This window comes from Methylorubrum sp. SL192, from assembly GCF_026672325.1.
Lineage (GTDB): Bacteria > Pseudomonadota > Alphaproteobacteria > Rhizobiales > Beijerinckiaceae > Methylobacterium > Methylobacterium extorquens.
This window is the reverse complement of record NZ_JAPPQV010000003.1, coordinates 349,644-407,314: the sequence shown is the minus strand read 5'-3', so window position 1 is coordinate 407,314 and position 57,671 is coordinate 349,644. Positions and strand designations below refer to the sequence as shown.

The window sequence follows — 57,671 nt, the reverse complement described above, 5'->3', positions numbered from 1 at the left end:
GTTGTCGATCGAGCGGTCGGCGGCCAACGGCGCTTCGACCTATAAGTACGAATTCGACACCGACAGCGGAAGCAAGACGACGGAGATTTTCGCGCCCAACGGCACGTTGTCGAACCGCTCGATCTCGAGCAGCGACGGGACTCTGACGCAGCAGAAGTACGTCAACGATGTCATCCAGTCCGAGCACAAGACCTATGCCGCGGGCTCGCCGATCGTCGCCGACCTGAAGACGTTCACGAACGGCGTCCTGACACAGGAGACGTTCCGGAACGCCGACGCTTCGAGCGACACCTTCCTCTACAACGTCACGGGCCGGGCCTACACGCAGCAGCACACCGCCTTCGATACCAACGGGAAGGTCAAGTTCATCGACCAGACGCTCAAGGACGGATCACATCTGCAAACCGGCTACCAGTTGGACCAGGCGTTCGTGTCGACGGAGAAGGTCGCCGACACGTTCAAGGGTCTCGGCTCTGACACCTTCACGTTCCACGGCGATTTCGGCAAGGATGTCATCCAGGGCTTCCATTTCGGGAACCCGGCCACCCGGGACGTCATCCATATCGACCGGGATTTGGCCAGCGACTTCAATCAACTCTCGATCACCGCGGTCGGCGCCGACACGGTCATCACCTTTGATGCCTATGACAGCATCACGCTGAAGCAGGTCTCCCCGGCACAGCTTACGCACGATTACTTCATGTTCGTCTGAGCGCAGCCGAAGCGCCCAGGACTCAAGACTTCCTGGAAGAGCAAACCCTGACGCAACACTCGAGGATCAGAGCCGTACACGATGGGGAAAATCCATCGTGTACGGCTTCACGAATGTGTCTCCTCGACATCCCGGAAGGCGGCGACGGTCGCGCGCTTGATCTCGGGCCACATTTCTTCAGGCAAGAAAAACAAGCGCGCCAGCGAAACGAGCCCGATGCTCAGCACAAGACACAAAAGCCCCACCGGCTCATCCGGATCTTCACGGTCATACCAGAGCGGATCGGGATCGAGGATCACGGCGCAATCTCATAAAACGAAAAGTGATGTTGGCTTTGCTTGTTTAGACCACGAGTCGCTGTTGGAGTCCATGCCAGCGTTAAGGTGCAGTTTATTATAATCGAGTTCTGCCGCACCGTGGGATGCCAAATTCGTTAGAATTTCCTCCCCCGGGAGAACCACACAGAATTCATGAGACGGGCAAGCCGTGCCGCATTCGGAAAGCGGGACGCGGTAGGGGCGGTGCTTGCAGGCGGGCATGGGCCGCACCTTCGATGCAGTGTCTCACACCGATCCGTCGCTCCTCCGGTCTGCCACGTTTCGGTTTAGCCTCGACATTGCGCCGGCTCGGCGATCTCGCCATCGGCCTGATGGTTTGAAAACCGCATCGCCGGTCCAGTGGCAGAGAACATCAGCGGCGTGGGCGTCGACGAACCTGCCGCGTGATCAGGTTTGGGGTGATTAAGTTTTGGGTGATTTGAAACAAATTTCAGCGCCACTAGAGACCTGAGACTCGATATTGCGTTATATGTCTCAAGCCGCAGATGGGCGCGGCACTTTAGTGGACGCCATCATGTTGCTCTTGGCCAGTTTTTATTTGGCAGGTCTGGCAATTTTCCTCGAGATCATCGCCTCGGCTCCGACCTCAGACGGCTCGCCGCTTCGCGATTAGGCTTGAGGGGGGCCAAAAATTAAACAGCACTCTCGTTGCGAGGGGCTATTCCGATCCTACCGCCTCCGCGGTCGCCTTCACTGGTCGAGCACGTTGCGAAAAGGCCGGCTTTTTTTTAGAACTGCCCTGCTGGTCTCGGCTGCATGGAAGGCCGCGACAGCATGGGCCGGCATGAGACAGCAGTCGATCCCTGGTTCTCATTCGACGCACAGCGGCAAACCCTTGCTCGCTCGACACATCCTGTTCGGCTCAAAGACGGACCGCCGTAGATCCATGACTTTCAGCTGAATTTTTCTTCAAGGCTGCGCTCGACATTGTCCTCACGGCCCATATCGTCTATCGCTCCATTTGGACTCTAGACCTACAGCAACTCAGCGAGCGCCTTTCGTCGTGTCCAAGGGGCCTGTGGTCGTTGCTTTCGGAAGCGCGAAGGCTTGATGCGCATCGTCGATATACTCGTAGCCGGCTTCATCTTTACGGCGACCCTGTTTGCTGAGACGGTCGGCTCGGTCCCGTTGTATTTTTGTATGGTCGGCCTGAGCTGCGCCTTCCTCATCTATCCACATAAATTGGTTGAAACCCTGCGGATGACGGGGATCGTGCCCTGGCTCTTCCCAGGATTTCTGGCGCTTTCCGCGTTGTGGTCGCTCGTCCCGGACACGACTCTACGTTTCGCGTTGCAGAGCAGTCTGACCCTGCTGTTCGCGGCTCAAATCACGCGATTGGTCAACCGACAGCAATTTGCGGTGATCATGCTCGCGGTTTGCGGGGCGGTGTGTGTCGCAAGTCTGGTTTCCGGCCGGATGGGCATGGACGGGCTGACGGGTCGAATGAACCTCGTCGGCGTTCTCTCCCACAAGAACAGTCTCGGCTATTGCGCCTCCCTGCTTGCGATCATCTCGGCTGCCATCCTCACGAACGCGACCTCGACACCCCTATGGCGCTGCCTGGCGGCCCTAGGCCTCCTGATCGGCTGCGTTACGGCCCTCAAATCCGGATCGGTCGGCGCCCTCGCCGCCCTGACGATGGGCATCCTGACCTTCGTCGCTCTCAGCTTGCCGGGTCTTTATCCAGCTCGCCAACGGGCTTCCGTCGTCGAAATTTCGGCTCTGATTGGAGCCGCGGCGTTGGTGGGCCTCGGCCTCGGCGCCTACTTCTTCCGTGACGCGCTGCTTGCAGCCGTCGGGAAGGATGCGACCCTGACCGGGAGGACGACGCTCTGGTTCTACGCCGAGCGGATCTGGCCCGAGCGCCCCCTCTTAGGAATGGGCGGTGCGAGCTTCTGGGTACAGGGATATGGCCCTGCCGAGGCTCTCTGGCGCCTGATGATGATCAAGAGCCGTACCGGCTTCCACTTCCACAATCTGATCTATCAGACTTTGGTGGAAACGGGGCTGGTCGGCCTCGGTCTCCTGGGCCTCTACATCGCGGATGCGCTGCGACACGCCCTGTCGACCTTGAGGAACAACTTCAGCACGATGGCGGCGCTGTATCTGTCCATCGCCCTCTATACGTTGATCATTCAGATGCAGGGCGTCGACCTGATGCAGCCCTTTGCGCCGGCCTTCCTCGTTTTCGCGGTGTCGGCCTTCTACGCCAAACAGAGCGCGGCCGCCCGGCTGCACGCAGCATCCGGCCCGGCCATCACGGGCCGGATGCCCGTGCCGGTCCAGGTCCATCCGACCGTCGGAGCGTCCTGATTGTGCCGGCACTTCTAAAGTTTGTGCGATGCAGCGCGAGGTTCCGCGAGGCTGGGGCGATCGAGGTGACGACGTCATTCCGTCCGTTGCGGGCAAGCAGACAGACGAATTCCAAATGAAACGGCTCAAGATCCTCGCACCCCAGCGCTACCCCTGGACCTTCACGGGCCCGCGGGCGTCGCGGCATGACATCACGCGCGCCTTCTTCATCCCCGCCAACAAGATCAGCCCCAAGATCGAGGGAATCACCGCCTTCCCAACCGTGCTCTTCAAGCCTTTCGACCTCGTCCACGCCTTCAACCGCATCCCGCTCGGCCGGACGCCCTATGTCATCGGCTGCGAGTCGCACATCCCGCGCGGCTTCGGAATCGAGACGTCGGCCCTCTACAAGCGAATGGCGCGCTCCCTCGCCTCGCAGCGGTGCCGGGCGATCATCCCGATCTCCCGATACGCGAGTGGCTTGATCACACGCGATCACGAGCACCGACCCTGGTGGCCGGCGTTGAAGGCGAAGATGGTCGTCCGCCATCCGAGCATCGCCACGCGGCCCTTTCAGGTTGGGCCGCCCCCGAGCCCGATCCGCATCGCGTTCGTGGGCAATCACTTTGCTCGCAAGGGGGGCTGCGTGGCGGTGCGCATCGCCGAACTCGCAGCCCGGCGCGGCATTCCCGTCGAGGTGCATATCGTGTCCGGGCTCGAAATGGGGGCCGCGGTTTGGACCGATCCGACGCGGGACGCCTTCTTCGATCCCTATCGACGCCTGCTCGACAGGCCGAATGTGACGCTGCACCCGACCCTGCCCAATCGGGAGGTTCTCGATCTGCTCGGGATGATGCATTTCAGCGTGCTGACGACGTTCTCCGACACCTTCGGGTACAGCGCCCTGGAATCGATGGCCTGTGGAACGCCCGTCATCGCGAGCCGTCAGGGCGCCCTGCCTGAGTTCATCCACGACGGCGTGAACGGGATCATGCTCGATCTGCCGACCAACCCCTGGGGGGAATGGATCCATGGCGGCCATACCGGCCGCCACACGGTGGCCTATGAGGCGATCGTCCGTGATGACATCGAGCGCTTGGCCGAGGAGGCCCTGACAGCCGTGGAGCGGCACCTGTCCGATGACGATGGCTACCGCCGGATGCGACGGGCCGCATATGCGGAGATCGAGACCCGGTTCGACATTCCGAGTTCATCAGCCTTCTGGGACGATCTCTACCAGCAGGCTATTTCGAACGGGCGATAATGCCTCCGCCGTCCAGGTTTCCCTGAACGGCGGAGGATACGGCGCGCATCGGGCCCGGCGGCATCGGTGCGACCGGGCGCGAGATGTCTCGGCTAGCGACTACCGCGCTGCGCCAACACGGCCGGCACCGTGCGAAGCAAGATCGAAAGATCGCGACCGAGATGCCAGTTGCGGGCGTATTCGAGATCCAGGGCGACGCGCTCCGCATAGGTGCAGTTGCTACGGCCGGAGACCTGCCAGAGGCCCGTCACGCCCGGTGTGACCGAGAAGCAGGTCTCGAAGGCGGTGCCATAACGGGCGATTTCGCCAGGAACGATCGGGCGCGGCCCGACCAGGCTCATCTCACCCCGAAGCACGTTGAAGAGCTGCGGCAGTTCGTCGAGGCTCGACTTGCGCAAGAAATGACCCAGGCGCGTGATGCGAGGATCCTTCCTGAGCTTGTGCGTCGCGGCCCACTCTGCGGCGGCCTCCGGATTCGTAGCAAGATGCTCGGCAAGCAGCCGCTCGCTATCCATCACCATCGAGCGAAATTTCAGGCAGCCGAACAGCCGCGCGTCCCGCCCGATCCGAACATGGTGAAAAATCGGAGCCCCGCGATCGCTGCGCCAGATGAGAAAGGCGATCACCAGCATCAAAGGGAGCAAGAACAGCAACGCCAGAGCGGCAATGGAGATGTCGAGCCCACGCTTGATGCCGGGTTCGATCGGCCGCAGCTTCGTCAGAATATTGGTTTGGATTGCCCGAGCCTTCGAATCCCTCGGTTCTGCAATTGTGACAGACATGGAAGTGGGATCAGCATCAGATATCATGCCGCTACTCTCCGAGTTGGAAAATCCAATTTTCCTGTAACGGGCTGTTAATAACTTGGTACTACCAATTGCCGCACTGCAGCGCAAGCATCAACTAGGCCAACTGCGCAGTATTACTCTGCAATGGCCTCAATGGAAATTTATATAACTTTTCATTTCAGTATATCAGCCTAACGGCGTTCGTATGATCTGAAGATTCTGGAGCGCTATAGAAACTTTAGACGCCGCATCGGCGGGAGCAGGTAACCAACGATCCGGCCAATCGGCCGTTCGACATCAAGCCGTCCGGCAGGACCAGATGTGTCAGCGCCTTTACGTCCTGCACTCCCCCGTGCCGCCTGTCCGCGGCGTCGCATCGCCCGCCTGTTGCGGCAGCGCAGGCGACGCCGCGCGGTGCTGATTGGGCGTTCGACGGGCGGTCGGCGCGCCGAAAGGGCTCCAAGGCCGACGACGATCTTCATCGCACGCCGATTTCCCAGCTTCATACGGACGGGGACAGCACCGACCTCTTGCACCGCCTACACGCGACCCGGGGTGACGCGGTCGATTCGTTAGAGCGCCTTCCGATAAAGCGGTCGCCGGTTCGTCGAAGGACGTCGCGTCAAAGGAAAGACCGGGAGACGCCCGTCCGCTGCAACCCGGTCGGAAGCAGCTCTAGAAGCAATGTTGGGCAGGGAGCCGACTAGCGATCGCGTCGAATCACTTCGGCGTCGGTGTGAGACGATCTGCCTAGAACGGCCCGAAATTGCACTATACTACGCATTTGCGATAAAAGCCGGTTATTTTTGATATATAAATCAGACAAATCAGCCATCCCTGGCTCTCCAACCGGCACAGTTTAGGCGTTTTTCTGTGCACAATTTTGTGAAGAGTTGAGTTCTCCGAGTCATTCATCGAATAGCCTAGGAAGACTATTAAATTACATAATTTAAATGAAAAATATATTTAGCCCTTTATGGCATGAGCGCGAGTAAGGTATCGAAAGCCCTCCGTCCTATATGTCTATATTCTAGTATTTTATAAAGGGCGGTCAATCGCATATTTATCGAGTAGCCGAAAGTCGCGCCGAACCAAATTTGAGGTATAATTGCTATAAGAAAACACACTTTCATCGCAAATGAGATAAAGTCCTACTAAATATCGGCGCAGCATTGCGCTTGCCACCACCTTACTTACCCTCATGCTTATGAACGACAAAATGTTGCGAGCAATTTCGGGCGCGCTTCTTTGATGGCTGAACCATGAAGCAGGAACGACTGTAGCTTTACTGCACCCCATAACTCCGTTTTGTTTAAGGCTGCGTAGCGCAACAGAGCTTTCTAATACGCGGATATTGTCTAGAATTTCGGAACAGCGGCTCCGCCTCTTCTTGTTCATTCGAAAAAATTCGACCCAAATCTCACCCGAGAGCAGTGGCGTCAAAGTATTTATCTTTGCCAAGCAGAGGCAAGATTTAGCCCCTTGGGGATTGGTAGCCGGGGCAGCTTTTCACTAAAACACGCGATCGGAATTTTTTGACCACTTGACACCCTACTATCGGGCTACCCACTAAGGGCTAGAGATTGGTGGAGATTGTTAGACTTGCGCTCGATTTCGACCGAGGGTTTCGAAGCACCGAAGGCTCCTCTGATAGGGCCAGCCCCCATGCTTCAATGGATCAAGATCTCCGATCTTGTGGTCGATATGTCGTATCAGCGCCCCATTGTTGGTCGGGGCCGCATCAACGTGACTCGCATCGCCCGCGACTTCCGATGGACGTTCTTTGCGCCCGTCGTCGTGTCCCCGGTCGAGGGCGGCATGTTCGCCATCATCGATGGACAGCACCGAACCACGGCCGCGGCACTCTGCGGCTTCGAGAGCGTTCCCTGCCAAGTGGTCATCGCGGCGCAGGGCGAGCAGGCGGCCGCCTTCAAGGCGATTAACGGCGTCACCACCCCCATCACACCGATGGCCCTCTATGCGGCCGCCCTCGCCGCGCGCGAAGCGTGGGCGATCGAGATCACCGAGGTGTGCCAGCGGGCAGACGTGATCCTGTTGCGCTATCCGATCGCCACGGACCGTCAGCCGCCGGGGCAAACCATGGCGGTCGGGGCCCTGCGCGCCTGCCTGCGCCGGTATGGTGCCGACACGCTCGTGATCGCCCTGCGCTGCGTGACCCAGACGCAGAATAATAGGTCCGGCATGCTTTCGGCGCGCGTCATCAAGGCACTCTCCGAAACGGTGTCTTCACTCTCGCATATGCATGACATCGAGAATCGGATCATCGAAGCTGCGCATCACGTCGATATCGAGGCTGCTCTTGCCTCCATCAACGAGCAGCGGCTGAACGGCAGCAAAGGCCCGACCGATCTGCTCACGGAGGCGCTGAAGGAAAAGTTCGTTCAGAATATTTCGAGCGATGTTGCGCTGTTCACAATCGCTAGCTAGATCTCGGCCCCTGTCTTACATCGGTCGATCTTTTTACCCCGCTGTTCCGCGCGTGTTCTTTCGTGCGTCATTGTGCTCGATGTGATTGGAACGAGCTATGCTTCAGTTCAGTAATAGCTCGACAGCGTCCGCGAGGGGCGACCTCGTCGAGCAGCCGGAGCCGTTCGCTTGGCTGCCCGGGGCCCTGGCTTTCCTCCGGCGTTCCCGGGTCATCGTCGCCGCGACGGTCGCGGTCTGCCTCGGGCTCGCCGTCTTCTACCTCATCATCGCGACGCCGAAGTTCGATGCGGCGGCCGAAATCCTGATCGACCTGCGCCAAGCCGAGCTGTTTCGCCAGCAGAACACCGCGACGGACTCGCAGGTGCTCAATTCGATCGTCGAGAGCCAGGTCGAAATCCTTAGATCGAGCACGACGGCGCTCGCAGCGATCGAACGTCTGGGACCTTCCGTCTACCGCGAACTGGGTGAGAAAGGGTTCATCCAGTCGCTGCTTGGCCCCATCGCCGATCAGTTCCGGAGCAGCGGCGCACCCGCGCAGACGCAGGAGGAGGTGAAACTCGCCGCCGCCGAGAAGCTGCTCAGCCAAGTCCAGATCAAGCGCGTCGGCATCACCAACATCATCCAGATCTCGGCCCGGACGCCTTCGGCCGTGCGATCGGCGCGCTACGCGAACGCGATCGCCGACAGCTTCCTGACCGGGCTTCTGGAAGCGAAATACGAGACGACCCGTCGCGGCCGCTCCTGGCTCGAGACGCGGCTGGCGGAGCTGCGGGACCAGGCGACGGCGGCGGACCGCGCGGTTCAGGACTACAAGGTCAAGACCAACATCGTGGACACCGACAAGGGTCTCATGAGCGAGCGGCAGGTCGGCGACCTCAACACCGCCGTCGGTGTGGCTCAGGCGAAGACGGCCGAAGCGAAGGCCCGCTACGAACGGATCAAGGAGATCATCGAGAAGAACATCGTCGATGGCTCCGTCATCGAGTCGACCCAGAATCAGGTCATCGTGCGACTTCGCCAGCAATACTTCGACACGAAGAAGCGCGAGGCGGACATCTCGGCTAAATACGGCTCGAACCACGTCGCCGCCGCGAACGCCCGCGCGGAGATGGCCGAGATCCAGCGTTCGCTACAGAGTGAACTGAGGCAAGTCGCCGAGGGCTATGCGAGCGAGTACGAGGTCGCCCTGACGGGTGAGCAGGCGATCAAGAAGCGCCTCGACGAGCTTGTGGCGGATGCAGGACTCAACAACCGCTCGCGGGTCGAGCTGCGCTCGCTCGAGAGTTCCTCGCAGACGTATCGAGCGCTCTACGAGAACTTCCTCCAGCGATACACCCAGGCGGTCCAAGACCAGTCGTTCCCGATTTCCGAGGCCCGAATCGTGGAGCCCGCCTATCCGCCGCTCCGCAAGGCGTGGCCGAAGGGGCTGGTGATCCTGGGTCTGGCCCTCCTGCTCGGGATCGGCGGCGGCATCGTGATCGCCTTCCTGCGCGACCTGCTTCGCAACAGTGTGCGGACGGCGGCGGATATCGAGAAGGCGACGGGCATTCCCTGCATCGCCACGATCCCGTCCGTCCGAACCTTCCGGTCCGCCCGCAACGTGCTGCCGCGTCTCCTCGACGAGTTCGGACTGAGGCCCCGCGAGACCTCCCGCGACCTGCTCTTGGAAGCGGTGGTCCATCCGCTGTCCGAGACGGCCGAGGCGATGCAGGAGATCAAACTGCTGCTGGAGCGGGCACCGAACCGGAACGGCGGCTGCCGCGTGATCGGCATGGTGTCGGCGATCTCCGGCGAGGGGAAGACCACCGTCGCCTCGAACCTCGCTCACTACCTCGCTATGTCCGGCAAGCGCGTCATCCTGCTCGATTACGACCTTCGCTACCCCTCGCTCTCCCGCACCCTAGCGCCGGATGCCGGAGTCGGGCTGATCGAGTCCGTTCGGAACGGGAGCGCGCCGGCTCTCGTCACCTTGAAGGCGCGTGGGGCGTCGCTGTTCCTGCTGCCTTCGGTGATCGGTGAGCGGGCGGAGCACAGTACGGAGATCCTGCGGTCGCCGAACAACAAGGCCCTGCTCGACTCCATGAAGATGAATGCCGACGTCATCGTCATTGACTACCCGCCGATGCTCGACTTCCTGGATGTGCGGGCGACCGACGAACTCGTCGATCATTACTTCATGGTCGTGGGATCCAACCGCTCCAACAGCCGGCAGCTTGCCGAGTGCATCTCCCGCGACCGCTTCGATGCCACCCGCGTCCTCGGCGCTATCCTGAATCGGGCCGATGCGAACCGTAACTTTGCCAAGCGATCGAACTTCGGCCGCTACTTTCCCTGGAACCAGGGGGCCGGGGCGCGCTACAACGTCCATACGCCTCAGTCCCTGTAGGCGGCGGATGACGGCGTCTCACCCCGGGTTCGCGTGGCTGCGGGTCTCCTGATGGAGCGTCCTGCGGAGGGGACGTCCGGTCCCCGTGTCTCCGTCATCATGTCGAACTATCGGGGCGGCCGCTATCTCGCAGCCGCGATCGAGTCCGTGCTCGCTCAGAGCGTTAGCGACCTCGAACTGATCGTCGTCGACGACTGCTCGGGCGACGACGGCCCGGCCATCGTTGAGTCCTATCGCCAGCGCGACGACCGTGTCCGGTTGATCATGCTCGACGCGAATCTCGGCCCGGCCGGCGCGCGCAACCGCGGCATCGAGGCCGCGCGGGGTGCATGGCTGGCGATCGTCGACAACGACGATCTCATCCATCCGGAGCGGCTCGGCATCCTGCTCGATGCGGCGGATCGGGACGGTGCGGACATCGTCGCGGACGACCTCCTGACCTTCTATGAGGACAGCATCCGGATCGACACCATGTTGCCGGAGACAACAACGGAGCCGTATTGGGTTGCGTTGCCGGATTTCATCCGCTCGAACGCGATCTACGGTCCGAGTCGCGCCCTCGGCTATTGCAAGCCGCTCTTCCGGCGTCAGGCCCTGGGCGCGTTCCGCTACGACGAGTCCCTCCGGATCGGCGAGGACGCGAATCTGCTGGTACGGCTGCTGGCCGCCGGCCGCCGCTTCCGTCTCTATCCGTGGCTGCTGTACTGTTATCGCAAGCACAGCGGCTCGATCTCGTACCGCTTCAACCAAGCCGATTCGCAGCGCCTGATCCACGCGGAACGAGACCTGCTGCGGGCCCATGCGGCGCTCGGCCCGGAGATCGTATCCGCTCACGAGGCCGTGCTGGCCTCGCTCGAGCGGGCGGCGGCCTTCGCGAACCTGATCGATGGTCTCAAGAAGCGCTCGCTGGCTCAGATCGTCCATGCCGTCCGTGCCGCGCCCGGGGCGCTGCCTCTGCTCCGGATGCCGCTACGGGCCTGGATCGAGCGGCGGCTCCGGCGGCTTGCCTGCCGGCGACAGGGCACGCCTTCCCTCCTCGTGCTGCAGCGCTCGGGCAGCGGACCAGGCGAATCGGGAGCGGCGACGCGACGTCGGGATCTCGTGCGCCTGTTTGCGGACTGCGGCTACAGCGTCCGGACGCTGATTCTCGGCTCGACCGAGCCGGATCCCCGCTGGATCGGGCGCGAAGTCTGCCTTGAATTGGCCCGCCACGGCCGCGTTGCGCGCAACGTCCTCTTGGCCGAGCCATCGCTCGTGGCGGCCTCCCTCCCCTACAGGCTCGGCGCCGACAGTCTCACGCTCGAACCGAGCGCAAACGGCGTCCGCGTTCATCGCCGCGGCGCGGTGGCGGTCGAAACCCGATCTCTCGCGATGCCCGCCGCTCTTGGTGGCAGCCCGGTCGCGGCCGCGCCGGATCCGGGAGAGGACGGGCATGTGTCGATCGCCGGTGCGCGCAATGCGGCCGAGATTGCCGGGTTGAACTGGTTCCTCGCCGCGGTCTGGCCGCGCGTGCGAGAGGCCCACCCGAACGCGGTGCTTCGGCTCGGTGGCGGACTCGCAGGGGTGACGGCGCCTCTTCCCCCCGGCGTCGTCCGGGCCGAGCCGAGAGCGGACGTCCTTACCGGGGCGGGCGTCGTGGTGTTTCCGCGCCAGATCCTCTCCGACGATTCTTCGGCGATTCTGGAGGCCTTGCGACGCGGCAAGGTGGTGGTCGCGACCTCCGCCGCACGGAGCGGCCTTGCCGAAGTCCTGCAGCCCGCCGTCTGCGTCGCCGACACGGCGGCAGCCATGGCGGAGCGGATCACCGAACTCCTCGCCGCGCCTGTCCGCCGGGCCGAACTCGCCGGTGCCGGCCATGCCCGTCTGAGGTCCGCGGCGGCCGGAGCGAGAGAGGAGAATCCGCTGGCGGAGCTTCTGGCCTCGATCCGACCGCCAGCCAATGCGGCCGGCGCGCAGACCAGACCGCACACGAACATGCCCGGCGTGCCGGTCGAGAAAAGGTTCTGACGTGCGGCTGACCTACTATCATGGCCGAGTTCCCAACTTCGGCGACGATCTCAACGGTGTGCTCTGGCCCGCTCTCCGGCCGGACCTGTTCGATGAGAGCGAGACCGTCGCCTTCGTGGGAATCGGGACCATCATCGGATTTCCGTGTGCGCCGTACCGACGGTTGAACGTGTTCTCCAGTGGGGCCGGCAACGATCCGCTGGGCCGCTGGGCAGACCGCGACGTGACGTACTGGTGCGTGCGCGGGCCGATCACCGCCGCGCTCCTGGGCCTCGAAGCGGACCGGGCTCTGTGCGACGGCGCGATCCTCGCGCCCTTGGTCTCGTCGCGGTTCCCGGCCGCGCACCAGGATTCCGGCGAGATCCTGCTGATCCCGCATTGGCAAACCCTCGATGATCCGGGCTGGGAGGAGGCGGCCCGGCTGGCCGGCTACGTGCTGCTCGACCCCCGGGGCAGTCCGGAAACCGTCATCGGGCGCATCGCCCGCGCCCGCATGGTTCTCACGGAATCGCTTCACGGGGCGATCCTGGCCGATACCTACGGCGTCCCCTGGGCCGCCTTCGCGACCTCGGGCAATTTCCAGGCATCGAAGTGGCTCGACTGGACGCGCTCCCTGGGACGCGGCTTCGAATTCACGATCGTGCCGCCGCCGAGCGCGACGGGCTTCCTGCGGTATGGACGGCCGATGGCGGCAATCGGGACGTCCGTCAGCGTCACCGACGCGATCGCCATGCGCGACATGCGGGGGCGGACGGAGCAGGCCGCTCGCCCAGCCGTGACAGCCAAGGCCCGCGTGAAGGCCCGCGTGAAGGCCTGGGTGAAGCGCAGCGGGCTGCTGAACCGCTTCTACGATATGTCGCCGGCACGGACGGCGGAGGCGCTGACGGGGCTCGCTCGTGTGGTTGGCCAGCCCAGCACCCCCGGCACGATCACGCAGTTGCAGACGCGGATGATGGAGCGCCTCGATCAGGTGGGGCGCAGCGGCCGATGAGCGACCTTTTCGAGTCGCCGGCCGAAACTCGGACGATCGGCCCCCGAATGGAGCGCGGCCGCGAGACCGGTAACGCCGAACGCCGTTCGCTCCGCTCGGTGGGGTCGGAGCAGCATCGATCTCACATCGATCTCACCTGGGGGATTTCACGGTGATAGACGAAGAGAGTGTCCTGCTCGTCGTACCCGTCCTGAACGAGGAGAAGCATCTGGAGGCCTGCATCGCAGGCCTGCTCGGGCAGGATTACCGCGGCCCGATGACGATCGTGATCGTCGATGGGGGCAGCACGGACGCGACCCAGGCGATCGCGGCCCGGATTGGCACCGCCCATCCCAATGTCCGCCTTCTAATGAATCCGCGACGCATCCAATCCGCCGCCGTGAATCTCGCGGCGGCCTCCGATTTACCCGGCACCATCCTGGTGCGGGCGGATGCCCATGCGGATTATCCGCCTCACTTCGTCTCCCGCTGCGTCGAGGCGCTGCGCGCGAACGCGGCCGACTCCGTCGTCGTCTCGATGCGGACGGTCGGATTACGGCCCTTCCAACGTGCGGTAGCCGCCGCGCAAAATAGTATTCTGGGGAATGGCGGTTCGGCCCATCGTCGAAACACCGCCTCGCGCTTCGTCGATCACGGGCACCATGCGGCCTTCCGGCGTGCCTTCTTCCTCGGGGTGAACGGCTACGACGAAACCTTCACGCATAACGAGGACGCGGAATTCGATGCCCGGGCGGCCGCGGCCAACGGGCGGATCTGGCTGTGCGCGGAAGCGACGATCACCTATTACCCCCGAGCCGAGATCGGAAGCCTCGCGCGGCAATACTATCACTACGGCCGGGGCCGGGCCCGGAACCTCGTCCGGCATCGGACCCGGCCGAAGCTCCGGCAGTTGGCACCGCTGCTCATGACGGCCTCGGCCGTGACGAGCCTCGCCATCGGCGCGGTCGAACCGTTGGCCCTCCTGGTGCTCGCAGCCTACGTCGCCCTGTATGCCGGTTGGTCGGTCGCCGCGGCCGTGCGGATGCGGGACCCCGCCATACTCGCGATGGGGCTCGCGGCGGCCGTCATGCATATCAGCTGGTCGGCCGGCTTTCTCACGATGATGGCCGAGGCCATCCGTACTCGTCAGATGCAGGCCTCCTCGGTCACGGCATCGTAACGGCGGACGTGGCAATCCGGCACGATGTCTGACCGCGTCTTGCCAGAACCGGGCGTTGAACTCGAAGAGGCCAAGATGTCGATGATGGTCCGTTCTGGAAGGTTCGGGAGCGGGAATGCGGCGTCCACGCGTCGGCGCGGCGGCCGGTTCGTGCCTCGCGCGTCGGCCTGGGCGATCCTCGTTCTGACAGGCGTAGTGGCTGCGCCCCTGCGTGCGGCCGAAGAATACAGGCTTCAGTCCGGCGATGTCCTCGAATTCTCCGTCTCGGGCATCCCGGATCTCCGGCAGCGCCTGCCCGTCACCATCGATGGCACGGTCTCGATCCCGCTCGTCGGCGACATCCCGGCGCGCGGCGAGACCCTGGCCGATATCCGCGCCGCGATCCGGGAGACTCTGCCCAAGACCTCACTCAACATGCGCACCGCAAACGGGGGCGAACAGCAGACGGTGATCGGGCCCAACGAGATCACCTTGGTGATCGCGGATTACCGGCCCGTCTACATCCTCGGGGATGTGAGCAAGCCGGGGGAGGTGCGCTACGCGCCGGGCTTGAGCGTGCGCCAAGCGGTCTCCCTCGCGGGCGGCTACGACCTCCAACGCTTCCGCATGGAAAACCCGATCCTCGAAAGCGCGGATCTGCGCAGCGAGTACGAAAGCCTCTGGGTCGAACTGGCCCAGGGCCTCGCCACGCTCGCGCGGCTGCGTGCGGAACTCACCGGAGCCGCCGCCCTCGACCCGCGCAAGATCGAGAACACGCCGATTCCCGCAAGCGTCGAGCACCAGATCTGGCAGAACGAACAGGATCTGTTCAAGATTCGAGCCGAAAACTACAAGAAGGAACTCGCGCACTTGCAAAAGACCGAAAGGCTGGCCGGGGAGCGCCTCACGGCGATCCAGGATCAGTATCGCCGCGAAAGCGAGGCGGCGAAGTTCGATTTCGATGAGATCGAGCGCATCAATGACCTCAACAAGCGCGGCGTTGTGCCCTTGACCCGCGCCGTGGAGACGCGCCGCCTTTCCCTCACCACCGCGACGCGCGCCCTTCAGATCGGTGTCGAGGTCGAGAAGTCGAAGCGGGACCTGCTGGATGCGGAGCGCAGCATCGTCCGGCTCGGCGACCAGCAACGCGCGGACCTGACGCGCGAGCTCCAGGAGGCGTCAGTCAAGCTGGCGCAGACACGCACCAAACTGGCGGCGACCGGGGAGAAGCTGCTCTATACCGGTGTCGTGCGCTCGCAACTCGTTCGTGGCAGCGGCGGCAAGCCGACCATCGTTCTTCATCGGAAAGACGGCGCTCAAGCCAAAGTCAGCCAAGTCGATGAGGACGAGGCGCTGCAGCCGGGCGACACCCTGGAGATCGCCCTGAAGGTCGAACATAGCCTCACCCCGTCAGCGAACTGATCCCGTCGGAACACGACGGTACCGAAGGGCATCAGGCCGAATAACGGTCAGGTCGAGCGGATGAACCGCACGATCGAGGACGTGACCGTCAAACGCTATCATCACGGCTGTTACGAGCCGCTCAGAGCCGATTTTTCCAGCCGTTCGTGGAGGCGGACAACCACGCTCGTCGGCTCGAGGTCTGACTGAGATACCAAAATCCGCCTATGGCCTCGAATCTGTGGCCGAATATGCCTCGGTATTTCAATAAATTAAGTGTTCGCTGTATGTTCTGGGTATCGCGCCAAGTTAACCTGCTGTCTTTTGAGGCAGATTCGGTTTATGGGGTTTGGCCCTCAGTCCATGAAAAGGTCCGTCTTACACGCCGCTGTCACAGCAAAGGCGCGACTCATGGCGACCGTTCGTAAGGGTGGAAGCTCCTAGCAGGTTCAGGGCAGGCGTAAGGAATATCCCCCGCGCTCCCGGTCCTTCCTTACAAAGGCTGAGGCTGCCCTGTGGGGCCGAGAGCAGAAACACAACATCGACCGTGGCCATCTCGCGGGAGGCAGTCAGTCCGCTAAGAGCCTGACCCTGGGTGATCTCCCGAGGCGCTATGAAGCCCAGGTCACACCAAGGAAGCGAAGCAGCCGGTCAGAGCAATCACGTATCAAGACCCTCCTGGCTCATCCTATGGCTCAGGCGGCTGTCACACGTGTCACACTAGACATGGTGGCCTCCTACAGGGACCTCAGGCTTCAGGTGGTCTCAAGGGATACGGTACGTCGGGAGCTAGGCATTCTAAGGCACTGCCTTGAGGTAGCCCGTAGGGAGTGGGGAACACCCATCTTCATCAATCCTGTCTGGCGACTGCGACCGCCCCACGGACCTTGGCGGCCGTCGCGACTGCTACCGTTGCCGTCTGCTCACGGGTGGACGGATCGAAGCTGGGCGAGGACCGGTCGCTGCGGCCGAGGACGGGCTTTCCGCCAATGTACTAGGCGACGATCGTGGACATGGAGGCTTCTGCCCCAGGAGGTCAGGCGACGCGGTCGAGCGCGTCGGCGAGCGTGGCGACGGCAGAGCTGATCTGCTCGCGATCGATGATGAGGGGCGGCGAGAGAGCGATGATGTCGCCGGTGACACGAACGAGCAGGCCGCGCTCGAAGCAATCGACGAAGACCTCGTAGGCCCGAGCGCCCGGGGCGCCGTCCCGCGAACTGAGCTCGATGCCCGCGATCAGACCGATGGTGCGGATGTCGATCACGTGACGCGCATCGTGCAGCGCATGCACGGCGGAAACCCAATCGTCTGAGAGGGACGCAGCCCGGGTCAGCAGCCCCTCTTCCGCATAGATCGAGAGCGTCGCGATGCCCGCGGCCGACGCCACCGGGTGACCGGAATAGGTATAGCCGTGGAACAGCTCGATCAGGCCCTCGGGGCCTTGCATCAGGGCGTCGTGGATCGGCCGGCTCGCGAAGACCGCGCCCATCGGGATGACGCCGTTGGTCAGGCCCTTGGCGGTGGTCACGAGATCGGGCGTGACACCGAAGAAATTGGTCGCGAACGGGGCGCCGAGCCGGCCAAACCCGGTGATCACCTCGTCGAAGATCAGCAGGATGCCATAGCGGGTGCAGATCTCGCGAAGGCGCTCGAGATAGCCCTTCGGGGGGATCAGCACGCCGGTCGAGCCCGCCACCGGCTCGACGATGCAGGCCGCGATCGTCTCGTCGCCGTGGAGCGCCACGAGCCGCTCGAGGTCGTCGGCCAGCTCCGCCCCATGCTCGGGCTGGCCCTTCGTGAAGGCGTTTCGGGCCAAATCGTGCGTGTGGCGAAGGTGGTCCGTACCGGTCAGGGTCGGGAATGCGCGGCGGTTGTTGAGGATGCCGCCGACCGAGATGCCGCCGAAGCCGACGCCGTGATATCCGCGCTCGCGCCCGATCAGCCGCGTGCGGGTGCCCTGGCCGATCGCCCGCTGGTAGGCGAGTGCGATCTTGAGCGCGGTGTCGACGGATTCCGAGCCCGAACCGGTGAAGAAGATTCGGTCGAGACGCTGCCCGTCCGGTCCCGGCGCGATCTCGGCCAGTCGCTCGGCGAAGTCGAACGCGGCCGGATGCCCCATCTGAAAGGTGGGAGCGAAATCGAGCGTCGCCAGCTGCCGCTCGACCGCTTCGACGATCCGGCGGCGGCCGTGCCCGGCATTGACGCACCAGAGACCGGCCGTGCCGTCCAGCACCGGGCGCCCGTCATCAGAGGTGTAGTACATGCCATCGGCCGCGACGAGTATCCGCGGAGAAGCTTTGAATTGGCGGTTTGCCGTAAAAGGCATCCAGAATGCCTCGGTTTTAGGCGAATTTCCTTTGATACTTGCGGGCATGGCGTTTCCTTCTGCTGTGTCGTTCTGAGTGATCGCCGCGAAGTGACCGTTGACGACTAGCGGCGCATCTTCGGGCGCGGCGACGCCTAATACTTCGGCAGCATCACCGCCGGCGTGGACAGGACGGTGAGCAGCGTCCAAGCAAAGAACACCGGCATGGCGAAGATCAACGGCCTGACACGGTTGAAGACAGTCGCTCCAAGCCGGACGAGGATCGGAGGGATCAGGGGAACGCCGTTCTCGCGGTATCTCAAGGGGTGGGCTCGATAGGCTTCGGGGATGCGAGGAACAGGGCCCAGCCTCCGGAACGAGGCTCCGGTCGGTTGCGGCGAGAGGAAGCGCGAGACGCGCTGAGGACGACCACCGGAGGCGCCCTTTTCGGCGCGGCGGCCTACTACAAAGTGTTGTCGTGGGCGATGACGGCGTTGAGCAGAACTTGCGCGCCGGCCGCGCACTCCTCACGGGTCGTGGATTCCGCGACGTTGTGGCTGATGCCTCCCAGGCAGGGTACGAACACCATCGTGGTCGGCGCCACGCGGGCGATGTAGGCGGCGTCGTGCCCCGCGCCGGAAACGATGCGGCGATGGCTGAAGCCGGCCTGCTCGGCTCCGGCCTCGACGCAGGCGATGAGGTCCGGCGCGAACTGAACGGCCGGAGAATCCCAGATCGGCGTCAGTTCGGTCTCGAGGCCGTACGCCTCGGTCACCCGCTCCAGGCCCGCTTCGAAGGCCTGAGCCATGCGGGCGAGGACGCCGTCATCGGGGTGGCGCAGGTCCACGGTGATGAACACCTCACCCGGGACGACGTTGCGCGAGTTCGGCGTGACGTCCAGGCACCCGACCGAGGCGACGGCATCCGGTCCATGCGCGTGGGCCACACGATCCACCGCCAGCACGACTTCGGACGCACCGACCAGCGCGTTGCGACGCAGCCGCATCGGCGTCGCCCCCGTGTGACCGGTGCTGCCCTTCAGGCGGACATCGTACCAGCGCGCCCCCTGCACGCCCGTCACGACGCCAATCATCGTCTCCTCGGCCTCGAGGATCGGCCCCTGCTCGATGTGGAGTTCGAACATCGCGCCGAACTGCCGTGCGCCCGCCTCCTGCGTCCCCATGAACCCGATCCGCTCCAGTTCGTCGATGAAGCGGAGGCCGTCCCGGTCTGTCCGCGACCACGCGAATTCGCGGGGAAAGACCCCGGCGAAGACGCCCGAGCAGAGCATGGCGGGCGCGTAGCGCGTACCCTCTTCGTTGGTCCAGTTCACGATCTCCAAGGGCGCGTTCGTGACGTAGCCCGTATCGTGCAGGGTCCTGAGGATCTCGATGCCGGCGAGGACGCCGAGGACGCCGTCGAACTTGCCGCCGGTCGGCTGCGTATCGAGGTGGCTGCCGATGGCGATCGGGAGCAGATCGTCGCGACGGCCGGGCCGACGCGCGAACATGTTGCCGACGTCATCAACGATCACCGTGCAGCCCAGCGCTTCGACGGTTTCGCGAAACCACTCCCGCACGCGCCTGTCGTCGTCGGTGAGCGTCAGCCGGTTGATACCGCCGCCCTCGCAAGCGCCGAATTGCGCGGTCTCGTGCAGGGTATTCCAGAGGCGGACCGCATCGATCGTAAGGTTCTGCATCGTGTCCTCGTAGGCGTGCCGGGCGGCCGGCGGCGATGTCGGCCACGTCCTGCAGTCGTTCAGGCCGGCTCCGGCACCCGCACCGGCGTCGACCCGGATCGGTAGGCGGCGGCCGCCGCGTCCGTGCGCCAGCAGGCGACCCGGTGTCCCGGGGCGATCTCGCTCACCGGCGGCATCTCCCGGCGGCAGCGCTCCTCGGCGAGGAAGCAGCGCGGGGCGAAGGGGCAGCCGGGCGGCCGGTTGGCGAGATCGGGCGGGCTGCCCGGAATCGTCTCCAGGCGGGCGCCCTTGGCGAGCGCGCCCTCCGCGCGGCTGCGCAGCAGGCCAATCGTGTAGGGGTGGTGGGGGTCGAGCACCACCTGATGGGCCGTGCCGTTTTCGACGATTTTCCCTGCATACATCACGGCGATGCGGTCGGCGGCCTCGACCGCCGCGCCGAGATCGTGGGTGACGATGACGATCGACAGGCCGAGGTCGCGCTGCAACTCGCGCAGCAGCAGCAGCACCTGGATCTGCACGGTGGCGTCGAGCGCCGTCGTCGGCTCATCGGCGAGCAGCACCTGCGGGCGGCAGGCCAGCGCCAGCGCGATCATCGCCCGCTGGCGCATGCCCCCCGACATCTCGTGCGGGTAGTTGTCGAGCCGCCGCTCGGGGCTCGGGATGCGCACGCGCTCGAACAGGGCGAGCGCCCGGCGCCGCGCCTCCGCTTGCGTCACACCCCGCTCGTGCCGCCGGATCGACTCGGTGATCTGTCGGCCCACCGTGTAGACCGGGTCGAAGGCGAGCAGCGGCTCCTGGAAGATCATCGAGACGGCGCCGCCGCGGAAATCGGCGAGCGCCCGCTTGTCGAGCGCCTGCACGTCGCGGCCGGCGGCGAAGATCCGGCCCTCGATCCGGCTGCGGCCCTCGGGGAACAGGCGCAGGATCGCGCGCAGCGTCACGCTCTTGCCGGAGCCCGACTCGCCGAGGAGGGCGAGCGCCTGACCCCGCTCCACCCGCAGGTCAACGCCGTCGACGACCTGCGTCTTGCCGAAGGCGACGCGTAGCCCGGAGAGTTCGACCGCCGGGTCGGTCGTGGTCGCGGACGCACTCATGCCGCGAGTGCCCCCGCGGGGGCGGCCGGATGGCCGGAGCCGGCCTGCCGGGCGAGGCAGGCGACCCGGTGGAGCGGCGCCACCGCGGCCAGCGCCGGCTCGGTCCCGGAGCAGACATCCGCGGCCAGCGCACAGCGGGGATGGAAGCGGCAGCCGGAAGGCGGGTCGATCGGGTTCGGAGGATCGCCGGCGAGCAGCGCCTCCTCCGTGCGGTTGTCGGGGTCGAGGGAGGGCATCGAGGCGAGGAGCGCCTGCGTGTAGGGATGCGCGGGCGCGGCGAGCACCGTGTCGGACGGGCCGATCTCGGCGACGCGTCCGAGATACATCACCATCACGCGGTCGGAGATGAAGCGCACGACGTTCAGGTCGTGGCTGATGAAGATGTAGGTCAGGCCGAACTCCTGTTTGAGGTCGAGGAGCAGGTTGAGCACCTGGGCCTCCACGGACTTGTCGAGCGCCGAGACCGCCTCGTCGAGGAGGACGAGGCGCGGCTCCAGCGCGAGCGCCCGGGCGATGTTGACTCGCTGGCGCTGGCCGCCGGAGATCTCGTGCGGGTAGCGGCCGGCGAAGCGCTTCGGCTCCAGGCCGACCCGGTCGAGAAGCGCCCGGGCCCGGTCCACCGCCTGCCGGCCGGGCACGCCGTTCACCTTCGGGCCGAAGGCGATCGACTGCTCGACGGTCATGCGCGGGTTGAGCGAGGCGTAGGAATCCTGGAACACCATCTGGACGGCGCGGCGGTAGCTGCGCCAGGGCATCGCCCGCTCGCCCACCGGCTGCCCGTCGTAGAGCATCTGCCCGGTGTCGCGCTCGATCAGGCCCATGATCAGCTTGGCGGTCGTCGACTTGCCGCAGCCGGATTCGCCGACGATGCCGAGCGTCTCGCCCTTGAGGACGGTGAGGTCGATGCCGTCGACCGCCCGCACGGTCTTCTTCGGGCCGGCGCCCTTGCGCACGGGGAAGTGCTTGACGAGCCCCGAGACCGTCAGCAGCGGCTGGGCGGGGCCGCCGCGGTCGGCGGCGAACGGGTCGGAGACGTCCGGGATGACGCTCACTGGCGGATCTCCATGGCGTTGCGCAGGCCGTCCGAGAACAGGTTGAAGGAGATGGAGACGATGAAGATGCACACGCCCGGCAGGGCCGCGACGAGCGGATTGACGTAGATCGCGGTGCGGAGCGTGTTCAGCATCAGGCCCCATTCCGGCTCGGGGGGCGCACCCCGAGGCCGAGGAACGAGAGGCCCGAAGCCAGGATCATCGAGACCGAGATCAGGCCGGTGGCGTAGACGAAGATCGGCCCGACGACGTTGCCGAGCACCTGCACCCGCATGATCGTCAGCGCCGAGGCGCCGGAGAGCTTGGCCGCGTCGATATAGTCGCGCCGCCGGATGCCGGTGGTGACACTCTCAGCCACCCGCGCGATCTGGGGCACGAACACGCAGGTCAGCGAGACGATGGCATTGAAGATGCCGGCCCCGAGCGCCCCCGAGAGCGCGATCGCCAGGAGGACGGAGGGAAAAGCGAAAAAGACATCGATGGTGCGCATCAGGATCGTGTTGGTCCAGCCGCCGACGTAGCCGGCGAGAATCCCGATGGCGGACCCGATCACGAAGGCGATCAGCACCGGCGTTACGCCCATGAACAGCGACAGCCGCGCGCCGAGCATCAGGCGGCTGATCATGTCGCGGCCGAGCTCGTCCGAGCCCAGCCAGTACACCGCATCGCCGACCGGCTTCAGGCGGCGCAGCATCGAGCCCTTGTAGGGGTCCATCGGCGTGATCCAGGGCGCGAGGATCGCCACCGCGATCATCGCGAGGATCAAGGCGCCCGCCGCCATCGCGACGGGGTCGCGGACGAGGCGGTGGCCGACATGGCCCCAGAATCCGCGCGAGGGGATGAAGGCGGCCTCGGGCGCGGCGTCCCCGGGGCCGAGCACGGTGCCGTCGAGGGCAATGGCTGTCGGGGCGGCTGTGGCGGGAGCGTTCATCTCTTGGACCTCCGGGTCAGCCGCGCTCGATGCGCGGGTCGAGGGCGGTCTGCATCACGTCGACGATGAGGTTGAGGGCGACGAAGAACAGGGCCAGCACGAGGATCGAGCCCTGCAGCAGCGGCAGGTCGCGCTGGAAGATCGCGGCGTTGAGGAGGAAGCCAGTGCCCGGCCACGCGAACACGGTCTCGATCAGGATCGAGCCGCCGAGCAGGTAGCCGAGCTGCAGGCCCATCACCGCGAGCGCGGTCGGGGCGGCGTTGCGCACGACGTGGCGGAACACGCCGCGCTCGTCGAGGCCCTTGGCGCGCAGGGCCTCGACGAAGTCCTGGGACAGAATGTCGGCCACCAGCGCCCGGACGGTGCGGGCGATGATGCCGGTCGGGATGACCGACATCGTGACCGCCGGCATGATGATGTAGCGCAGGTGGTCGAAGTCCGGCCGCCAGTTGCCGGAGCCGTCGGGCCCGGCGCCGGTCGGCGGCAGCCAGCCGAGATTCGCCGAGAACACGATCACGAACACCATGCCGAGCCAGTAGTGTGGCACGCTCACGCCGAAGACGGACAGCGCCGAGGCCATCCGGTCGAGGACGGAGTTGCGCCGGTAGCCCGCGACGAAGCCGAACAGCACCCCGAAGGTGAAGCCGATCAGGGTGGCCACCGAGGCGAGGATCAGCGAGTTGACGACCGCGCGCCCGACCTCGGCCGCAACCGGGCGGCCGGTGGCGATCGACACGCCGAGATCGCCGTGCAGCACGTGCCACAGCCAGATGAAATACTGCACCGGCAGCGGCTTATCGAAGCCGTAGGCGGCTCGCATCTCGTCGATTGTCGCCTGCGTTGCGTCAGCCGGCAGCACCGCGCTCAGCGGATCGCCGGGGGCGAGGTGGACGAGGAGAAAGCACACGACGCTCACGCCGAACGCTACGGGGGTGACGGCGACGAGGCGTTTGAGGATGTAGAGAAGCATTGATCACCCTGCTCGTCTCACGCGCAGACTCAACCGTTCCCCTTCCCCTTCGAGGGAGGGGACAGGGATAGGGGGACCCAGTTGGCCCAGGCGGCACCGCGGCGCTCGATCCTGCGCCCCCCTCGTCCATCCTCCTCCCCACAAGGGGAGGAGAGCATGCAAGCGTCTCACCGCCCGGCGGTGGCGATGGTGATGGTCGAGAAGTCCTGGAACCAGTTCTGCGCCTGGACGAAGCCCTTCACCTTCGGGCTCATCGCCCGCGGATTGACGTCGTGGGTGATCATCACGAACAGCGCGTCGTCGACGAACTTTTCGTGGACCTTCTGGAGGACCTTGTTCTGCGCCTCCCTGTCGAAGGTGGTGCGCACTTGGTCGAACAGCTGGTCCATCTCAGGATCGCAGTAATAGCCCCAGTTGGTGCCGTTCGGCGGCGCGAGGTTGCACTGCAGGTGGCGGATGAAGCCGGTGAACGGGTCCTGGATGAAGTAAGAATAATTGATCGCCGATACGCCGCGGGAGATGTCGGCCTTGGCGCCCGCGCGCCAGACGTTGATCAGCGTGTTCCACTCGACGACCTCGTAGTCGACCTGGACGCCGACATCGGCGAGGTTCTGCTGCACGAACTCGTTCATCGGCAGCGGCTGCATCTGGCCCGAGCCCGAGGCCGAGATTGCCACCTTGAGCTTCAACGGCTTCGCCTTGCCGTAGCCGGCCTCGGCAAGCAGCTTCTTGGCCGCCTCGGGATCGTACTTCACGTCGAAGGTGGTGCGGCCGAACCACTGGTGGTTCGGCGGGTAAAAGCCCTTGGCCGGGATCGCCATCCCGCCTAGCAGCTCTTTCAGGCCCTCGCGGTCGATGGCGAGGTTGACTGCCTTGCGCACGCGGACGTCGTTCCACGGCGAGCCCTCGCTCCGGGAGAGATGCCACGTCCAGTTGTGCGGGTAGGCGTTGGTGACGATGGTGAAGCCCGCGCCCTTCAACGAGGCGATGGCGTCTGGCGCCGGGGCCTCGATCCAATCGACCTGCCCGGCGCGCAGGGCCGCGACCCGGGCATTGGCCTCCGGGAGCGGCACCAGCACCAGCTTATCGAGCTTCGGGATCCGCTTCTTGTCCCAGTAGGCCGGGTTCGGGACCATCTCGGCCCGCTCGCGGGGGGCGAACAGCGTCAGCTTCCACGGGCCGGTGCCCGAGGGCTGCTTGGCGAAGGCGTCCCAGGACTTGCCGAGTTTCTCCCACTGGGCGGGGGAGGACATCATGATCCAGGCGATCTGGTAGGGCAGCGTCGCGTCGGGGATCTTGGTGGTGATCTCGACGGTCAGCGGATCGACCGCGCGGTAGCTCGCCACCGCCGGGATACGGGTCTTGCCCTGGGCGGACTGGCGCGGGTCGTAATGGGGCGCATCGCTCTTCAAGAGCTTGTCGAGGTTCCACACCACCGCATCGGCGGTGAAGTCCGAGCCGTCGTGGAACGTGACGCCCGGGCGCAGCTTGAAGGTCCACTTGGTCTGGTCGTTCGGGTCCACCGTCCAGCTCGTGGCGAGGCCGGGCGTGAGGTCTGAGGCGAGTTCCGCGCTCGTCAGATCCCAATTGATGAGCCCGTCATAGACCGTGTAGCCCATGAACCGCATGCCCTCGCCGCCGTTGTCGGTCTGGCCGGTGGTCAGGGGAATGTCGGACGCTGTCATGCCGATGCGCAGAACGCCCTGCGCCAGGGCAGCCGGACTGAGCCCAAGCAGCAGCAGGCCGGCGAGCGCCGCACCGGCGCCGTTTTTCTTCAGATTGAACACCATCACAGGTCGCACACGCTCCGTGGCCCGGGCACTTGTGCCAGGGATACGCTCGACCGAATGCAAGCTGCCGGCCACATGCCCGCAGAACGGGAAACGGTAGCCTGTGTCGGGGCGGCCGCGTCCGGCAGCCGGGGGGCGAGGCGAAGAACAAGGCCGCCGGTGGGCGGACGCCACCGTACCGCCTCTACGGCCTGCAACCGACGATCCCGCACCTGACCCGCGCCTCGCTGCATCGTTGCCTGGAACGGCATGGCATCAGCCGTCTGCCGGAGGTCGAAGGCGACAAGCCGAAGAAGAAGCGCTTTGCTCGGTATCCGATCGGCTAATTCCACATCGACGTCGCACAGGTCAGCACCGCAGAAGGCAAGCTGCCCCTGTTCGCGGCCCTCGACTGCGCGAGCCCGTTCGCCTTCGTTCGCCTGGTCGAGAGTGCTGGTAAGCTAGAAAGCGGCACAGTCACTCCGAGACCTGATCGCGGCCGTACCTGACCGCATCTACATCGCGCGGCCCCGCGGCAGGCCTGTCGCTTCAGGCTCGACCCGTCACATCATACTGGAACTGTAAAGCGAGCAGACCCATGACTGTTTTTCCGGCACAAAACCATCAAATGATACAAATTTAGTCCGCAAGCACAGCATTGTCTCTTGAGCGACTCGTCGGCCGCTTCCTAGCCTCGCGCCCGGTAATCAACGCGAGAGAACGGCCGTGCCCCAGTCCCAAGCGAGCGCCCTGCGCGATGTCGTGCGCGCCACCTACCGGCGCGCGGGGCTCGACAAGTCCGAGACCGAACTCCAGGCCCTGCTTCCCACCGTCCGGCCGCTGATCGACTTCGATCCGCGCCAGGCGCGCGAGGCCGACATCGTCGGTCTGCTGGGGAAGCTCAGCTTGCAGGACGCGTCCCTGCCCGCCGCGCCCGGCCCCGTCTCCCTGATCCGCACTCTGTCGAAGGAGCCGCTGGCTGCCTATGGCGGTACGGCGCCCGACATCACCACCAAGTCGGTCACGGAACTCGCCGCCCTGCTGGCAAACGGCACGATCACCTCGCGCGAGATCGTGCTCCAGTACATGTACAAGATCCAGAAGCTCGACCATGCCGGTCCGGCTCTGCGATCGGTGACGGAACTCAACCCCGAGCTTCTGACCATCGCCGATCGCATGGACACGCAGCGCGCCGAGGCGAAGGCCAAGGGCGAGACCTTGCCGGCGCTGTTCGGCATCCCGATCCTGGTGAAGAACAACATCGACACCGCCGATGCGATGCGCACGACGGCGAGTTCGCTGGCGCTGTTCGGCTCGAAGCCCGCCGACGATGCCGCACTGATCGCACAGCTGCGCGAGCAGGGTGCCATCATCATGGGCAAGGCCAACATGAGCGAGTGGGCCAACTTCCGTACGAGCTTCACGGCCATCAGCCCGGACGGCGGCGTCGCGTTAAATCCCCTCGATCCAAACTTGGGCGCCTCCGGCTCGAGCCACGGCTCCGCGATCGCGGCCGCGATGCGATTCGCACCGGTCACCCTGGGCACGGAAACCAACGGCTCCCTGATGGGGCCGGCGACGACCCACCATATCTGGGCGCTCAAGGCCACGCCGGGCCTCGTCAGCCGGACGGGCGTCATCCCGGGCTTCGCGATCGTCGATACGCCGGGCCCGATGGGCAACACCGTGGCGGATCTCGCCATCGTCATGAACGCCATGAAAGGCCGCGACGCCGCCGACCCGCTGAACGCGGCCTATACGGGCGACAGGACCATCGACTTCACGCAAAAGCTGAACGGCGACCTGACCGGTATCCGGATCGGCACGCAGATCTCGAACCCCCAGATCGATGCCCTGTTGAAATCCCTCGCCACCAGCGCGAACGCGACGGTCGTCACCTTCACCGCGGCCGACCAAGCAAGCGCCGCCCACAGGGCGATCGCCAGCCTGTCGGATGCCGACCTCGCGGTCTTCTACACGCGGGTCACCCGGAACACCCTGCCCGCCGACGAGGCGGCGAGTGCCGCCATCCTGGACGCGTACCGCACCAACCTCAACGGACGGGGTGGGACGGACGCGTATGTTGATTTTTACTTTAAACTGACCGGAACATCCAGTTATTTGCTCCGGAAATACATTGATGCGTATCTCGCCGAACGCGTCGGGAATCCCGCGGATTACGACAGCGCGGTCGTGCGGCTCATGGGCCCGACATACAAGCCGCTCTCCGGCGACAAATCGCAGTTCGCGAAAGACCTGATCGACGTCGTCGCATCCAACAAACTCAACATAGAAGCACTCTATGAGATCGCCCCGATTCTTCGCTTCATAAGGGGTGATTCACTTCAAACCGCCATCAGAAAGACACCCGAGGAATACGCCCGCGAAGCCGGTTTTGCATCGGAGGCTGCGTATGACGCCGCGATCGAGAACTGGAAACAGATCACCACTCAGGTGCTCAATGGGATCCGCAAGGAGTTGGGGGTCGATGTCACCGCAACCGGCCTGACCTTTAGCCAGTTCACAGGAAACTCATCCGCCTACGCCAGCACGCCGAATCTCGCCGTACCGGTCGGACAGGGAGACGCGCCGACACAGCTGGTCCTCGGTGCCGACAACTTCCAAGACGAGCTTCTCCTGCGGGTCGGCCGTGCCCTGGAGAAGGCGCTCGAAACCCCGGAATTCTCGGCCCTCAAAGCCAGGCAGCCGTCGCCCCCGGAGACGGGCTTCGCCAATCAGCCGCCCGACATAGGCCCGCTTCTGCCGCTGGTGCTGCACGATCTGGATGACCACGGCCGGGCAACGCTGGCCCATCTCCTCACCACCGAGATGGCCCCCCTCGTGCTCCACACCACCGGAAAGCTCGCCCAGCCCACCTTCGACGGACGCATCTCCGGCAATGGCGGCCTGATCAAAGAGGCCGACGGCGTTCAGGCCCTCACCGGCGACAGCGACTTCACCGGCACCGTCCAGGTCTGGAAAGGCGCCCTGGCGATCGACCGCAACCAGGCCCTCGGCAGCGCCGCCAACGCCGTCAGCCTCGAAGCCGGCAGCGCCCTGATCGCCAGCCGCAGCCTCACCCTGGCGCGCGACCTCCTCCTGAAGAACGGCGGTGCCCTCGGGGCCGGGGCCGAGATCGCCCTGATCGCCGACGGCGTGATCTCCGGCAATGGCGGCCTGACCAAGACCGGGGCCGGCCAGCTGACCCTGGCGGGCGTCAACACCTATACCGGCGGCACCCGCGTCGCCGAAGGCGTTCTGGCCGTCGCCGCCGATGCCGGGCTCGGCCAGGATTACGGCGCGCTGCGCTTTGCCGCCGGCACCGGCCTGCTCGTCACCGGCAGCTTTGCCACCCAGCGGCCGTTCCAGCTCGACGGGGAGACCCACCTCTCCGTCCGGGCCGGCGCCGCCCTGACGGTGAACAACCTCATCGACGGCGCCGGCAGCCTCGTCCTCGACGGCGGCGGCAGCCTCACCCTGGCCGCGGCCGCCAACCGCTTCGCCGGCGGCATCCAGCTCAAGGCCGGCACCCTCGCCCTCGACGGCGCCGGTGCCGCCGGGCTCGGCACGATCCGCTTCGAGGCCGGGCCCCAGACCCTCGTCCTCGACGCCGCCGCCTTCCAGGCCGGCGTGTTCGGGGGCACGATCGCCCGGTTCGGCACCGCCGACACGATCAGCCTGGCCGATCTCGCCTACTCCGCCGGCGCCACCGCCCAGTACGATCCCACCGCCCAGGCGCTGACCGTCGTCAGCGGCGGCCTCACCCGCCAGCTCACCCTCTCCGAGGTCGGCCGCGGCGGCTTCACCCTGGCCTCCGACCCGGCCGGCGGCACCCGCGTCCTGCTCACCGGCGTGCCCGTCGGCCTCGCCGCTTCGGGGCCGGGCCTCGACGCCCAGGGCAACGGCCTGCTGAAGGCCGGGGCCGTGCTCAGCTTCACCGTCGAGATGTCCGATCTCGTCACCGTCGAGACCGGCGCGGGCCGCCCCGTGCTGGTCTTGTCCAACGGAGCGGAGGCGGCCTATACCGGCCAGCCGAACGGGGGGAGCCTCGGCTTCGCCTACACCGTCGCCCCCGGACAGGACAGCCAGGCCCTCACCGTCGCCCGGCTCGACCTGCGCGGTGCCGTCATCCGCGACACCGGCGGCCACGTGGCCGACGTGACCGCCCTTCCCGCCGCCCCGTCGGGCACGATCACCCTCGACACCACCGCACCGACGCTGGCCCTGACCGCGGCACCGCCCGCCACGGTCGAGGCCAGTTCCGCCGCGGGTGCGGCCGTGAGCTTTGCCGCCAGCGCCGGGGACGGCGTCGATCCGGCCCCGCGCGTGGTGTTCCGGTCGGGCGACACCGTCGTGACCTCGGGCCAGACCTTCGCGCTGGGCACCCACAGCGTCACCGCCACCGCTTTCGATGCCGCCGGCAATGCCAGCGCCCCGGTCTCGTTCGGCTTCACCGTGCGCGACACCACCGCGCCGACGCTGGCCCTGACCGCAGCACCTTCCACCACCATCGAGGCGAGCTCCGCCGCGGGCGCCGCCGTGAGCTTTGCCGCCAGCGCCGGGGACGGGGTCGATCCGGCCCCGCGCGTGGTGTTCCGCGCGGGCGACACCGTGGTGACCTCCGGCCAAACCTTCGCGCTGGGCGCACACACCGTTACCGCCACCGCTTTTGACGCCGCCGGCAATGCCAGCACCCCGGTCTCGTTCGGCTTCACCGTGCGCGACACCACCGCGCCGACGCTGGCCGTGGCGGCGGCACCTTCCACCACCATCGAGGCGAGCTCCGCCGCGGGCGCGGCCGTGAGCTTTACCGCCAGCACCGGGGACGGGGTCGATCCGGCCCCGCGCGTGGTGTTCCGCGCGGGCGACACCGTGGTGTCCTCCGGCCAGACCTTCGCGCTGGGCGCACACAGCGTCACCGCCACCGCTTTCGACAGTGCCGGCAATGCCAGTGCTCCGATCTCGTTCGGCTTCACCGTGGGGGACAGCACCGCACCGACGCTGGCCCTGACGGCGGCACCGCCCACCACGGTCGAAGCGAGCTCCGCCGCGGGTGCCGCCGTGAGCTTTGCCGCCAGCGCCGGGGACGGCGTCGATCCGGCCCCGCGCGTGGTGTTCCGGTCGGGTGACACCGTGGTGTCCTCCGGCCAGACCTTCGCCATCGGCACGCACAGCGTCACCGCCACCGCTTTTGACGCCGCCGGCAATGCCAGCACCCCGGTCGCGTTCGACTTCACCGTGACGACCCCGGTCGCGCCGGCCACGGCGAGCTTCGACTTCGCCCTGAGCCAGGCCAGCCTGCGCCAGGCCCCGGGACACATCGCCCTGATCGGGCCGGACGGCCTGAGCCACGACGTCACCGCCGTCGAGACCTTCGTGTTCACCGATGGCGTCGTCCGGCAGAAGGACGCCGCCCCGCTGGTCGACGACCTGTTCTACTACGCCGCCAATCCCGACGTCTGGCAGGCCCAGATCGATGCCGACGCGCACTATGCCGCCCATGGCTGGCGCGAGGGCCGCGACCCGAACGCCGCCTTCTCGACGGCGGGCTATCTCGCGGCCAACCCGGAGGTGGCCGCGGCCGGCCGCGACCCGCTGGTCCACTTCGCGCAAGCGGGCTGGAAGGAGGGCCGCGATCCCGCCGCCGGCTTCGACGTCGAACTCTACCTCGCCCGCCATCCGGAGGCGCAGGCGGCCGGCCTCGATCCGCTCAGCCACTACCTCGCCCAGGGCCGGGCCGAGGGGCACGTCGCCCACGCCGCGATCGGACGCCCGGCCGACCTGGCCGAGCAGGGCGGCTTCGACGCGCAGGCTTACCTGCTGTCCAACCTCGACGTGGCCGAGGCGGCCCGGGCGGCCGGGGGCGACAGCTTCGCCTTCGCCCGGACGCACTACACGACCTATGGCTGGCAGGAGGGGCGCAACCCGAACGCGGTGTTCGACACCAAGGGCTATCTCGCCGCCTACGGCGACGTGGCCGCGGCCGGGATCGATCCGCTCGCCCACTATGTCCGGTACGGCGCGGCGGAGGGCCGCGACCCCGCCGCCGGCTTTGACGGCAAGGCCTACCTCGCCGCCTATGGTGACGTGGCCGCGGCAGGGCTGAACCCGATGCTGCACTATCTCCAGTACGGCGCCGTCGAGGGCCGCAGCGTCTTCGCCGACGGGCACTTCGCCTGACGCCCGCTCCCCCGACCGAGGCCGAAATCCCCGCCGGCAGGGGGCAGGCCGGCTGGCTTCTCACGGCCATCCGATCCGCCCCCATGCCGATCCGTCTGCGTGCCGTGCCGCCGGCTACGAAACAGGCTCGGCGGCGCGGCTACGGCGCGCGGCCGGGCGGACATCTCCCACGCGAGCTACAAAAAGGACGACCTTCCAGACGAGCTATTGATGCTGCGGAAAAGCTACCGCTTCGCCGAAAGCTGCGGCCGGTCGAACGGGTAGAAGTGGCGGTGTGCGGGGCGGATCGGCACGGTCCTGCCACGCTAGCACGGCAGCAAGGCTGAGGAATCCCCTCGGTGCCTCGTCGTCCCTCGGAATTCGGGCGCTCGAGCCCTCGGCGCCGATCCGGCCGGCACAGTGGTCCGCCCGCTCCTCCTACGCCCTCCGTCCGGGCCGGTAGGCCACGGCGAGCCCCTCCCACAGCAGAATCGCCCCGACTTCTCCCGCCGGCACCCGCAACGTCCCGAACGTTCGGCCGAAGCGGTCGGTTTCGCCGGCGCGCACCAGCTCGACCGCTCGTCCGCGGATCAAGTGGGCCAAGCGCTCCTTCGCCCGCAAGCCGGCGATCCGCTCGGCCTCGCAGCGTAGCCGGGACACATCCGGCGTATCGATACCCCTCAACCGGACCTTCTCGGCACAGCCTCGCGCGGGCAGGGCGGCGGGATCGCCGTCAAACACGATCAGGCGGACGCTATCGAACCGCTCGGCCGCCTGCCCGGCGTGGAACAGGCCGCCGCAGGCCAGGACTGCGACGAGGCCGCTATGGCGGGGGCAGCCTGATGCGCTTCCGCAATGCACGCCGTTCCGAACCCTACAGGGAGACGTCTGGCGAACACCTCACGCGAAAGAATTCTCGGTATCCACGTAAACGGGGCAATCCCAGCCAGCCGTTATGAGTTCATGGCCGGGGCTCCATCCTCTTAAGGGTTGGAGCTTCCGGGAAACCCGGACGGTTCAAGGCTCACACTCTGGCCATTTTGCCTACGTCGCCAGCCTCGTGGCCGCCAACGCCCTCAACTATCCAGCTTGAGATTTTGCTCAAACAGGCTCTACGCGTCGATTACGCCAAGCGCCAAGCTTTGAGCCCGCTCCACATGCGCCAGACTGGCTTTGAAGGCACTTTCTCCGTCACGGGCCCGGATCGCGGCCACGATGCGCCGCATCTCCTCGGGACCATCCGCGGCGCGGCCGGGTGTGGCAATCGTGATCGAACGCAGATGCGTGATGCGCATGTGCAGCGTCGATACGATGTCCCACGCGATCTCCCGGCCGCTGGCCAGAAACATGCGCTCGTAGAACTGGGCTGTCACTTCGAGGATCAGGGTGGCATCCCCGGTGGCGTAACCGTGCGCGATGTGATCCAGGCTGGCATCCAGCGCGTCCGCCACCGCGGGCGCGTCCGGGTGCTCGGCGCAGCCTCGCGCGGCCAGTGCCTCCAGATACCCGCGCACCTCGTAGATCTGACGCGCCTGCGCCTGCGAGAGTCTCGCAACGATCGGGCCGCGGTTGGGCACGATCTCGACGATACCCTCGGCCTCAAGGTGCCGGAGCACCTCACGGACGACGGAGCGGCTGACGGCGAGCTGGTCGCACAGTTCACGCTCGACCAAACGGTCGCCCGGCTTGAAGTGCTGGCTAAGAATCGCCCGGCGCATCTTGTCGAGCGTCATCTCGCGCAGCGATTTCGTTTCCCGCTCGACCCGTAGAATTCCTGCCACCATCGATGCCCGCTTCCTGCCCCGCTCGCCTCTCGCATCGCCTTTACAGCCGGATCCCGAGCGGGTGTCCCCACTCTCAGATAGCACATCGCACTGACACGGCTCGGCCCATCGCTCGGCGCGAATGCCCGCATCCGCAACATTGTGCTGGCTAGGCCTGGCTCGCCCGAGACGGAGTCCATCGCCTCCCGCTCGGGTGCTCAATGTTCATCCAAGTCTTGAAGCACGCGTTGCCGGCGATCCTCTTCCGCGGAATGCAGAGCAAAAAGCGCTGCACTGCAGAAAATCGATGCATTCGCCCGCAAATCGAAGTCGCTGTTCTCTAACGTCAAATCGGCCTCGCTGCCTTCAAAGTTCTCATTTGCGACGCAGCATAGGTTATAGATTGAGCAAAATGGTGCTAAACAAATCTTGCGGTCTTACGGTATACCATAATACGGTTATCTCCATCGCAGGGGGGTGGCCGTGTCGTCGATCCGCAAGCTCGTCGCTTATCAAGAGACCACCTTCATCGAGGGCGGCCGGACTGCCCCGCAGCCGCTCAAGTTGTTCGGCGTCGCCGCCGTCCTGAAAAACCCGTGGGCAGGGCGGGGCTTTGTCGAGGATCTGAGGCCCGAGATTCGCAGCACCGCGCCGGAGCTCGGGGCTCTGCTGACAGCCGAAATCCTCCGCGCCGTCGGCTCCGGCGAGGCGGTCGAGGGCTACGGCAAGGCCGCTGTCGTCGGCACCGACGGCGAGATCGAGCACGCCTCGGCGCTGATCCACACGCTGCGTTTCGGCAATCATTACCGCCAGGCGGTCGGGGCCAAGAGCTACCTGAGCTTCACCAACACGCGCGGGGGGCCGGATTGCCCGATCGTGATTCCGCTGATGCACAAGCACGACGAGGGCATGCGCTCGCATTACCTGACCGTGCAGTTCTCGATTCTCGACGCGCCGGCTCCCAACGAGATCGTGGTTGCGCTCGGCGCCTCGGTCGGCGGTCGTCCGCACCACCGCATCGGCGACCGTTACCAGGATCTGCGCGAGATCGAGGCCGGCGATGCTTGAGCGCGCCGCCTCCGTCATCCTGACGGACAGCGCCGGCCGGCGCACCGCCGTCGCCTCAGCCGGCACCGCGACCGGCGCGACCCCGATCCTGTTCATCCACGGGGTCGGCCTCGACCACACCGTCTGGCGGCCGCAGATCGCCGCCTTCGCCGGACAGCGGCCGGTGCACGCCTACGATATGATGGGCCATGGCGCCTCTGACCGGCCGAAGGGCAGGCCGGAACTGGCGGACTACGCCGCCCAGCTCTTCGGCGTGCTCGACGCGCTGGGGATCGAGCGGGCCCACCTCGTTGGCCACTCGATGGGGGCGATGGTGGCACTGGAGGCGGCCCTGTCGCATCCGGCGCGTGTCAGCAGCGTCACCGCGCTCAACGCCGTCTACCGCCGCAATGCCGAGCAGGCTCAGGCGGTCCTTCGCCGGGTCGAGGCGCTGGAGGCCGGCGAGGCCAGCCCTGGGATCGAGACGGCCCTGGCGCGCTGGTTCGGCTCCCCGGTGCCGCCGCATCTGGCGGACGAGGCGGAACGGATGCGGGCGCTGCTGGAGCGGGCGGACGAGCAGGGCTACGCTCTGGCCTACCGCGTCTTCGCCACGGCCGACGCCGCCTATGCGGAACGCCTCCCGACCCTGTCGGTGCCCGCCCTATTCATGACGGGCCAGCACGATCCCAACTCGACGCCGGAGATGACGCGGGCGATGGTCGCCGCGGTGCCGGGCGCCCGGGGGCTCGTCCTGTCGGGCGAGCGCCACATGATGCCCCTGGTTGGGGCGGCCCGGGTCAATGCCGAGATCGCGCGTTTCATCACCGGCCTCGAGGTGGAAGAACCCGCCGCCGCCAAGCGCTTCCGCAACGCGCTCGGCACCTTCGCCACCGGCGTCACCGTCGTGACCACGTTGCAGGAGAACGGCGAGCCGCGGGGATTCACCGCGAACTCATTCAGTTCGGTCTCGCTCGATCCGCCGCTCGTCTCGATCTGCATCGCCCGCACGGCATCGAGCCATCCGATCTTCAAGGCCGCGCCGCGGTTCGCCGTCAACATCCTGGCGCAGGACCAGCGCGATGTGTCGGGCGTGTTCGCCTCCAAGCGGCCGGACAAGTTCGAGCAGGTCGCCTGGGTCTCGGGTGTCACCGGCGCCCCCGTGCTGGAGAATTGCGCCGCGTGGTTCGATTGCCGCCTTCACGAGGTGGTGGCGGCGGGCGACCACGACATCCTCATCGGCGAGGTGGTCGATTTCGACGCCAGCCCTCAGATGCCGCTCGGCTATTGCCGCGGCGCCTATGTCGACTTCGGCCTCGCCCAAGATGCGCTGGCAGCCAGCGCCCGCTCCATCGAGGTCCGGGCGATCCTCGAATCGGAGGGCGATGTCCTTCTAGTCAAGGAGCGTGACGGCCAGTTCGCCTTGCCTTCGGGCACCTGCATCGAACCGGCCTCGGACCCTAAGAGCCTTCACGGCCGACTCACTGCCCTGGGCTTCGCTGCCGAACTCGGCTTCCTGTTCGCCGTGTACGAGAATCCCGACGCGGCGGGCGCCCCGACCTCGATCGTCTACCGCGGGACTTTCACCGGCCATGCCGGTCCCGGCACATGCCTCTGGCCGGTCGCGGATCTCGCGAACTGCCCCGTTCGGGATCCGGCGAGCCGGACGATGCTGGAGCGCTACGCCCGCGAGCGTCGGGAGAACGCCTTCGGCATCTACGCGGGCAATGTCGGCGGGGGGACGGTTCAGGCCCTGCACCCGGGTGCGGCGGCCTGATCGGCCGCCGCCCGCATCCACGCCGTCGCGCGCAGCCCCTTTCGCCGAGGCCGACATGAAATTCTCCGTCTTCGTCCACATGGAGCGCTTCGATGACGCGCAGGATCACGCCGAGCTGTTCGATGAGCTGACCGATCTGGTCCAGACCGCCGAACGGGGCGGGTTCGAGACGGCCTGGATCGGCGAGCACCACGGGATGGAGTTCACGATCGCTCCCAACCCCTTCATCAACCTCGCCTATCTCGGCGCCCGGACCGAGCGCATCCGGCTCGGGACCGGCACGGTGATCGCGCCGTTCTGGCATCCGATCCGGCTGGCCGGCGAAGCGGCGATGACCGACCTCGCGACCAAGGGGCGGCTCGATCTCGGCATCGCCCGGGGCGCCTACAGCTTCGAATACGAGCGGCTGATGCCCGGCCTCGATGCCTGGGGCGCCGGCCAGCGGATGCGCGAGATGATTCCGGCGCTGCGTGGCCTGTGGGCCGGCGACTACACCCACGAAGGCGAGTTCTGGCAGTTTCCCAAGACCACCACGACGCCCAAGCCGCTTCAGCAGCCGGGCATTCCGGTCTGGGTCGCGGCGCGCGATCCGAGTTCGCACGCCTTCGCGGTGGAGAACGGCTGTAATGTCCAAGTCACGCCGCTCGCCTCGGGCGACGGCGAGGTCGAGGCGCTGATCGGCCGCTTCGACAAGGCCTGTGCCGACGCGCCGAACGTGCCGCGCCCGCAGATCATGCTGCTGCAGCACACCTTCGTCTCCGAATCCCCCGAGGAGACGGCGCGGCTGAACGAGGATCTGAGCCGGTTCTTCTGCGCCTTCGGCGCCCTGTTCCAGAACAAGCTGCCGATCGAGCAGGGCTTCATCCGCGGCCTCGACGCCGAGCTGCAGGCCTCGATGCCGCAATTTGCGCCGGAGAAGATCGCCCAGAACCTCGTCATCGGCGAGGCCGAGACGGTCATCGCCCGCCTCAAGGCCTACGAGGCGATGGGCTACGATCAATACGCGGTCTGGATCGACAGTGGCATCGGGCATGCGCGCAAGAAGCGCTCGCTGGAGCTGTTCATCCGCGACGTCATGCCGGCCTTCGCGTGAGCGCGCCCGCCATGCTGCCGATCTTCCGCGCCTATATCGACGGCACCTTCCCGGAGCCGGAGGCGACCTTCGAGAGCCTCGATCCGGCCACCGGCCGGCCCTGGGCCCTGATGCCGGCGGCGAGCCCCGCCGACATCGACAGGGCCGTGCGCGCCGCCGACCGCGCCCAGCGCGATCCGGCCTGGGCGGATCTCGTGCCGAGCCGGCGCGGCGCGCTGCTGATGCGGTTGGCCGACCTCGTCGCCGAGCGGGCCGGCCATCTCGCCGAACTCGAGACCCGCGACACCGGCAAGATCATCCGCGAGACCCGCAGCCAGATCGGCTACGTGGCAGAGTACTACCGCTATTTCGGTGGGCTCGCGGACAAGCTGCACGGCGCCCACCTGCCGGTCGACAAGCCGGACATGGAGGTGTTCACCCGGCGCGAGCCGATCGGGGTGGTGGCGGCGATCGTGCCCTGGAACTCCTCGCTGTTCCTGTCGGCGGTCAAGCTCGGGCCGGCGCTGGCGGCGGGCTGCACCGTCGTGCTGAAGGCATCCGAGGAGGCGCCCGCCCCCCTGCTCGCCTTCGCCGAACTCGTGCACGAGGCCGGCTTTCCGCCCGGCGTCGTCAACATCGTCACGGGCGATGCGGCGGGCTGCGGCGCACCGCTGACGCGCCATCCGCTCGTCGCGCGGGTCGCCTTCACCGGCGGTCCCGGCACGGCCCGCCACATCGTGCGCAACACCGCCGAGAACCTCGCGGCGACCTCGCTGGAACTCGGCGGCAAGTCGCCGGTCCTCGTCTTCGCCGACGCGGATCTGGACAGCGCCGCCAACGCGGTTATCGCCGGCATCTTCGCCGCCGCCGGCCAGAGCTGCGTCGCCGGTTCGCGCCTGCTGGTCGAGCGCGGCGTGCACGACTGCTTCGTCGCGATCCTGGCCGAGAAGGCGCGGACGATCCGGCTCGGCCGGCCGGACGACCCCGAGACTGAGGTTGGCCCGCTCGCCACCGCCCGGCAGCGGGCGCATATCGAGACGGTGGTGGCGGCAAGCCTCGCCGCCGGCGGACGCCTCGTCGTCGGCGGCGCGCGGCCGGAGGGTTTTCCCGAAGGCTTCTACTACCTGCCGACGATCATCGCCGATGCGCGACCCGAGACACCTTGCGCCGCCGAGGAGCTGTTCGGCCCCGTCCTCACGGTCATCCCGTTCGAGGACGAGGCGGAGGCGGTCGCGCTCGCCAACGACTCGCCCTTCGGCCTCGCCTCGGGCGTGTTCACCGCCAGCCTGACGCGGGCCCATCGCTGCATCCGGCGGCTGCGGGCCGGCATCGTCTGGGTCAACACCTACCGGGCGATCTCGCCGATCGTGCCCTTCGGCGGCTTCGGCCTCTCCGGCCTCGGGCGCGAGGGCGGGTTCGAATCCATGCTCGACTACACCCGCACGAAGTCGGTCTGGATCCGCACCTCGGACGATCCGATCCCCGACCCGTTCGTGATGCGCTGAGGAGGGGCCGGTGATCTACGAGATGCGGACCTACCGGCTGAAGACCGGCACCGTTCCTGCCTACCTCAAACTCGTCGGCGAGGAGGGGATCGCGATCCAGCGCGGCCATCTCGGCAACCTCGTCGGCTACTACGCCACCGAGATCGGCCCGCTCAACGAGATCGTCCACATCTGGGGCTACCGGGATCTTGCCGAGCGCGAGACACGCCGGGCCGCGCTCGCGGCCGATCCAGCCTGGGCGGCCTTCCTGCCCAGGATCCAGGCACTGATCGAGACCATGGAATCCAAGATCCTCCGCGCCGCGCCGTTCCACCCGTAGCCCGCGCACGATCGATCCAGGCGATCTGACCATCGCACCAGCCGCTCGCATCACAGCCAGAGGGGGCCAGTATGAAGCGCAGGACCATTATCGGCATCGCCGCCGCCACGTTCGGCAGCGCCGCACTCGCGGCACTCCCGGCGGCATCCCTGCTGCCGCGGGCCGCGGCGGCGGCGGGCAGCATCGTGTTCACGAGCTGGGGCGGCACGACGCAGGAGGCACAGAAAACCGCCTGGGCCCGGCCCTATACCAAGGCGAGCGGCGTCCGCGTGCAGATGGACGGCCCGACCGATTACGGGAAGTTCAAGGCGATGGTCGAGAGCGGCAATGTCGGCTGGGACGTCGTCGACGTCGAGTACGACTTCGCTGCCCAGGCCGCGCGCGACGGCCTTCTGGAGCCGATCGACTTCTCGCTGGTCAAGCGCGAGGCCCTCGACCCCCGCTTCGTGACCGATCACGCGGTCGGCAGCTTTTACTACGCCTTCGTCCTCGGCTACGGCACCAAGCACGTCCCGGCCGCGCCGAAGAGCTGGGCCGACCTGTTCGACACCAAGGCTTTCCCCGGCAAGCGCACCTTCTACAAGTGGTCGGCGCCGGGGGCGCTGGAAATCGCGCTGCTCGCCGACGGCGTGGCGCCGGACAAGCTCTACCCGCTCGATCTCGACCGGGCCTTCGCCAAGCTCGACAGCATCAAGTCCGAGATCATCTGGTGGTCGGGAGGCGCGCAGTCGCAGCAGCTTCTGGCCTCCGGTGAAGTCGTGATGGGTCAGTTCTGGAACGGGCGCGTCGCTGCCTTGGAACAGGACCGGCAGCCGGTCGGGATCGCCTGGGAGCAGAACCTCACCACCGCCGACATGCTGGTGGTGCCCAAGGGCAGCCGCAACCGGCAGGCCGCGATGACGTTCATCGCCGCCGCCACGGGAGCCAAGGAGCAGGCCGACTTCGCCGCCGCCACGCGCTACGCCCCGATCAATCTCGGCTCGGCCAAACTGATGGATCCTGCCGTCGCCGAGACGCTGCCGAACCGGCACGCGGCGACGCAGATCAACTTGAACATGGAATACTGGGCCAAGAACCGCGAGGAGATCGGCAAGCGCTGGTACGCGTGGCAGACGCGGTGATGGGCGCGCGCGAACGGAGCCGCGCCATGACCGCGGCACGGTTGCAGGCCCTGCCGTTGCAGGATGCCCCTCCCCCCTGGAGCCGGCGCCTGCGCGGCTTCGGAGCAGTGCTCCCCGCTCTCGTGTTCCTCGTCCTTCTGTTCGTGGTTCCGGTGCTGGCGCTGCTCCTGCGCAGCATCACCGAGCCGGCGCTGGGACTGGGCAACTACGCCACCTTCTTCGCCGGCACGACCTACCTCAAGGTGCTGGGCAACACCTTCCTCGTCGCCAGCCTCGTCACCGGCGCGACCCTGGTCATCGGATTCCCGACGGCGTGGTTCCTCGCCATCGCGCCGCGCCGGCTGGCCGGGCTCCTCACCGGCATCGTCGTCCTGTCGATGTGGACCAACCTGCTGGCCCGGACCTATGCGTGGATGGTGCTGCTGCAGGGGACGGGCCTGATCAACCGAGCCCTGCTGGAACTCGGGCTGATCGCGGCGCCACTCACGCTCACCAACAACCTCGTCGGCGTCACCCTCGGCATGACCTACATCATGCTGCCTTTCATGGTGCTGCCGCTGGCCTCGGCCATGCGGGCGATCGATCCGAGCGTGCTCCAGGCCGCCTCGCTCTGCGGCGCCAGCCGATGGCAGTGCCTGACCCGCATCCTGCTGCCGATGCTCTCCGGGGCCATCGCCTCCGGTGCGCTGATGATCTTCGTGATGTCGCTCGGCTACTTCGTGACGCCCGCGCTTCTGGGCGGCACCGCCAACATGATGCTGCCCGAACTGATCGCGCAGCTCGTGCAGTCGCTGCTCGACTGGGGACTGGCCAGCACGGCCGCGACGATCCTGCTGGTTCTGACCCTGCTTCTCTACGCGCTCCAAGTCCGGTTCTTCGGAACCCGCAGTACGGCCTGAGGAGGGATCGATGCTTCTCACCTATTCCCGCCTGGGCGGCCTGCGCTTCGTGCTCTGCGGCATCGGCCTCGTGGTCGGGCTGTTCCTGCTCCTCCCGATCCTGGTGCTTGTCGCCCTGTCGTTCGGCGACTCGCAATGGATGCAGTTCCCGCCGCCGGGCTGGACCCTGCGCTGGTACGCGGACCTGTTCGACGACCCCGATTGGATCTTCGCCTTCCTGACGAGCCTGCGGATCGCCGCCTGGGTCACGCTGCTGAGCGTGGCGCTCGGTCTGGTCACCTCGTTCGGTCTGGTGCGCGGCCGCTTTCCGGGCCGGGAGACGGTGCGGGCGCTGTTCCTGATGCCGATGATCCTGCCGGTGGTCGTGCTGGCGGTGGCCCTCTACGCCCTGTTCCTCAGGCTCCGGCTCAACGGGACGGAGCTCGGCTTCGTCCTCGCCCACCTCTTGCTCGCGCTGCCCCTCTCGATCATCGCCATCAGCGGTGCGCTCGAGCGGTTCGACTCCTCCATCGAGGATGCGGCCGTGCTGTGCGGCGCCTCGCCGATGGAGGCGAAGCTTCGGGTCACCTCGCCGGCGATCATGCCGGGCATCGCCACCGCGGCCCTGTTCTCCTTTCTCGCCTCCTGGGACGAGGTCGTCGTGGCGATCTTCATGGCGAGTCCGGACATCCAGACGCTTCCGGTCCGGATCTGGGGCGTGCTGCGCCAGGATCTCTCGCCCGTCGTCGCCGCCGTCTCGACGCTGCTCGTCGCGCTCACGGCCGTGCTGATGCTGCTCTCCGCTGCCCTGAAGAAGAAGGACGTCCGCGCATGAGGCCTCCGTCCAGTCCTTCCTCCAGCCATCCCTTCCTGGCGATCCGCGGCATCCGGCTCAGCTACGGCTCGGTCGTGGCGGTCGAGGCGGTTACCCTCGATGTCGCCCGGGGGGAGTTCGTGACCTTCCTCGGCCCGTCCGGCTCGGGCAAGAGCACCACGCTCTACGTCATCGCCGGCTTCCAGGATCCGAATGCCGGTGACGTGCTGATCGAGGGACGCTCGATCCTGAACACGCCCTCGAACAAGCGCAAGATCGGCATGGTGTTCCAGCGCTACACGCTGTTCCCGCAGATGACGATCGCCGAGAACATCGGCTTCCCGCTCAAGGTGCGGCGCTGGAACCGCGCCGACATCGATGCCCGGGTCAAGGCGATGCTGCGGCTCGTGCAACTCGAGGCTCATGCCGACCGCAAGCCGGCGCAGCTCTCCGGCGGCCAGCAGCAGCGCGTGGCGCTCGCCCGGGCGCTCGCCTACGAGCCGCCGCTCCTCCTGATGGACGAGCCGCTCTCCGCCCTCGACAAGAGCCTGCGCGAGGAACTCCAGCACGAGATCAAGCGCGTCCACCACGAGACCGGCGTGACGATCCTCTACGTGACCCACGATCAGGAGGAGGCGCTGCGCCTGTCCGATCGGATTGCCCTGTTCCGCCAGGGGCGGATCGAGCAGCTCGGCACCGGGCGGGACCTCTACGACGCGCCGGCCTCGCGCTTCGTGGCTGGCTTCATTGGGCATTCGAACTTCATGCCCTGCCGCATCGACCGGCAGGACGGCGCGGCGGACGGGGCAATCCTCCTCGATGACGGGACGTCGGTGAGCGGCGTGTCGCTGGCGGCGATGCCGGCCCAGTGCGACCGTGGTGTGCTGATGGTGAGGCCCGACGCAATCCGGCTGCACGATCCCGACAGCGCCCCGGCCGGCGCGATCTTCGGAACCATCGACGAGGCGAGCTTCCGCGGCGAGGCGATGCAGTACAGCGTCGCCACCGCCTGGGGGGACAGCCTCACCGTCCGCACGCCGTGCGGCGGCGCTGGCCGCGCGCGCGTGGGCGAGCGGGTCGCCCTGGCCTGGCAGCCGGAGCAGGCGCAGATCTTCCCGAACTGAAATTGAACCCGCCAGGGTCCGGCGGGATCGCCAACGCGGATTCTGGCGTGTCCGAGCCCCGGCCCTCGTGCGGAGCGCGTTCGAAGCCCCGGAGCCTCAATGCCGAGACCAGCGCGGGCACCTCACCGGTGCACGCGGCCGGTTAATTTGTCTCGACCGATCCACTCCGTCCCTCGTCTTGCCCACGACTGAAGGCGCTCCGAGAAACCGCCAACAAAGATCAATATTTCAGCGTGTTGCCCTTCAAACCACCTTGTCATCTTACGATCTTACGTAATACGATTTGGCATCAAGGCGAAGGGCTGTGGTGGGACGAACCCGCACGGCGACCGGACGGCTCTCTTCGGCGTCCGGTGTATCGGCTGAAATCAACAAGTAAAGCGCAGGAATAAACTTGAAGACGGCGCGCTGCGTCGTCGGATGACCGTGCGCGTTCATGAACGAACACTGCCGCCGAGGCGGCCTCTTCATCGCTCCCGCGATGCGAGACCGTCCCGGCATGTCGGGGGGCCTCCGAGCCGAATCCAAGGGCGCGGCGGGACAGGGCGGTTGCGGTCACGCGATCCACCATTCGTGAGCCGGGACGATGCGGCACGGATTCCGTCATCTGCACAGGCGAGAGGAAGAGCGCACCATGAGGTCGACGAAGTTGGCAGCCGTTCTCGCACTTTGTGCGGGGGCCGGCCTCTTGCCGATCCAGCCTGCTTGGTCCCAGGACCAGGGAACGCAGGAACTCGACGCCGAGCCGAGCGCGGTCAATCGCGAGCAGCCGATCGCGGTGCCCGACCCGACCCCCAACCCGGCGCCGGGCTCGATCGGCAAGTTCACCTTCGGCGGCGCGTTCCGCGTCCGCTACGACCTGCGCTTCGACGATGTCAGCCGCGGTGGTTTCGCGAAGACGACGGAAAACTTTTCCTTCGACACGCTCTCGCTGAAGGCGGTCTACGATTCCGACACGATCTTCGGCGCGGCCCAGTATCGCTTCTACGGCGGAAGCTTCCTCTACGGGACGCGCTTCGGCTACGACAATCACCCGGGCGAGGTGAACTTCCCGATGTGGGCCTATCTCGGCTACAAGCTCACCCCTGAGGACAGCCTCACCTTCGGCATGAACCAAGTACCGTTCGGCCTGACACCGTATTTCACCAACACCTTCCTCGGCTCGCTCGGTTTCGTGATGGGCGTGGAAGAGATCTACAATCTCGGCGTTAAATACGCGCATGTCGAGCCGGAGTTCAATTATCAGCTCGGCTTCTATCCGGGTGCCAACCCGAACGGCTTCGGCCTCAGCCGCGACAGCGCGCGCTACTCCACGAACATCGTCATCGCGGACAGCTACATCCCGTTCGGAACGCGTAACTCCGAGGAGAACATGTTCGTCGGCCGGGCGGAGTACTTCTTCGTCAAGAACGACATCGCCTCGCTCGCGCTCGGCGCCTCGATCTGGCACTCGAGCATCTACAACTTCGATACCCGGCAGACCGGCTCGAAGCAGCTCGAAAGCGTGCACCTCAACGCCACGCACGGTCCCTGGGGCTTCAAGGCAGTCTATGTCCGCCAGGATATCGATCCGAGGAACCCGATCCGTAATGACCTGCTGACGGTCGGCGGCTTCGACGTGTCGTACAACATGGCCACGCGCGGGCACTTCGTCTCGGCCGACATCGCCTACAAGGTTGCCGATCCGATCGGTCCGTTCACGATCGTGCCCTACCTGAATTACAGCGCCTACTTCAAGGATCGCGCGGATTTCAACACGTCGGAGCGCTTCACACTCGGCACGATCTGGACGCTGACGGCTGATCCGAGCCTGATCATCTACACCGAAGGTTTGTTCGGTCGGAACGATCCCTATGTCGGCGCCGGGCAGTACACTAGCGGTCTCGCCATGGGCGGTGACAGCAAGTGGAAGAAGGCGTTCTTCGTCAACATTGGGTACTACTTCTAGAGATCCAGCGCCCTGCGCGACCCTGGTGCCGACGCGGTGCCAGCCGGAATCAGCACACGGTTTCCCGGCCCCTCAAGCGAGTCCGGGACAAGGATGCGAGGACTGATGGCCTATCCAAATACCGGATTGCAGATCGGCGGGGCCTGGATCGCGGCGGACGCTCGCGACGCGATCCCGGTCGTCAATCCGGCGACCGGAGAGGTGATCGGAGCCGTGGCCAAGGCCACCATCGACGACCTCGACCGAGCCCTGGCGGCAGCGGCACGGGGCTTCGCGACTTGGCGCGCCGTCTCGGCCTTCGACCGCGGACGCATCCTGCGCCGGGCCGCGGACCTCATGCGCGAGCGGGTTGAGACGATTGCTCGGCTGATGACTCTGGAGCAGGGCAAGCCTCTGCGCGAGGCCCGGGTCGAGACGCTGTCGGCGGCCGACACGCTCGACTGGTTCGCCGAGGAGGGCCGACGGGCCTATGGCCGGGTGATCCCGTCGCGGGCGGAAGGAGTGATGCAGATCGTGCTCCGCGAGCCCGTCGGTGCCGTCGCCGCCTTCACACCGTGGAACTTCCCGATCAACCAAGCGGTGCGCAAGGTCGCCGCCGCCCTCTGCGTCGGCTGCGCGGTGATACTCAAAGGCCCCGAGGACACGCCCGCGAGCTGCGCCGAACTGGTCCGGGCGCTGCTCGATGCGGGCGTGCCGGGCGACGCACTGGGGTTGCTCTACGGCGATCCCGCGGCAATCTCAGGCTATCTCATTCCCGCGCCGGAAGTTGCCAAGATTTCGTTCACCGGGTCGACGGCCATAGGCAAGGAACTCGCCGCTCTCGCCGGTCGGTACATGAAGCGGGTCACGATGGAACTCGGCGGGCACGCTCCTGCGATCATCTGTGCGGATGCCGATATCGAGCGCGCGGTCGAGATCCTAGCCGCCAACAAGTTCCGGAACGCCGGCCAAGTCTGCGTCGCGCCGACACGCTTCCTCGTCGAACGACCGGTCTACGCGGAGTTCGTCGACCGCTTCGCCGCTCGCGCCGCGGCGATCACGGTCGGCGACGGCCTCGACGAGAGCGTCCAGATGGGGCCGCTGATCCACGAGCGCCGCCGGCTGGCTGTCGAAGGGTTGATCGCCGACGCCGAGGCCGCCGGCAGCCGCATCGCAACCGGCGGCGCGCGCCCGCACAACCGGGGCTTTTTCCTGGCGCCCACCGTCCTCACCGATGTTCCGCGAACCGCGCGCATCCTGAACGAGGAGCCGTTCGGCCCGGTTGCGACGATCGCCGCATTCTCCGATCTGGACGAGGCGCTCGCGGAGGCCAACCACCTGTCCTTCGGCCTGGCGGCCTACGCCTATACCCGCTCGCCCCGAACGGCGAACCGCCTGAGCACCGGCATCGCCTGCGGGATGCTCGGCATCAACCATCACGGACTCGGCCTGCCGGAGACGCCGTTCGGCGGCGTCGGCGATTCGGGGTACGGCAGCGAAGGCGGCTCGGAAGCGCTGGAGGGCTACCTCTCAATTAAGTTTGTCACAACAGCGTCTTAGGGCTGCTCACTGTGAGGTTTCAAGAGGTTGTCCGAGAGTCCAGGAGCGATGGCAACCTTTGCCATACGGAGCAATGTTCCGCCGCGATCGTAGCAGGCTGACCCCGAGGAGCTGCGGCATCAGTGCTTCGCTCCCTGGCATGGCCACTGCGTTGTCGTGGAGCCCGTCGCTGCGGCGCATCCCGCGCAATAGCTCTCCATCCCTCCCCTCTTGGAGTCCCCCTGCGTGCTGAAGCCGTTTCCCCGCTCTGGCCAACCTGTCGAACGTGAGGACGGTTATCTGCCGTTGGAGGCCTATGCTGCCTTGGGCGAGGGGCGTTCGGTCGCGCTGTCGGGCGCTGATGGCTCGATCGACTGGTGGTGCTGCCCGAACCTCGACTCGCCACCGCTGTTCGACCGCCTGCTCGCACCACGCGACGGCGGGCATTTCGCGGTGACGCCGGACGCACCGTTCACCAGCGAGATCGGCTACCGCGCTGGCAGCAACGTTCACGAGACCGTGTTCACCACCGCGAGTGGCAAGGCGCGGCTGACCGAAAGCCTGAACAGCGGCCCGGCCGGGCGGCTGCCCTGGGCGGAACTCGCCCGCCGGATCGAGGGCATCGAGGGCACTGTGCGCTTCCGGATCACGCTGGTGTTCGGGACGCGAGGCGATACCGCTGGCCCTTTCATCTCGTCGAATGCCAACGGCAGTACCTTCCATGTCGCTGGCTTGATGGGGCTGTTCCGCCACAGCGACGGCGTCCGCATCGAAACGGAGAACGATCACGCGATCACGGCCAGCGTCGAAATCACGGCAGGTCGCAGCGAACTCGTCGCGATCGTAGCCGGTGAGCACCAGCCGCTCGTGATTGCACCGGTCGCGGACATCGACCGCCGCATTGAGGTGTCCTGTACGGCTTGGCGCGACTGGACCGCCCGGCTGGGCTACTGCGGACGCTACAAGGAGCATGTCGAGCGCAGTGCGCTCGCCCTCAAGCTGCTCCTGTACTCACCCACTGGCGCCATCGCCGCCGCGGCAACGACTTCGCTGCCCGAGGGCATCGGTGGGCAGAAGAACTATGACTACCGCTATGCCTGGGTTCGGGACGCCGGCTACGTCATCAAGGCCTTCCTCCGTCTCGGAGCGCATGCCGAGGCCAACGCGGCACTGACGTGGCTGGTCAAGCATCTCGAGGAGCGCGGTGCTCACGTGCTCTACACCTTGAGTGGCGAGACCGTCTCCGCGGAGGAGGAACTTGATCTCCCCGGATACCGCAACTCCCGCCCGGTGCGCACAGGCAATGCCGCAACCGGGCAGCACCAGCACGGCATCTACGGCGACATTTTCGAGACGGCAGATCGATTCGTGGCCGGCGGCGGTATGCTGGACCTTCGCAGCGGTGCCTTGCTGGCGCGCCTCGCAGACGAGTGCGCCGAGACCTGGAAGATGAAGGATGCGGGGATCTGGGAATTACCTGAAAAGCAGCACTACACCGGGTCGAAGATCAGCTGCTGGCAGGCACTGGCCCGCGCCGTCGAGATGGCGGAAAAGGGGTATCTGCCTGGCAACTGCAAGGACCGGTGGCAGCGCGCGCGCGACCGCATCGCGGTCTGGATTGATGATCATTGTTGGTCCGAGGCGAAGCAGTCCTACGTGATGTACCCGGGCTGCGACCGGCTCGACGCTTCGCTGGCGCTCGCCGTGCGATTTCGCTTCGGCAATCCCGAGCGCCTGCAACTGACCTGCGAAGCGATCGATCGCGAATTGGGCGCTGGCCCGTACCACTACCGCTACACGGATGTGGATGCCGAGGAGGGCTGTTTTCTGGCCTGCACATTCTGGCTGATCGAGGCGATGACGCTCCTCGGGCAGGCCGATGAGGGCGCTGCGAAGTTCGACGCGGTGATCAAGGCCTTGGATCGGAACTCGGGAACCTATTCCGAGATGGTGGACCCGGTCTCGGGGGCCTTCCTCGGCAACCTGCCGCAGGGGTTGACCCACCTAGCTCTGATCCAGGCCGCCGTAACTTTGTCCGGTCTCGATCTTTAGGGCTACTTTCGTCATGCTCGCGCAACGCAAGATCTTACCAGAATCGGCGCAGAGATAGGGAGCTGAAGATCCGCCAGGAGGGCAAGTTAAATCGTGGCAATACACGAGCCTGCAGCGCCGCCTAGGGTCGAGGCTCGGTGAAAACGGAGAGGCGCTCCTGCGTTTTCACACAGCCAGGGCCGCAGTAAGCGGTCCTCTGCGTCTTGCCGGACGAGAATCGCGCCGTGACCGAAAGCGCCTGAGAGCAGAGGGCTGGGCTTCGCGACGGGGCGATGTCGGGAGATCGCTCCTGTGTCCATCCGACTGTTCTTCCTCCCGCCTCCGTTCTGCACCTCGAACCCGAGGCCTACGCCAAGCTCTGCGACGTCGCTGTGACCGGCCCGGGCCGTCCGGGTGGTGCGGCCGTACTCCAAGCGCCAGCGGTCATAGCTCTGCTCGGAGATCTCCGCCTCCTTGCAGGCCGAAGCCAAACTCTTGCCTTGAGCTGTCGGTACTTCGATCTGCCGAAGCTTAAGCACAACCTGCTCCGCGCTCGTCTTCTTACCTCGCTTGATCCTCAACTCCTCCGCTCCTGGCTGATCCTCTCAATCAGCCCGGGCCAAATCCAGCCGGGCAGGTCAGAAGTCGATCGCGTTCTTAACGTCACCGTTGGGGTTGTGCGATGTGCACTCGCGCTATCGTATCCCGGACCGCTATTCGAATTCGGCGTGCTTTGCGTGTTGAGTTGGGAAGAGTGTCAGCTGAAGCCGTGAATCTTTGCCGAGATGGCATCTTGGGATGTGACTTTTTAGTTTGATAACTGAGTATATTTTGTGGTTTGCTTTATATGATAGAATATAAATTTTTGTTTGTAAGAATAATCGTGGTAACTTGTAATAAATAAGGGACTTTAATCATAAATATTTAAGTAATAATCTTGTGTTATCAAGGCGGCGCCATCTGTTGTCAGTTCGAATTCTACCAGCCGCCTCCCAGGGCTTGAACCAAAATCGAAGAATCCGTCAGGCGTTGAGTTTGCACGTTGAGGCGGGTGAGACTGACTGCGGCGTACTGGGTCTGCGTGGGGCCAAGCGCAAGCAGGGTTCGAAGCTGCACATGGCGGTGGATATGCTCGGGCATCTCCTGGCCCTGCACGTCATGCCGGCCAACGCCGGTGACCGTGCCGAGGTCGAGCGTCTGGCCAAGGTCGTGCAGGCGGCCACCGACGACAGCGTCGAGATCGCCTTCGTCGATCAGGGCTACACCGGCGAGAAGCCGGCTACGGCCGCGCGCAAGCACGGCATCGAGTGAAGGTCGTGAAGCTGCCCGAGGCCAAGTGTGGCCCTCATCCTGAGCCTGTCGAAGGACGTCCTCCTGCCCAAGCGCTGGGTCGTCGAGCGCTCCTTGCCTGGGCCACCCGCTTCCGCCGGCTCATCAAAGACGACGAGCGATATGCCAGCAGGCCGGCAGACCTGCACCTCGTCGCCTTCGTCTGCCTCATATTCAAAAAGCTGCTCTACTTACAGCCGATTCCTAACAGCCTCTCCGCGGTGCTTCAGCTCTCCTAACTCGAAGGACTTGGCGTCAGAGCTTGATTCCAATCCCCCGGTTCAGGCGGGTGACGATCCAGACCGTCGCCACGGCCACGCAAACGCCCCAGCCGACTTCCAGCACCCGCGATCCCGCCATGCGCTCCACCGGCCCGATATGGGGCACGAGTAGGATAATCGTGGCGGTGATGCTCGCGACACGGCACGCGCTCGACACATTGACGAGCCAGCAGGCAAGGGTCGCGAGCAGGACAGCCGATGCGTAGGTCGGCAGGGAGGGGCCGAGCGAGAGGTAGGCACCGAGACCGGCGGCTCCGCCGATCAAAGCGCCCGTGAGTTGGTCGCGGGCGGTGGAGCGGGTCGTGTCGAACTCGGTATGGGCGACGGCGACCGCTGTGATCGCCGCCCAGAAACCCTCACGCAGGCCAAGCAGATGGGTCGGCAGGTATGCGGCGATGGCGGCGACCGCGGAGATGACGCCGTGGGCGAAGCCGCCGACGAAACGGCGGCGCAGGGGCAGGCGCTTGCGCAGGCGGGTGAACTGCGCGCCAAGCAAGCGGATCCGGCTGGTGTCGCGGTCGACCCGGCGCACCTGGGCCGCGGCGGTCTCGTCCTCGGCACGGCATGCCGAGTCTTCGGCCTGCATCCGCTTCTTCCTTTGCAGCCGATCCGAAAGCTCTCGCCTGGAACCGCCCCGTGATGCGAGCACGGCAGCATCAATCCGGGGGCGCAGCGGGTCGACGGAGTTCGCCCGAATTCAGGCGAACTCCGCTCGCCTGGCGGTGCTCTCCGAACGGACCCGCCACATCCCCCTGGCTCAGGGCGATGAACGCTCACCGCGCTGCGACGCCATGAGTTCATCCGCTCTCTTGGCGGACGCCGTAAAGCGCCTCGCCTCTCGTTGCGGCCCCTGTGCGCTCATCGGCCTCGACGACGTAAGCCGTCGCCCCGTCGCGCGAGCAAGCGATGTCGTTCGGCGTCGTGAAGCTTGATCGAGGCGGCGAAGGCTTCGAGAGCCGATGCCGCCTTCTCCATCGAGCCTCGCGCTCAGTTGGACTTCGGGTCCGTGACCGTGAAGGCGAAGGTCGCGCCGTAGCTGTCCGCGTCGGCCAGTGTCGGCGTCTGCGAAGGGGTTACGCGGTGAGCGACACCGAGCACCTGCGGGCCGGCACTGCGCAGCGGGACGACCGCCACGCCCTGCGCATCCGTCGTCGCACGGGCCTGATCCGCCTCGCTCTTGAAGTTCACGCCGTCGGTGGCGACCACGCTGGCGCCCCCGAGCGGACGCCCCTCGAACAGCACCCGCACCCGGATCTGGCCCGAGGCTGCGGCCGGCGCCTCCAGCGGAACGATCTCCAGAGGTTGGCCGACGACCTTCTCCCACGGGGCCGTCGGGCCGGACACAGCCTTGGCGAACTTCACCGACCACAGGCTCTTGTCGGCCTGCGGCAGCATCCGCTTGCTGGCGTTGCGGTAGCTGCCGTCGGGCAGGCGCACCCAGTAGCCGTTGTCGTAGGCGGCGGCGAACAGTGCGTCACCCTGATGCGCGGCTTTGAGCGCGGGCATTGGGCCGGTCTGCAGCTTGGCGTTCAGGGCCACCGCGCCCGAAGGCTCGTAGGCGGTCAGGCTCATCAGCTTGCCAGCACTCGGCAGTTCCGGCTCGTGGGGATGCCCGTAGAGGATCTGCACGCCGTTGCCGGCCGGGTCGAGCCAGAGGTCGTGGGCGGCGGCCGGTGCGGTGAGGGCGAGCAGCGCGGTGAGGATGACGGTTCGTCTCATCGAAGAGGTGCTCCTGTTGCAAAGCTGGAGGTGATGCCGGCCAGCAGCGTCAGGCGCGGCTGCGGGCTGGTGAAGATCTCGGCGGCCGAGGCAGAGACCGACGAGCCGAAATTGAAGATGCTCTCGCTCGTGCGGTCGCCCGGATACCAGGTCGCCTGCCCATAGGCCGTCCAGCCGCTCTCGTGGACGTAGGCGATCCGGCCGCTGACGCGCGGATAGGGCGAGGAATGCAACAGGCCGTCCTCGGTCAGCGGCTTGGCACCGATGTAGGACAGGTAGGCCGCACCGGTCAGGCGCCCGCGGGGCAACAGGGCGGCCGGTGCGGCGACGTCGAATTCGGCGCCGACGGTGGCAAGATACGCGGGCACGTTGGGGATGAAGACGGATGGCGCGCCGTTGAGCAGTCGGGCCGAGACGCCGGAATAGTTGGCGAACAACGCCACGCGGTCGAGGCCTTCACGATAGGCCAGCACCTTCGCCTCGATCTCGAAGCCGTCGCGGCGGGACTTGCCCAGGTTCTGCACGGGCAGGCCAGGTGCGGGCTGGAAGACTTCGTTGGCGATGTCGGTGAAGAACACCGTGCCAAGGAGGCTGAACCGGTCGAACACGAGGCGGCCGCCGCCCTCCGTACTCTCGATGGTCAGCGGGGTGAGGCGGGGATTGTTCGTCAATTCGCTCGAAGCGGAGGGGCTGCGGAAGCCTTGGCCGTAATTGGCGAACAGCTCCACCCAGTCGAAGGGCGTGAGCGCCGCCCCGCCCTTGGGGGAGACCACGTTGGGGCTGACCTTGGGCGACAGGGCCGGGTCGAGATTGTTGCGCACGTCGTAGAAGAACTGGTCGAAGCGGGCGCCGCCGGTCAGCTTCAGCCAGGGCGCCGGCTTGACCTGCACCTGCGCGTAGGCCGCGAGGTTGTGCTGCGAGAGATCGAGATCGAGGGTGCGTGCGGTGAACGTGCGCGCGACCGAGGGGCCGGTGTTCGCGTCGAGCGCGTCGCTCCGCCAATCGCCGCCGACGAGGACTTGGGTCGGCAGCGCGTCGAACAGGCTCGTCGTCCAGACCTTGCGGATGCGGCCACCCACGGTCTCCCGTTCCTCGACCTGCCCGCGCTGGCCGGCGCCGAAATCCGAGAAGCGGCTGAACACGTCGTGGCTGGCGTAGACGAGCGCCGACAGCTCGTCGTCCGGTCCACCGTTGACGTAGTTGGCCACGAAGGTCTGCAGGGTCTTGCCGCCGCCATCGGTGATGTTGGTCGCGGCCCGCGGTGAGACGAGACCGGCGCGCACGCGGTCGCGCTCCAGGTAGCCCGGCTGCCCGAACCCCGTGCCGTACATCTGCACCCGCAGCGACAGGCTGGAGCCGAGATCGAGGGGGATGGTGACCTTGTTGAAGGCGTTGTAGCGCCCGAGGTCGCCGTTCTCGCGATAGCCCCCGGTGCCGTAGCCCTCGTAGGCGAGGAAGGGCTGGATCCCCGGGCCGACCTGGCTGAAGGTGGCAAGCCCCCGCCCCGTGCCGAACGAGCCGCCCGATGCGCCGACGGTCGAGAAGGGCTCGGCCCGCTTGGTCTCGATGAAGATCGAGCCGCCGAGATTGGCGTCGCCCGCTTCGACCGAGAAGGGGCCGCGCACGATGCTGATGGAGCGGATGGTCTCCGGGATCAGCGGATTGAGATCGACGTAGTTCGGGGTGTGGATCGAGGAGACCTCGTTGATCGGCACCCCGTCGATGAAGACCGCGACGTCGCGGCCATGCTCGGCATCGCTGAAGCCGCGCAGGGCGATGCCGTATCCGACGCCGCCCTGGCCGTAATTCGAGACATCGAAGCCGGCCACGGGGCGGAAGAGGTCGCCGTAGCTTTGCACCGGCAGGCGAGCGATCTCCGCGGCATCGATCACCGTGCTGTTGCCTGGGAGAGCCAGGACCGACGATGAGATCTGGGTCTTCAGGTTCGCGGCCGGCCCCGCAACCGCCGCAACGGAATTTGCGGAACCGCCCTGCGCGGTGACCTGCAATTCCTCCAGCTCAATCGCGGTCGGATCGAGCGCATGGCTCGGAAGCGTACTCACGCCGAGTGCGCTGGCCGATGCAAGCAGGCGCGTCAAAAGCGGCGACATCGTGCAACCTAGGCACTCAGTGATCCGGGCGCTACTAAACTGCAAATTATGGGCAGGCACAAGATAGGAATTTTTCGTATTCGTACGTCTCATCGAGATGTTGCAGCCTTTAGCAGCCCCCGCAATCTCGGTCGCAGCATCTTTTGACGATAACCGTCTCGGTAAAATTGCCTCCCTTAGAGCATCGGTGCCGATACGGCGTGGCATGTCCTGCCGGTCACCAAGTCTTCGGCCCATCGGCCACGAAACGTCTTCGAGGCCAGCGGCTTCTGAGCTTCACATCGTACGATGGCCGGAGGCTACCGCAGCCGGAGCAACGGCCCCAAAGTCGAGCATTCCGATGCGGGGCGGAGCGATCCTTACAACTCTCGCGTCGCGACTCGATGTACCTCCTGCTCCGAAATAGGGAAACCGTTCGGCGCCGAAGCTGGACGCGTAACGAGCCGCCAAGCTCAGCGCGAATCTCCCTTTATTGCAACAACTTATGCGCGAAATTGATCATTTGGATAAGTAATACCCCGTATTCAAACTGGGCTAGCCACGTTCGTTAAGTTGCTGCTATAGGTTGAAAACAAGATATGTTCTGGGTGTCAATAAATCGGCTGCTAAGGCAGGCTGTATTCGCTCGGGAATCTGCCCATGCACTTTACTCAACGCGAAACTGACAAGCTGCTGATCTATATGCTCGCCCAGGTCGCACAGCGCCGCAGGGACCAGGGGCTCAAGCTCAACCATCCGGAAACCGTCTCCCTCATCTCCGTCGCCGCCCTGGACGGCGCTCGCGCCGGCAAGACGGTGGAAGAAGTGATGGAACTCGCAGGCAAAACCATCACGCGCGACGACGTCATGGACGGGGTCGCGGAAATGATTCCCTACGTGCAGGTCGAAGCGGTGTTCACGGACGGCTCGCGCCTCATCACGGTGCATGCTCCCATCAAGTAAATCGAGATGTCAGGAGGTGACGCGATGAGTCCTCCCCAGAAGAAGGCGCCCGTCGGCGGAATTATTTTCGGTTCAGGGGATATCGAGATCAATGCCGGATATCCCACGACGGCGATCAAGGTCCGAAACACGGGTGATCGCCCAATCCAAGTCGGGTCGCACTACCATTTCTTCGAGGTGAACGCCTCGCTGGAATTCGATCGCGAGCAAGCCTTCGGCAAGCGTCTCAACATCCCGGCCACGACCGCTCTCCGGTTCGAGCCCGGAGACGAGAAGGAGGTCTCGCTCGTTCCCTATCAGGGCAAGCAGCGGGTGCTCGGCTTCAATGGCCTCGTCGACGGCTGGGTCGGCGACGAAACCTACGACGATTACCGCCCACGGCTGTCGGACGCGCTGGATCGCGTGAACCGCTACGGGTTCAAGAACAAGCCGTAACCTGCCCCCTTCGATAGCCGAATCTGGAGCGCTGGGATGAGCAGAATCTCGCGGCGGCAATACTCGGATCTCTACGGGCCGACGACAGGCGACAAGATCAGGCTCGCCGATACGGACCTCTACATTGAGATCGAGAAGGACCTTCGGGTTTATGGCGAAGAGGCCGTCTATGGCGGCGGCAAGACGCTTCGGGACGGAATGGGTTACGACAACGAGTTGACCAGTGCGGCGGGCGCACCGGATCTCGTCATCACCAATGTCACGATCCTCGACGCGGTCCAGGGCGTCATCAAGGCCGATCTCGGCATCAAGAACGGCCTGATCGTCGGGATCGGGAAGGCCGGCAATCCCTCGACGATGTCGGGGGTGACACGGGGGCTCGCGCTCGGACCGGGCACGGACGCCATTTCCGGCGAGCACCTCATCCTGACCGCGGGCGGCATCGACGCCCACGTCCACTTCATCTCGCCGCAGCAGGCCCAGGCCGCGCTCAGCAACGGTGTGACGACGCTGTTCGGCGGCGGCATCGGTCCATCCGACGGCACCAACGGCACGACCATCACGCCGGGCACATGGAACATCGAGATGATGCTCCGCTCCTTCGATGCCTGGCCGGTCAATGCGGGCGTGCACGGCAAGGGCAATTGCTCGGCGCTCCTCCCGATCGAGGAGCAGATCCGGGCCGGCGCGATGGGTTTGAAGGTTCACGAAGACTGGGGCAGCACTCCGGCGGCGATCCGCATGGCCCTGACCGCCGCGGACGATCACGACGTCCAAGTCTGCATCCACACGGACACCCTGAACGAGGCGGGTTTCGTCGAGAGCACCATCGCCGCGTTCGAGGGGCGCACGATCCACACCTACCACACGGAGGGCGCGGGCGGCGGCCACGCACCGGACATCATCCGGGTGGCGGGCATTTCCAACGTCATCCCCAGTTCGACCAATCCGACCATGCCCTACGGCATCAATTCGCAGGCGGAATTGTTCGACATGGTGATGGTCTGTCACAATCTCAGCCCGAAGATCCCGACGGACGTCGCCTTCGCGGAGAGCCGCGTCCGCGCCGAGACCATCGCGGCGGAAAACGTCCTGCACGATCTCGGTGCGATCTCGATCCTGTCGAGCGACAGCCAAGCCATGGGCCGCGTCGGCGAGAACTGGGCGCGCACCATTCAGACGGCCCATCTGATGAAGGCGCGGCTCGGCGCCTATCCGGGGGATGCGTCCGGCAACGACAATCAGCGCGTGCTGCGCTTCGTCGCCAAGGTGACGATCAATCCCGCCATCGTGGCGGGGGTCTCGCACGTGATCGGGTCGGTCGAGGTCGGCAAGATGGCGGACCTCGTCCTCTGGGAACCGGCCTTCTTCGGCGCCAAGCCGAAGATGGTCATCAAGGGCGGCATGATCTCCTGGGCGATCATGGGAGATCCCAACGCCTCGCTGCCGACACCGCAGCCGGTCGTCTATCGTCCGATGTTCGGCGCTCTCGGCCCGGCCGTGGCCAAGACGCGCGTGACCTTCACGTCGCATGCCGCCTACGAGGACGGGATCGTGGATCGTTACGAGCTGACGTCGAAGGTCGTGCCCGTCTACGGCACGCGCACCATCACCAAGGCGTCGATGGTTCGAAACGACCGGCTTCCGGTCATCGAGGTCAACCCAGAAACCTTCGCAGTGATGGTCGACGGCAAGCACGCCACGATCGAGCCCGCCACGCATCTTCCGCTCGCGCAGCTCCACTTCTTCAGCTGACGTCCCGTCGCGCGGCGGGAAACGCCTCCCGCCGCCGGTTCACAGCCCAGTGCAGGCATTGATGAGACCGATCGACGTCATGTGGGTGTGTCTCGGCGGCGGAGCCGGTTCTCTGCTGCGCTGGCAGCTCGGCGGCTTCATCGACCGCGCGATCCCCGCGCGCTTCAAGTTCGGCACCTTCCTCGTCAACGTCACCGGCGCCTTCGTGATCGCCTTTCTTTCCGCGGCGCTGGCCCTCGGCTGGCAGCAACGCCACGGGGACGTGGTGTCGTCCCTGGTGCTGACGGGCTTTCTCGGCGGCTACACGACGTTCAGCTCGATGCAGCTCGATACGGCGCAGATGGCGATGGAGCATCGCCAGGGGCTGGCTGCCTTGTACCTCGTCGCGTCCGTCGGCGTCGGCCTCTGCGCCGCGGCGGCGGGCGTCGCCCTCGCAAGATC

General features: G+C 66.0%; 39 protein-coding genes and 5 pseudogenes (2 of these 44 cut by a window edge). 29 read left to right on the top strand and 15 right to left on the bottom strand.

What is annotated here, in order from left to right; translation table 11 throughout:
- Window positions 1-712, top strand: the 3' portion of a protein-coding gene (locus OVA30_RS02750) for a family 16 glycosylhydrolase (RefSeq protein WP_268174531.1). Its footprint begins 2,207 nt before the window's first position; the window shows 712 of its 2,919 coding nt (coding positions 2,208-2,919); its start codon lies off the left edge, out of view; it ends in the stop codon at window positions 710-712.
- A gap of 107 nt (window positions 713-819) precedes the next feature.
- Here the strand turns inward: OVA30_RS02750 and OVA30_RS02745 are convergent, their stop codons facing one another.
- Window positions 820-1,011 (bottom strand): hypothetical protein, encoded by a 192-nt coding sequence (locus OVA30_RS02745; RefSeq protein WP_268174530.1) that lies wholly within the window; start codon window positions 1,009-1,011, stop codon window positions 820-822.
- A gap of 1,089 nt (window positions 1,012-2,100) precedes the next feature.
- Between OVA30_RS02745 and OVA30_RS02740 the strand changes: the two genes are divergently transcribed.
- Together OVA30_RS02740 and OVA30_RS02735 are read left to right on the top strand one after the other, a co-directional pair.
- Entirely contained in the window at window positions 2,101-3,363 is a 1,263-nt protein-coding gene (locus OVA30_RS02740; protein ID WP_268174529.1) for an O-antigen ligase family protein, read from the top strand.
- Between the two features lie 115 nt (window positions 3,364-3,478).
- On the top strand, window positions 3,479-4,606 hold the full coding sequence (locus tag OVA30_RS02735) for a glycosyltransferase family 4 protein (protein ID WP_268174528.1): 1,128 nt from the start codon (window positions 3,479-3,481) through the stop codon (window positions 4,604-4,606).
- A gap of 92 nt (window positions 4,607-4,698) precedes the next feature.
- Here the strand turns inward: OVA30_RS02735 and OVA30_RS02730 are convergent, their stop codons facing one another.
- Complete coding sequence (locus OVA30_RS02730; protein ID WP_268174527.1) at window positions 4,699-5,388, bottom strand: sugar transferase; 690 nt, start codon at window positions 5,386-5,388, stop codon at window positions 4,699-4,701.
- 1,671 nt (window positions 5,389-7,059) lie between these two features.
- On the opposite strand from OVA30_RS02730, the gene OVA30_RS02725 reads away from it, so the two are divergent.
- From OVA30_RS02725 to OVA30_RS02695, 7 genes and pseudogenes are all read left to right on the top strand, one after another.
- A complete protein-coding gene (locus OVA30_RS02725; RefSeq protein WP_268174526.1) occupies window positions 7,060-7,842 on the top strand; it encodes a ParB N-terminal domain-containing protein in 783 nt (260 codons plus the stop codon).
- A gap of 97 nt (window positions 7,843-7,939) precedes the next feature.
- Window positions 7,940-10,228 carry an AAA family ATPase gene (locus tag OVA30_RS02720; RefSeq protein ID WP_268174525.1) on the top strand — a complete coding sequence of 763 codons (2,289 nt, stop codon included), beginning with the start codon at window positions 7,940-7,942 and terminating at the stop codon, window positions 10,226-10,228.
- Window positions 10,229-10,261: 33 nt separating this feature from the next.
- Window positions 10,262-12,235, top strand: coding sequence for a glycosyltransferase (locus OVA30_RS02715; RefSeq protein ID WP_268174524.1), 1,974 nt, complete (start codon window positions 10,262-10,264; stop codon window positions 12,233-12,235).
- Between the two features lies 1 nt (window position 12,236).
- Entirely contained in the window at window positions 12,237-13,226 is a 990-nt protein-coding gene (locus OVA30_RS02710; RefSeq protein ID WP_268174523.1) for a polysaccharide pyruvyl transferase family protein, read from the top strand.
- A 151-nt stretch (window positions 13,227-13,377) separates the two neighbouring features.
- Window positions 13,378-14,385 carry a glycosyltransferase family 2 protein gene (locus tag OVA30_RS02705; RefSeq protein ID WP_268174522.1) on the top strand — a complete coding sequence of 336 codons (1,008 nt, stop codon included), beginning with the start codon at window positions 13,378-13,380 and terminating at the stop codon, window positions 14,383-14,385.
- 150 nt (window positions 14,386-14,535) lie between these two features.
- Window positions 14,536-15,786 (top strand): polysaccharide biosynthesis/export family protein, encoded by a 1,251-nt coding sequence (locus OVA30_RS02700; RefSeq protein WP_268174521.1) that lies wholly within the window; start codon window positions 14,536-14,538, stop codon window positions 15,784-15,786.
- Between the two features lie 42 nt (window positions 15,787-15,828).
- Window positions 15,829-15,965, top strand: a pseudogene (locus tag OVA30_RS02695) (IS481 family transposase); the annotation flags it as partial.
- Between the two features lie 836 nt (window positions 15,966-16,801).
- On the opposite strand, the gene OVA30_RS02690 reads toward OVA30_RS02695, so the two are convergent.
- The 7 genes and pseudogenes from OVA30_RS02690 to OVA30_RS02660 all read right to left on the bottom strand — a co-directional run bounded on the left by OVA30_RS02690 (window position 16,802) and on the right by OVA30_RS02660 (window position 25,606).
- The gene (locus tag OVA30_RS02690) at window positions 16,802-18,139 is read right to left on the bottom strand and encodes an aspartate aminotransferase family protein (RefSeq protein ID WP_268177447.1); all 1,338 of its coding nucleotides are present in this window, start codon (window positions 18,137-18,139) and stop codon (window positions 16,802-16,804) included.
- A gap of 394 nt (window positions 18,140-18,533) precedes the next feature.
- Complete coding sequence (locus tag OVA30_RS02685) at window positions 18,534-19,769, bottom strand: M20 family metallo-hydrolase (RefSeq protein WP_268174520.1); 1,236 nt, start codon at window positions 19,767-19,769, stop codon at window positions 18,534-18,536.
- Window positions 19,770-19,828: 59 nt separating this feature from the next.
- Complete coding sequence (locus OVA30_RS02680) at window positions 19,829-20,863, bottom strand: ABC transporter ATP-binding protein (protein ID WP_015821893.1); 1,035 nt, start codon at window positions 20,861-20,863, stop codon at window positions 19,829-19,831.
- Window positions 20,860-21,915, bottom strand: a complete 1,056-nt coding sequence (locus OVA30_RS02675) for an ABC transporter ATP-binding protein (RefSeq protein WP_268174519.1) — start codon at window positions 21,913-21,915, stop codon at window positions 20,860-20,862. Before OVA30_RS02675 ends, OVA30_RS02680 begins: the two co-directional genes overlap by 4 nt.
- Window positions 21,912-22,846 (bottom strand): annotated as a pseudogene (locus OVA30_RS02670) (ABC transporter permease). The gene OVA30_RS02675 and the pseudogene OVA30_RS02670 overlap by 4 nt, the downstream one beginning before the upstream one ends.
- Before the next feature lie 16 nt (window positions 22,847-22,862).
- Window positions 22,863-23,816, bottom strand: a complete 954-nt coding sequence (locus OVA30_RS02665; protein WP_012252912.1) for an ABC transporter permease — start codon at window positions 23,814-23,816, stop codon at window positions 22,863-22,865.
- 167 nt (window positions 23,817-23,983) lie between these two features.
- Entirely contained in the window at window positions 23,984-25,606 is a 1,623-nt protein-coding gene (locus OVA30_RS02660; protein ID WP_268174518.1) for an ABC transporter substrate-binding protein, read from the bottom strand.
- Window positions 25,607-25,788: 182 nt separating this feature from the next.
- On the opposite strand from OVA30_RS02660, the pseudogene OVA30_RS02655 reads away from it, so the two are divergent.
- Together OVA30_RS02655 and OVA30_RS02650 are read left to right on the top strand one after the other, a co-directional pair.
- Window positions 25,789-26,104: pseudogene (locus OVA30_RS02655) on the top strand (IS481 family transposase); the annotation flags it as partial.
- A gap of 207 nt (window positions 26,105-26,311) precedes the next feature.
- The gene (locus OVA30_RS02650) at window positions 26,312-31,765 is read left to right on the top strand and encodes an amidase family protein (RefSeq protein WP_268174517.1); all 5,454 of its coding nucleotides are present in this window, start codon (window positions 26,312-26,314) and stop codon (window positions 31,763-31,765) included.
- Between the two features lie 417 nt (window positions 31,766-32,182).
- Here OVA30_RS02650 and OVA30_RS02645 read toward each other — a convergent pair whose 3' ends face one another.
- The gene (locus tag OVA30_RS02645; protein ID WP_268174516.1) at window positions 32,183-32,605 is read right to left on the bottom strand and encodes a thermonuclease family protein; all 423 of its coding nucleotides are present in this window, start codon (window positions 32,603-32,605) and stop codon (window positions 32,183-32,185) included.
- A 251-nt stretch (window positions 32,606-32,856) separates the two neighbouring features.
- Entirely contained in the window at window positions 32,857-33,528 is a 672-nt protein-coding gene (locus OVA30_RS02640) for a GntR family transcriptional regulator (protein WP_268174515.1), read from the bottom strand.
- A 462-nt stretch (window positions 33,529-33,990) separates the two neighbouring features.
- Between OVA30_RS02640 and OVA30_RS02635 the strand changes: the two genes are divergently transcribed.
- The 12 genes from OVA30_RS02635 to OVA30_RS02580 all read left to right on the top strand — a co-directional run bounded on the left by OVA30_RS02635 (window position 33,991) and on the right by OVA30_RS02580 (window position 48,679).
- Window positions 33,991-34,575 (top strand): amino acid synthesis family protein, encoded by a 585-nt coding sequence (locus tag OVA30_RS02635; protein WP_268174514.1) that lies wholly within the window; start codon window positions 33,991-33,993, stop codon window positions 34,573-34,575.
- The gene (locus tag OVA30_RS02630; RefSeq protein WP_268174513.1) at window positions 34,568-36,328 is read left to right on the top strand and encodes an alpha/beta fold hydrolase; all 1,761 of its coding nucleotides are present in this window, start codon (window positions 34,568-34,570) and stop codon (window positions 36,326-36,328) included. Before OVA30_RS02635 ends, OVA30_RS02630 begins: the two co-directional genes overlap by 8 nt.
- A 55-nt stretch (window positions 36,329-36,383) precedes the next feature.
- Window positions 36,384-37,421, top strand: coding sequence for an LLM class flavin-dependent oxidoreductase (locus OVA30_RS02625; protein WP_268174512.1), 1,038 nt, complete (start codon window positions 36,384-36,386; stop codon window positions 37,419-37,421).
- Window positions 37,422-37,432: 11 nt separating this feature from the next.
- Window positions 37,433-38,905, top strand: coding sequence for an aldehyde dehydrogenase (locus OVA30_RS02620; RefSeq protein WP_442786088.1), 1,473 nt, complete (start codon window positions 37,433-37,435; stop codon window positions 38,903-38,905).
- 10 nt (window positions 38,906-38,915) lie between these two features.
- A complete protein-coding gene (locus OVA30_RS02615; RefSeq protein ID WP_268174511.1) occupies window positions 38,916-39,224 on the top strand; it encodes an NIPSNAP family protein in 309 nt (102 codons plus the stop codon).
- A gap of 71 nt (window positions 39,225-39,295) precedes the next feature.
- Window positions 39,296-40,345 carry an ABC transporter substrate-binding protein gene (locus OVA30_RS02610; RefSeq protein ID WP_268174510.1) on the top strand — a complete coding sequence of 350 codons (1,050 nt, stop codon included), beginning with the start codon at window positions 39,296-39,298 and terminating at the stop codon, window positions 40,343-40,345.
- A 26-nt stretch (window positions 40,346-40,371) separates the two neighbouring features.
- Window positions 40,372-41,244, top strand: a complete 873-nt coding sequence (locus OVA30_RS02605; protein ID WP_268174509.1) for an ABC transporter permease — start codon at window positions 40,372-40,374, stop codon at window positions 41,242-41,244.
- A gap of 10 nt (window positions 41,245-41,254) precedes the next feature.
- The gene (locus OVA30_RS02600) at window positions 41,255-42,058 is read left to right on the top strand and encodes an ABC transporter permease (protein WP_268174508.1); all 804 of its coding nucleotides are present in this window, start codon (window positions 41,255-41,257) and stop codon (window positions 42,056-42,058) included.
- The gene (locus OVA30_RS02595; protein ID WP_268174507.1) at window positions 42,055-43,161 is read left to right on the top strand and encodes an ABC transporter ATP-binding protein; all 1,107 of its coding nucleotides are present in this window, start codon (window positions 42,055-42,057) and stop codon (window positions 43,159-43,161) included. The genes OVA30_RS02600 and OVA30_RS02595 overlap by 4 nt, the downstream gene beginning before the upstream one ends.
- A 634-nt stretch (window positions 43,162-43,795) precedes the next feature.
- Entirely contained in the window at window positions 43,796-45,109 is a 1,314-nt protein-coding gene (locus tag OVA30_RS02590) for a hypothetical protein (RefSeq protein WP_268174506.1), read from the top strand.
- A 105-nt stretch (window positions 45,110-45,214) separates the two neighbouring features.
- Window positions 45,215-46,648, top strand: coding sequence for an NAD-dependent succinate-semialdehyde dehydrogenase (locus OVA30_RS02585; RefSeq protein WP_268174505.1), 1,434 nt, complete (start codon window positions 45,215-45,217; stop codon window positions 46,646-46,648).
- Window positions 46,649-46,873: 225 nt separating this feature from the next.
- On the top strand, window positions 46,874-48,679 hold the full coding sequence (locus OVA30_RS02580) for a glycoside hydrolase family 15 protein (RefSeq protein ID WP_268174504.1): 1,806 nt from the start codon (window positions 46,874-46,876) through the stop codon (window positions 48,677-48,679).
- 401 nt (window positions 48,680-49,080) lie between these two features.
- Here OVA30_RS02580 and OVA30_RS02575 read toward each other — a convergent pair.
- Window positions 49,081-49,233, bottom strand: a pseudogene (locus OVA30_RS02575) (IS3 family transposase); the annotation flags it as partial.
- Window positions 49,234-49,732: 499 nt separating this feature from the next.
- Between OVA30_RS02575 and OVA30_RS02570 the strand changes: the two are divergent.
- Window positions 49,733-50,226: pseudogene (locus OVA30_RS02570) on the top strand (transposase); the annotation flags it as partial.
- A gap of 16 nt (window positions 50,227-50,242) precedes the next feature.
- On the opposite strand, the gene OVA30_RS02565 reads toward OVA30_RS02570, so the two are convergent.
- The 3 genes from OVA30_RS02565 to OVA30_RS02555 form a co-directional block, all read right to left on the bottom strand.
- Window positions 50,243-50,854, bottom strand: coding sequence for an FUSC family protein (locus OVA30_RS02565; protein ID WP_268174503.1), 612 nt, complete (start codon window positions 50,852-50,854; stop codon window positions 50,243-50,245).
- A 401-nt stretch (window positions 50,855-51,255) separates the two neighbouring features.
- Entirely contained in the window at window positions 51,256-51,987 is a 732-nt protein-coding gene (locus tag OVA30_RS02560) for a DUF4198 domain-containing protein (RefSeq protein WP_268174502.1), read from the bottom strand.
- A complete protein-coding gene (locus tag OVA30_RS02555; RefSeq protein ID WP_268174501.1) occupies window positions 51,984-54,086 on the bottom strand; it encodes a TonB-dependent receptor in 2,103 nt (700 codons plus the stop codon). Before OVA30_RS02555 ends, OVA30_RS02560 begins: the two co-directional genes overlap by 4 nt.
- 651 nt (window positions 54,087-54,737) lie before the next feature.
- Between OVA30_RS02555 and OVA30_RS02550 the strand changes: the two genes are divergently transcribed.
- The 4 genes from OVA30_RS02550 to OVA30_RS02535 form a co-directional block, all read left to right on the top strand.
- A complete protein-coding gene (locus tag OVA30_RS02550) occupies window positions 54,738-55,040 on the top strand; it encodes an urease subunit gamma (protein WP_012752316.1) in 303 nt (100 codons plus the stop codon).
- Between the two features lie 24 nt (window positions 55,041-55,064).
- On the top strand, window positions 55,065-55,475 hold the full coding sequence (locus OVA30_RS02545; protein ID WP_012252942.1) for an urease subunit beta: 411 nt from the start codon (window positions 55,065-55,067) through the stop codon (window positions 55,473-55,475).
- A gap of 36 nt (window positions 55,476-55,511) precedes the next feature.
- Entirely contained in the window at window positions 55,512-57,230 is a 1,719-nt protein-coding gene (locus OVA30_RS02540) for an urease subunit alpha (protein ID WP_268174500.1), read from the top strand.
- A 61-nt stretch (window positions 57,231-57,291) separates the two neighbouring features.
- A protein-coding gene (locus OVA30_RS02535; protein ID WP_268174499.1) for a fluoride efflux transporter FluC crosses the window boundary here: on the top strand, window positions 57,292-57,671 show its 5' portion. Its footprint extends 4 nt past the window's final position; 380 of the gene's 384 nt are visible here — the first part of the coding sequence; it begins with the start codon at window positions 57,292-57,294; its stop codon lies beyond the right edge, outside the window.

What these genes read in the sequence shown, in the direction of transcription:
- OVA30_RS02740 (WP_268174529.1), top strand. Translation starts at nt 2,101, where the DNA reads ATGCGCATCGTCGATATACTCGTAGCCGGCTTCATCTTTACGGCGACC.
- OVA30_RS02735 (WP_268174528.1), top strand. Translation starts at nt 3,479, where the DNA reads ATGAAACGGCTCAAGATCCTCGCACCCCAGCGCTACCCCTGGACCTTC.
- OVA30_RS02730 (WP_268174527.1), bottom strand. Translation starts at nt 5,388, where the DNA reads ATGTCTGTCACAATTGCAGAACCGAGGGATTCGAAGGCTCGGGCAATC.
- OVA30_RS02725 (WP_268174526.1), top strand. Translation starts at nt 7,060, where the DNA reads ATGCTTCAATGGATCAAGATCTCCGATCTTGTGGTCGATATGTCGTAT.
- OVA30_RS02720 (WP_268174525.1), top strand. Translation starts at nt 7,940, where the DNA reads ATGCTTCAGTTCAGTAATAGCTCGACAGCGTCCGCGAGGGGCGACCTC.
- OVA30_RS02690 (WP_268177447.1), bottom strand. Translation starts at nt 18,139, where the DNA reads ATGCCCGCAAGTATCAAAGGAAATTCGCCTAAAACCGAGGCATTCTGG.
- OVA30_RS02685 (WP_268174520.1), bottom strand. Translation starts at nt 19,769, where the DNA reads ATGCAGAACCTTACGATCGATGCGGTCCGCCTCTGGAATACCCTGCAC.
- OVA30_RS02680 (WP_015821893.1), bottom strand. Translation starts at nt 20,863, where the DNA reads ATGAGTGCGTCCGCGACCACGACCGACCCGGCGGTCGAACTCTCCGGG.
- OVA30_RS02665 (WP_012252912.1), bottom strand. Translation starts at nt 23,816, where the DNA reads ATGCTTCTCTACATCCTCAAACGCCTCGTCGCCGTCACCCCCGTAGCG.
- OVA30_RS02660 (WP_268174518.1), bottom strand. Translation starts at nt 25,606, where the DNA reads ATGGTGTTCAATCTGAAGAAAAACGGCGCCGGTGCGGCGCTCGCCGGC.
- OVA30_RS02640 (WP_268174515.1), bottom strand. Translation starts at nt 33,528, where the DNA reads ATGGTGGCAGGAATTCTACGGGTCGAGCGGGAAACGAAATCGCTGCGC.
- OVA30_RS02630 (WP_268174513.1), top strand. Translation starts at nt 34,568, where the DNA reads ATGCTTGAGCGCGCCGCCTCCGTCATCCTGACGGACAGCGCCGGCCGG.
- OVA30_RS02625 (WP_268174512.1), top strand. Translation starts at nt 36,384, where the DNA reads ATGAAATTCTCCGTCTTCGTCCACATGGAGCGCTTCGATGACGCGCAG.
- OVA30_RS02620 (WP_442786088.1), top strand. Translation starts at nt 37,433, where the DNA reads ATGCTGCCGATCTTCCGCGCCTATATCGACGGCACCTTCCCGGAGCCG.
- OVA30_RS02610 (WP_268174510.1), top strand. Translation starts at nt 39,296, where the DNA reads ATGAAGCGCAGGACCATTATCGGCATCGCCGCCGCCACGTTCGGCAGC.
- OVA30_RS02605 (WP_268174509.1), top strand. Translation starts at nt 40,372, where the DNA reads ATGACCGCGGCACGGTTGCAGGCCCTGCCGTTGCAGGATGCCCCTCCC.
- OVA30_RS02600 (WP_268174508.1), top strand. Translation starts at nt 41,255, where the DNA reads ATGCTTCTCACCTATTCCCGCCTGGGCGGCCTGCGCTTCGTGCTCTGC.
- OVA30_RS02595 (WP_268174507.1), top strand. Translation starts at nt 42,055, where the DNA reads ATGAGGCCTCCGTCCAGTCCTTCCTCCAGCCATCCCTTCCTGGCGATC.
- OVA30_RS02590 (WP_268174506.1), top strand. Translation starts at nt 43,796, where the DNA reads ATGAGGTCGACGAAGTTGGCAGCCGTTCTCGCACTTTGTGCGGGGGCC.
- OVA30_RS02585 (WP_268174505.1), top strand. Translation starts at nt 45,215, where the DNA reads ATGGCCTATCCAAATACCGGATTGCAGATCGGCGGGGCCTGGATCGCG.
- OVA30_RS02565 (WP_268174503.1), bottom strand. Translation starts at nt 50,854, where the DNA reads ATGCAGGCCGAAGACTCGGCATGCCGTGCCGAGGACGAGACCGCCGCG.
- OVA30_RS02560 (WP_268174502.1), bottom strand. Translation starts at nt 51,987, where the DNA reads ATGAGACGAACCGTCATCCTCACCGCGCTGCTCGCCCTCACCGCACCG.
- OVA30_RS02550 (WP_012752316.1), top strand. Translation starts at nt 54,738, where the DNA reads ATGCACTTTACTCAACGCGAAACTGACAAGCTGCTGATCTATATGCTC.
- OVA30_RS02545 (WP_012252942.1), top strand. Translation starts at nt 55,065, where the DNA reads ATGAGTCCTCCCCAGAAGAAGGCGCCCGTCGGCGGAATTATTTTCGGT.
- OVA30_RS02540 (WP_268174500.1), top strand. Translation starts at nt 55,512, where the DNA reads ATGAGCAGAATCTCGCGGCGGCAATACTCGGATCTCTACGGGCCGACG.